The organism is Ruegeria sp. CE12, from assembly GCF_056537525.1.
The window spans coordinates 1-57,671 of record NZ_JBQFRS010000010.1; the positions used below are offsets into that span (position 1 = coordinate 1).

Annotated in this window: 48 protein-coding genes and 1 tRNA gene (1 of these 49 running past the window's edge); 23 read left to right on the forward strand and 26 right to left on the reverse strand. The window is 54.9% G+C overall.

From position 1 onward, the window contains the following. Window positions 1-94: 94 nt before the first annotated feature. Entirely contained in the window at window positions 95-3,319 is a 3,225-nt protein-coding gene (locus ACR0IO_RS18585; protein WP_480743534.1) for a calcium-binding protein, read from the forward strand. Between the two features lie 525 nt (window positions 3,320-3,844). On the opposite strand, the gene ACR0IO_RS18590 is transcribed toward ACR0IO_RS18585, so the two are convergent. The 5 genes from ACR0IO_RS18590 to ACR0IO_RS18610 form a co-directional block, all read right to left on the reverse strand. Continuing rightward, window positions 3,845-5,059 (reverse strand): restriction endonuclease, encoded by a 1,215-nt coding sequence (locus ACR0IO_RS18590; protein ID WP_480743537.1) that lies wholly within the window; start codon window positions 5,057-5,059, stop codon window positions 3,845-3,847. Further along, entirely contained in the window at window positions 5,056-6,249 is a 1,194-nt protein-coding gene (locus tag ACR0IO_RS18595; RefSeq protein ID WP_480743539.1) for a hypothetical protein, read from the reverse strand. The genes ACR0IO_RS18590 and ACR0IO_RS18595 overlap by 4 nt, the downstream gene beginning before the upstream one ends. Before the next feature lie 419 nt (window positions 6,250-6,668). Beyond that, a complete protein-coding gene (locus tag ACR0IO_RS18600) occupies window positions 6,669-6,896 on the reverse strand; it encodes a hypothetical protein (protein ID WP_480743541.1) in 228 nt (75 codons plus the stop codon). A gap of 265 nt (window positions 6,897-7,161) precedes the next feature. Further along, window positions 7,162-7,713, reverse strand: coding sequence for an HNH endonuclease (locus ACR0IO_RS18605; protein ID WP_480743543.1), 552 nt, complete (start codon window positions 7,711-7,713; stop codon window positions 7,162-7,164). Window positions 7,714-7,969: 256 nt separating this feature from the next. Continuing rightward, a complete protein-coding gene (locus tag ACR0IO_RS18610) occupies window positions 7,970-8,710 on the reverse strand; it encodes a hypothetical protein (RefSeq protein WP_480743547.1) in 741 nt (246 codons plus the stop codon). Window positions 8,711-8,831: 121 nt separating this feature from the next. Between ACR0IO_RS18610 and ACR0IO_RS18615 the strand changes: the two genes are divergently transcribed. The 5 genes from ACR0IO_RS18615 to ACR0IO_RS18635 all read left to right on the forward strand — a co-directional run bounded on the left by ACR0IO_RS18615 (window position 8,832) and on the right by ACR0IO_RS18635 (window position 12,208). After that, entirely contained in the window at window positions 8,832-9,035 is a 204-nt protein-coding gene (locus ACR0IO_RS18615; protein ID WP_170335516.1) for a helix-turn-helix domain-containing protein, read from the forward strand. Between the two features lie 385 nt (window positions 9,036-9,420). Beyond that, window positions 9,421-9,873: a ParB N-terminal domain-containing protein gene (locus tag ACR0IO_RS18620; protein WP_480743549.1), complete on the forward strand. Its 453-nt coding sequence runs from the start codon at window positions 9,421-9,423 to the stop codon at window positions 9,871-9,873. Window positions 9,874-10,078: 205 nt separating this feature from the next. After that, window positions 10,079-11,437 carry a site-specific DNA-methyltransferase gene (locus ACR0IO_RS18625; RefSeq protein WP_480743552.1) on the forward strand — a complete coding sequence of 453 codons (1,359 nt, stop codon included), beginning with the start codon at window positions 10,079-10,081 and terminating at the stop codon, window positions 11,435-11,437. Further along, the gene (locus ACR0IO_RS18630; RefSeq protein ID WP_480743554.1) at window positions 11,434-11,817 is read left to right on the forward strand and encodes a DUF5681 domain-containing protein; all 384 of its coding nucleotides are present in this window, start codon (window positions 11,434-11,436) and stop codon (window positions 11,815-11,817) included. Before ACR0IO_RS18625 ends, ACR0IO_RS18630 begins: the two co-directional genes overlap by 4 nt. Beyond that, entirely contained in the window at window positions 11,810-12,208 is a 399-nt protein-coding gene (locus ACR0IO_RS18635) for a DUF5681 domain-containing protein (RefSeq protein WP_480743557.1), read from the forward strand. Before ACR0IO_RS18630 ends, ACR0IO_RS18635 begins: the two co-directional genes overlap by 8 nt. Before the next feature lie 105 nt (window positions 12,209-12,313). Here the strand turns inward: ACR0IO_RS18635 and ACR0IO_RS18640 are convergent, their stop codons facing one another. Then, window positions 12,314-12,571, reverse strand: a complete 258-nt coding sequence (locus ACR0IO_RS18640; protein WP_480743559.1) for a hypothetical protein — start codon at window positions 12,569-12,571, stop codon at window positions 12,314-12,316. A 181-nt stretch (window positions 12,572-12,752) separates the two neighbouring features. On the opposite strand from ACR0IO_RS18640, the gene dcm reads away from it, so the two are divergent. Continuing rightward, window positions 12,753-13,985: a DNA (cytosine-5-)-methyltransferase gene (gene dcm, locus ACR0IO_RS18645; protein ID WP_480743561.1), complete on the forward strand. Its 1,233-nt coding sequence runs from the start codon at window positions 12,753-12,755 to the stop codon at window positions 13,983-13,985. Further along, entirely contained in the window at window positions 13,930-14,457 is a 528-nt protein-coding gene (locus tag ACR0IO_RS18650; protein WP_480743564.1) for a very short patch repair endonuclease, read from the forward strand. The genes dcm and ACR0IO_RS18650 overlap by 56 nt, the downstream gene beginning before the upstream one ends. On the opposite strand, the gene ACR0IO_RS18655 is transcribed toward ACR0IO_RS18650, so the two are convergent. Beyond that, window positions 14,430-15,776, reverse strand: a complete 1,347-nt coding sequence (locus ACR0IO_RS18655) for an MvaI/BcnI family restriction endonuclease (protein ID WP_480743566.1) — start codon at window positions 15,774-15,776, stop codon at window positions 14,430-14,432. The two genes, ACR0IO_RS18650 and ACR0IO_RS18655, sit on opposite strands and share 28 nt — an antisense overlap. A gap of 411 nt (window positions 15,777-16,187) precedes the next feature. Then, entirely contained in the window at window positions 16,188-17,228 is a 1,041-nt protein-coding gene (locus ACR0IO_RS18660) for a hypothetical protein (protein WP_480743570.1), read from the reverse strand. Window positions 17,229-17,631: 403 nt separating this feature from the next. Here ACR0IO_RS18660 and ACR0IO_RS18665 point away from each other — a divergent pair, with 403 nt between their 5' ends. Both ACR0IO_RS18665 and ACR0IO_RS18670 read left to right on the forward strand, forming a co-directional pair. Then, entirely contained in the window at window positions 17,632-19,095 is a 1,464-nt protein-coding gene (locus ACR0IO_RS18665) for a S1 family peptidase (RefSeq protein WP_480743572.1), read from the forward strand. Between the two features lie 629 nt (window positions 19,096-19,724). Next, window positions 19,725-20,849, forward strand: a complete 1,125-nt coding sequence (locus ACR0IO_RS18670; protein ID WP_480743574.1) for an ImmA/IrrE family metallo-endopeptidase — start codon at window positions 19,725-19,727, stop codon at window positions 20,847-20,849. Here the strand turns inward: ACR0IO_RS18670 and ACR0IO_RS18675 are convergent. Both ACR0IO_RS18675 and ACR0IO_RS18680 read right to left on the reverse strand, forming a co-directional pair. Further along, on the reverse strand, window positions 20,828-21,766 hold the full coding sequence (locus ACR0IO_RS18675) for an alpha-glutamyl/putrescinyl thymine pyrophosphorylase clade 3 protein (protein WP_480743576.1): 939 nt from the start codon (window positions 21,764-21,766) through the stop codon (window positions 20,828-20,830). The two genes, ACR0IO_RS18670 and ACR0IO_RS18675, sit on opposite strands and share 22 nt — an antisense overlap. Window positions 21,767-21,777: 11 nt before the next feature. Then, window positions 21,778-22,818, reverse strand: a complete 1,041-nt coding sequence (locus ACR0IO_RS18680) for a thymidylate synthase (RefSeq protein ID WP_480743578.1) — start codon at window positions 22,816-22,818, stop codon at window positions 21,778-21,780. A gap of 148 nt (window positions 22,819-22,966) precedes the next feature. On the opposite strand from ACR0IO_RS18680, the gene ACR0IO_RS18685 reads away from it, so the two are divergent. Beyond that, the gene (locus tag ACR0IO_RS18685) at window positions 22,967-23,767 is read left to right on the forward strand and encodes a hypothetical protein (protein WP_480743580.1); all 801 of its coding nucleotides are present in this window, start codon (window positions 22,967-22,969) and stop codon (window positions 23,765-23,767) included. Between the two features lie 116 nt (window positions 23,768-23,883). Here the strand turns inward: ACR0IO_RS18685 and ACR0IO_RS18690 are convergent, their stop codons facing one another. Continuing rightward, window positions 23,884-25,269, reverse strand: a complete 1,386-nt coding sequence (locus tag ACR0IO_RS18690) for an IS1182 family transposase (protein ID WP_480743582.1) — start codon at window positions 25,267-25,269, stop codon at window positions 23,884-23,886. 217 nt (window positions 25,270-25,486) lie between these two features. Between ACR0IO_RS18690 and ACR0IO_RS18695 the strand changes: the two genes are divergently transcribed. From ACR0IO_RS18695 to ACR0IO_RS18705, 3 genes are read left to right on the forward strand one after another with little or no spacing between them, the layout of a single operon-like run. Further along, window positions 25,487-25,741, forward strand: a complete 255-nt coding sequence (locus ACR0IO_RS18695; RefSeq protein ID WP_480743584.1) for a DUF3489 domain-containing protein — start codon at window positions 25,487-25,489, stop codon at window positions 25,739-25,741. A gap of 5 nt (window positions 25,742-25,746) precedes the next feature. Continuing rightward, on the forward strand, window positions 25,747-26,163 hold the full coding sequence (locus tag ACR0IO_RS18700; RefSeq protein ID WP_480743586.1) for a DUF2924 domain-containing protein: 417 nt from the start codon (window positions 25,747-25,749) through the stop codon (window positions 26,161-26,163). Then, complete coding sequence (locus ACR0IO_RS18705) at window positions 26,163-27,791, forward strand: recombinase family protein (protein WP_480743589.1); 1,629 nt, start codon at window positions 26,163-26,165, stop codon at window positions 27,789-27,791. Before ACR0IO_RS18700 ends, ACR0IO_RS18705 begins: the two co-directional genes overlap by 1 nt. 183 nt (window positions 27,792-27,974) lie before the next feature. Here the strand turns inward: ACR0IO_RS18705 and ACR0IO_RS18710 are convergent. Continuing rightward, window positions 27,975-28,049 (reverse strand) — tRNA-Gln (locus ACR0IO_RS18710). 91 nt (window positions 28,050-28,140) lie between these two features. After that, window positions 28,141-29,130 (reverse strand): NADPH:quinone reductase, encoded by a 990-nt coding sequence (locus tag ACR0IO_RS18715; RefSeq protein ID WP_480743591.1) that lies wholly within the window; start codon window positions 29,128-29,130, stop codon window positions 28,141-28,143. Between the two features lie 86 nt (window positions 29,131-29,216). Between ACR0IO_RS18715 and ACR0IO_RS18720 the strand changes: the two genes are divergently transcribed. Both ACR0IO_RS18720 and ACR0IO_RS18725 read left to right on the forward strand, forming a co-directional pair. Next, the gene (locus tag ACR0IO_RS18720; RefSeq protein ID WP_480743593.1) at window positions 29,217-30,125 is read left to right on the forward strand and encodes a haloalkane dehalogenase; all 909 of its coding nucleotides are present in this window, start codon (window positions 29,217-29,219) and stop codon (window positions 30,123-30,125) included. Window positions 30,126-30,272: 147 nt separating this feature from the next. Continuing rightward, window positions 30,273-30,773 (forward strand): ferritin, encoded by a 501-nt coding sequence (locus tag ACR0IO_RS18725; protein ID WP_155148046.1) that lies wholly within the window; start codon window positions 30,273-30,275, stop codon window positions 30,771-30,773. A gap of 34 nt (window positions 30,774-30,807) precedes the next feature. Here the strand turns inward: ACR0IO_RS18725 and ACR0IO_RS18730 are convergent, their stop codons facing one another. Next, complete coding sequence (locus tag ACR0IO_RS18730) at window positions 30,808-31,329, reverse strand: SH3 domain-containing protein (protein ID WP_209016277.1); 522 nt, start codon at window positions 31,327-31,329, stop codon at window positions 30,808-30,810. Between the two features lie 138 nt (window positions 31,330-31,467). Here ACR0IO_RS18730 and ACR0IO_RS18735 point away from each other — a divergent pair, with 138 nt between their 5' ends. The 4 genes from ACR0IO_RS18735 to ACR0IO_RS18750 all read left to right on the forward strand — a co-directional run bounded on the left by ACR0IO_RS18735 (window position 31,468) and on the right by ACR0IO_RS18750 (window position 38,560). Beyond that, complete coding sequence (locus ACR0IO_RS18735; RefSeq protein ID WP_170335475.1) at window positions 31,468-32,454, forward strand: 2-hydroxyacid dehydrogenase; 987 nt, start codon at window positions 31,468-31,470, stop codon at window positions 32,452-32,454. Window positions 32,455-32,600: 146 nt separating this feature from the next. Next, window positions 32,601-34,394 (forward strand): gamma-glutamyltransferase, encoded by a 1,794-nt coding sequence (gene ggt, locus ACR0IO_RS18740; RefSeq protein ID WP_480743598.1) that lies wholly within the window; start codon window positions 32,601-32,603, stop codon window positions 34,392-34,394. A gap of 89 nt (window positions 34,395-34,483) precedes the next feature. Further along, window positions 34,484-35,881 carry an FAD-binding oxidoreductase gene (locus ACR0IO_RS18745; RefSeq protein ID WP_480743600.1) on the forward strand — a complete coding sequence of 466 codons (1,398 nt, stop codon included), beginning with the start codon at window positions 34,484-34,486 and terminating at the stop codon, window positions 35,879-35,881. Window positions 35,882-36,052: 171 nt separating this feature from the next. Next, a complete protein-coding gene (locus tag ACR0IO_RS18750; RefSeq protein WP_480743602.1) occupies window positions 36,053-38,560 on the forward strand; it encodes a GcvT family protein in 2,508 nt (835 codons plus the stop codon). Window positions 38,561-38,608: 48 nt separating this feature from the next. Here ACR0IO_RS18750 and ACR0IO_RS18755 read toward each other — a convergent pair whose 3' ends face one another. The 4 genes from ACR0IO_RS18755 to ACR0IO_RS18770 all read right to left on the reverse strand — a co-directional run bounded on the left by ACR0IO_RS18755 (window position 38,609) and on the right by ACR0IO_RS18770 (window position 41,667). Continuing rightward, a complete protein-coding gene (locus ACR0IO_RS18755) occupies window positions 38,609-38,944 on the reverse strand; it encodes a carboxymuconolactone decarboxylase family protein (protein ID WP_480743604.1) in 336 nt (111 codons plus the stop codon). A gap of 70 nt (window positions 38,945-39,014) precedes the next feature. Then, window positions 39,015-39,668 carry a DUF938 domain-containing protein gene (locus tag ACR0IO_RS18760; protein ID WP_480743606.1) on the reverse strand — a complete coding sequence of 218 codons (654 nt, stop codon included), beginning with the start codon at window positions 39,666-39,668 and terminating at the stop codon, window positions 39,015-39,017. Beyond that, window positions 39,665-40,732 carry an NAD(P)/FAD-dependent oxidoreductase gene (locus ACR0IO_RS18765; RefSeq protein ID WP_480743609.1) on the reverse strand — a complete coding sequence of 356 codons (1,068 nt, stop codon included), beginning with the start codon at window positions 40,730-40,732 and terminating at the stop codon, window positions 39,665-39,667. The genes ACR0IO_RS18760 and ACR0IO_RS18765 overlap by 4 nt, the downstream gene beginning before the upstream one ends. Next, window positions 40,729-41,667: an aldo/keto reductase gene (locus tag ACR0IO_RS18770; protein ID WP_480743611.1), complete on the reverse strand. Its 939-nt coding sequence runs from the start codon at window positions 41,665-41,667 to the stop codon at window positions 40,729-40,731. The genes ACR0IO_RS18765 and ACR0IO_RS18770 overlap by 4 nt, the downstream gene beginning before the upstream one ends. A 150-nt stretch (window positions 41,668-41,817) precedes the next feature. Here ACR0IO_RS18770 and ACR0IO_RS18775 point away from each other — a divergent pair, with 150 nt between their 5' ends. Next, window positions 41,818-42,216 (forward strand): hypothetical protein, encoded by a 399-nt coding sequence (locus tag ACR0IO_RS18775; RefSeq protein WP_155148219.1) that lies wholly within the window; start codon window positions 41,818-41,820, stop codon window positions 42,214-42,216. A 3-nt stretch (window positions 42,217-42,219) separates the two neighbouring features. Continuing rightward, window positions 42,220-43,452, forward strand: coding sequence for an HlyD family secretion protein (locus tag ACR0IO_RS18780; protein WP_155148061.1), 1,233 nt, complete (start codon window positions 42,220-42,222; stop codon window positions 43,450-43,452). A 33-nt stretch (window positions 43,453-43,485) separates the two neighbouring features. Here ACR0IO_RS18780 and ACR0IO_RS18785 read toward each other — a convergent pair whose 3' ends face one another. The 8 genes from ACR0IO_RS18785 to xdhA all read right to left on the reverse strand — a co-directional run bounded on the left by ACR0IO_RS18785 (window position 43,486) and on the right by xdhA (window position 54,387). Continuing rightward, window positions 43,486-44,889, reverse strand: coding sequence for an MFS transporter (locus ACR0IO_RS18785; protein WP_480743614.1), 1,404 nt, complete (start codon window positions 44,887-44,889; stop codon window positions 43,486-43,488). Between the two features lie 125 nt (window positions 44,890-45,014). Then, complete coding sequence (locus ACR0IO_RS18790; protein WP_155148066.1) at window positions 45,015-46,088, reverse strand: BMP family ABC transporter substrate-binding protein; 1,074 nt, start codon at window positions 46,086-46,088, stop codon at window positions 45,015-45,017. Between the two features lie 35 nt (window positions 46,089-46,123). After that, a complete protein-coding gene (locus ACR0IO_RS18795; protein ID WP_155148068.1) occupies window positions 46,124-47,044 on the reverse strand; it encodes an ABC transporter permease in 921 nt (306 codons plus the stop codon). A gap of 3 nt (window positions 47,045-47,047) precedes the next feature. Beyond that, window positions 47,048-48,130 carry an ABC transporter permease gene (locus ACR0IO_RS18800; RefSeq protein ID WP_155148070.1) on the reverse strand — a complete coding sequence of 361 codons (1,083 nt, stop codon included), beginning with the start codon at window positions 48,128-48,130 and terminating at the stop codon, window positions 47,048-47,050. Window positions 48,131-48,177: 47 nt separating this feature from the next. Next, complete coding sequence (locus ACR0IO_RS18805; protein WP_368669821.1) at window positions 48,178-49,695, reverse strand: ABC transporter ATP-binding protein; 1,518 nt, start codon at window positions 49,693-49,695, stop codon at window positions 48,178-48,180. After that, on the reverse strand, window positions 49,692-50,627 hold the full coding sequence (xdhC, locus tag ACR0IO_RS18810) for a xanthine dehydrogenase accessory protein XdhC (protein ID WP_480743618.1): 936 nt from the start codon (window positions 50,625-50,627) through the stop codon (window positions 49,692-49,694). Before xdhC ends, ACR0IO_RS18805 begins: the two co-directional genes overlap by 4 nt. Then, window positions 50,627-53,029 carry a xanthine dehydrogenase molybdopterin binding subunit gene (gene xdhB / locus ACR0IO_RS18815; RefSeq protein ID WP_480743620.1) on the reverse strand — a complete coding sequence of 801 codons (2,403 nt, stop codon included), beginning with the start codon at window positions 53,027-53,029 and terminating at the stop codon, window positions 50,627-50,629. The genes xdhC and xdhB overlap by 1 nt, the downstream gene beginning before the upstream one ends. Beyond that, complete coding sequence (gene xdhA / locus ACR0IO_RS18820) at window positions 53,026-54,387, reverse strand: xanthine dehydrogenase small subunit (RefSeq protein WP_480743622.1); 1,362 nt, start codon at window positions 54,385-54,387, stop codon at window positions 53,026-53,028. The genes xdhB and xdhA overlap by 4 nt, the downstream gene beginning before the upstream one ends. 344 nt (window positions 54,388-54,731) lie before the next feature. Between xdhA and dnaE the strand changes: the two genes are divergently transcribed. Continuing rightward, window positions 54,732-57,671 carry the 5' portion of a DNA polymerase III subunit alpha gene (gene dnaE / locus ACR0IO_RS18825; protein ID WP_480743624.1) on the forward strand. Its footprint extends 561 nt past the window's final position, so only the first 2,940 of its 3,501 coding nucleotides appear in the window; it begins with the start codon at window positions 54,732-54,734; its stop codon lies off the right edge, out of view.

Below are 57,671 nucleotides of genomic sequence, written 5' to 3' on the forward strand. Positions count from 1 at the left end.
CGCCCGCGCGGGTCCTGATCCCAAAAACAGGTCGTCTGTAGCTGGCTTTCGCGTTTTGAGAGAACTGTCATTTGAGGAACAAAAGGAATAACTAATGTCTTGTGAAAATTATCCCATACCTGGTTTCTACAGTCCCCTTGGTCTGGGCATCAATCCGGTTAGCCTCAACCCGATTGCCAACGCGATTGAAAAGTTGACGAAAATTAAGTTTCCTATCGACTTAGATGCGAGAATGGCAACTGGGATGAACAACGTAATTGTTGTGGGTGGTTCTGTTAGCGCGCCCGGATTCGGGGGGCTTCGCGGAGAAATGAGCTTTGACAAGGGTGGAAACCCGTATGGTACGAGTATTTCAGGAGAAGGCGGCTTCAATATAAGCCTTGGCGATATTCCACTCGGTTCGTCAACAATCACGATTAGTGGTGATGAGGTTACGTTTACCCTACCTAACGGTACCAAGGGTACTTACAACTCTGACACCATAAAATCTGACGTCGAAAGGGCCATGAAAGACTTTACGAAAGATCCGGCAAAAGCTGCAGCAGCAGGGGATGCGGCCAAAGCACTGCTGGACGGTATCAAGGAATTTGAGGGAGGAGCCGAGAAAGCGGCAAATGCCATTAGAGATTACATAGAAGATCACCTGCCAGACCCTTGCGATAATCCGGGCGAGGATGTGATTCCGGTTGTTAAAAACCCCGTATCGTCTCCTCTCGTTCTTGATTTGGACGGAGATGGTATAGAACTTACGTCGCTTAATGGTACGTCAACATTTTTTGATCTTGACGTAAACGGGTTTGCTGAAGCGACGGGGTGGGTTGCGCCGGACGACGCATTGCTTGCGTTGGATGTTGATGGTGATGGCCGTATCGAAAATGGTTCTGAACTCTTTGGGGACCAAACCGGCCATGATCATGGCTTCCTTGCGCTTGCTGAGTATGATGACAATGGTGACGGTGTCATCGATGCCAATGACGCTGTTTTTGATGATTTGTTGATTTGGCAAGACCTCAACGGGGACGGCGTCAATCAGGAGAATGAAACACGCAGCTTGACTGAAGCAGGAATAACTTCGATTTCAGTTAACGCCACTGCGACAGACTATGAGGTGGCTGGAAACGAAGTTCTTTGGGAAAGCAGTTTCACCTGGGCCGACGGAACAACAGGCGTGATTGCGGATGCGTTCTTTGCAACAGATACCGGATCCACCACCCCGATATTACCCGATGGTTTTACACACCATTCGGAAGCATTCATTCTTCCGGTGTTGTCCGGCTCAGGCGAGGTGGCATCCTCAATTGTTGCCTATTCTCTGGATCAGGACCTACGCGCCCAAGCTCACAGTTTATTAGAGCAATTGTCGAACGGTGATGTAAGTAGTTTCTTCGCCGCATTTGAGGATTTCCTTCTGAAATGGGCAGGTGTGAACGACGTGGACCCAGCAAGCCGTGGTATTCATGTCGACGCTCGCCATCTTGAACTAATGGAAAAGCTGGTTGGCTCTGGCTTTGCAGGCGGTGTCGACGTGAACCCCGGGCTGAGACAGGGAGAAGATCTAAAAGAAGCCTTCGAAGAACTTGTCCAAAGGTTTGCGATACGTTTCATAGAGCAGGCCCCGACCGCAAGTGACGCGCTTGAGTTGATGTCGGCCGAAGACCATCCGCTGAAAGCTCTTTCCGATATAATGGAAGTGATTTCGGCTTCCAATGAAACGGTTAGTGCAGATTTGGCAGATGTACTTTCTGGGCTTCAAAGCGCCGTTGATGCAGGCAACATCACTGCAAGCAATGCCGCAGCTGCGATTAGGTTAATGCAAGTTGATTTCAGTAAAAACCATGCCGACGCAGATGTTTTGTTGCAAACTGCCATGCAAGCAGCAGGTCTTGATAAGCTCTCCGAATTCTATCTGCAGCTCGTCCATGGTGTTGAATATGATATTGCGGTCGGTACCGACGACGCCAATACCCTGTCAGCATCCGGCAAAGGATACCTGGTTGGGCACGGCGGAAACGACTCTATTGTTGGCGGTCAGGACGGCAACGTCATCATTGGCGGCAAGGGGAACGACAACATTACCGGTGGCGTGGGGAAAGATGAATACATCTACAACCTCGGCGATGGGTCTGATGTGATCTACGACAAGAGCCACAACAGCAGCATCAACGACAAGTTGACCTTCACCGATTTGAATGCCGGGGATGTCACTTTCTCTCAGAATGCGGGCCAGGATCTGGTCATCGCGCTGAGCAACGGCGAGACAGTGACAATCATCGATCATTTCAGCAGTGATCGATACGACATTGAGCTTATTCAATTCGCCGATGGAACCGTACTCAACAGCCAGCAGATCCGCGACAAATCGGTCGCCGATCAGAAAGCTTCAGGTGCAGTTAGAGGATCGAACTTCGCCGAAAACTATGTACATACACAGGGGGATGGCTCGTATACGATCTGGGACAAGAGCCACGGCAGCAGTATCAATGACAAGCTGACCTTCACCGATGTGAATGCCGGGGATGTCACCTTTTCTCAGAATTCGGGTAAGGATCTGGTCATCACACTGAGCAATGGCGAGACAGTAACAATCATCGACCATTTCAGCAGTGACCGGTACGATATGGAGTTGATTCAATTCGCTGACGGTACCGTGTTCGACGGCCAGCAAATCAGGGACAAGACTGTGGCTGACCAGAAAGCTTCAGGTGCGGTGGGTGGCTCTTATTATGCCGAAAACTATGTCCACACACAGGGCGATGGCTCGTATTCGATCTGGGACAAGAGCCACGGCAGCAGTATCAATGACAAGCTGACCTTCACCGATGTGAATGCTGGAGATGTCACCTTTTCTCAGAATGCCGGCCAGGACCTAGTTATCACACTGAGCAATGGTGAAACGGTGACAGTCATCGACCACTTCAGGAGTGATCTCTATGATATGGAGCTGATCCAGTTCGCTGACGGTACCGTTCTCAACGGGCAGCAAATCCGTGACAAAGCGCTGAGTGGCGGTTCGGGTGAAGATACGATAATCGGGTTCTCGACAAACGATGTTATTAACGGAGGCGCAGGTAACGACGTTCTGACCGGCGGTGGCGGTGCCGATGAGTTTGTCTTTGAGACATCGTTTGGCAATGACACTATAACGGACTTTGCTGACGGAAGTGACCTTATCCGTGTCGACATTGTGGGTCTTGGTTTTGACGACCTCGTAATCACTCAGAATGGAAACGATTCTGAAGTGGATATCGCAGGGCACGGAACAATTACATTGTCCGGGGTCAATAGCAGTGCTCTGACAGTGGATGATTTCCTGTTCTGATCAATCGAGTTATTTGTCAGTCCAAAAATAGAGACAGCTCAGGCTCCATTAATTGAATTTGGGGCCTGACTTCTCCTTCTGAGACAGCCGTGTTGATAAAAACCCGGCAACTATGTGTCAGGTTTAACTGTGTGTTGAGCAGGCGCTGACCGAGCGTAAGCTTCAAGTTCAAGATGAGGGAGACCGACGGCACCTAGCTCAATGTAGATGCTGTCGCGACCCACGATGGGCAAGACATCCTCACCGATGAAGGTTTGCTCAGGCTCGAAGCAACTGATGTTGTCGGCCACTAAGCGGACGTTTGCTGCATTGCGAGAGTCTAACTCACTAACGGCAGCTTTGCGCAGCGAACTGACTTTACCGAGTTTATCTGAAGGGCCAATCTTTCTGTCTGGAAAAAAGCAGCGCCATGTATCATACGAGATGACCCAATCGCTGAGGACGATTCGACAGATGCGATTGTAGTGCATGCATAAGTTTTTGAAACCTAGCTTCTAAATACTAACGTAGATCCAAAGTCCTCCATCACAGTAGCTTAGGATTCTGGTCAAGTTTACTCGACCTTTTTTTCGAAACCCGCTCTGTCGATTTACTGTCGTCTTGGGCAACTGTGGCAGGCGATCTTTTTTCTGAAGTTTTAACTGACTTCTCTGGAAGTGCGTTGGTCGCGGTGTCAGGTGCAGAAGCAAAATTAGGAGCAACCTCGAATTCGCCACTAAAGAGCGCTGGTCGCTTCGCGCCCACAAAGTCGGCGAACACACCTAAGACCGACTTTGCTTCAACACTGAGTCCGGCCAAAACGGTTCGGCTTCGGGCATGAGCTCGCCCTTCTAACTCGCGAGCGACCTTGAAGAGAAGAGCGCTATTTTGTTCTTTGACAAAAAACTCTGCAATTATTTCGGCACGAAGCGAAGTGAACATATGATCCAAAGCGTCACTTGCCTGTCGCGCGATGACGCGACCGTTATTCACACCCTCAGAAATTACAGATAACACCGTATCTATGCTTTTCTTCACTCGGCTATCGCCAGAGTCGCCATATGTAACCCCTGAATACAGCATTTGATGACGAACTTGCGGCTGCTCGAAAGCAAGTTTATCGAGTGCGGAATCCAGTGCTATGCATGCAAATGATGCTGAAAGATATGCGCCACGAAGTGCTTGCTCGCGATGCTGCGGTCGAGTTGCCGCGCGTTCAGAGAAAAAACGAAATGAATTAATCGCTCTATTGAAGGCTGGAAAAGGAGCTAAGCTTACAACGGCAGACTTGCCGAAATTTAATTGTCTTATCCAATCACCGTCCTGCTTATGACCAGCAATGAGGCTAATGCTACCCTCGAGCTCTTCAAGGCTTAGGCGGTCCTTAAGAAAGTTTTCACCAACCGAGGACCGAAGAAATGCCGCAGTCAGTAGCGAGACTTTCTGTTGGCGAGCGAAGCGGGCGACTTTCTGGCTATTATCTGTTGTAGTTACGAATGCTTGATCACAGTCGAGCGCAAGCTGCATTCCACGGGACCACATGACGCGTTCGAGTGCTTTCGGCGATTTTTTATCCTTAACGTCGACTAGTGCCCGAGAGCGACCGACGGTCCCTTGACGCCCATAAAGCCAAACGTCAACATCCGTGACCTCTTCGTCTTCGAAGTGTATCCAAGCGCCTCGAATCGCAACGTAGCCTTGACGAGCAAAATACGCCCTAGCTAGTTCCTCAAGTCCTGCACCCTTAGCCAACAAACTCAAACTCCACTTCTTAAGCGGTTCAGCGTTTCATGTACAAATCGCTTGTCTGCAATTTCATTCCTCATACGTACCTCCGTTCTCGCCGCATGGGGACCCTTAAACGCTCTCGCCGGCGAGCCATCCAGTAGTACTGCCTCTTGGGCTGCGGCACCACCTCGGACGATTGTTAAAGCAAGTTCACCAACGTCTTTCTTTAGTAGCCGCATAGTGAACCGGCCGCGGCGACGTTCAATAACTTCGACAACTTGACGAGCTTCTAGCTCGCGATAATCCTCGCCTATCGCACGGATGCCACCGGCACGAGCAGCCAGCTCATCTCCTCTTATGAGTGCTTTGATGAGGTCTTCCGGCATAGTGATTCTTCCTCGAGTATAGTTACTGCGAGTCTGCCCATATGTTAGTGACGCGATTAAAGCCTTTGCATCATCAATGGGGTCTTCCTCGAATGGCCGACCGAATTTCTGAAAATCATTGGGGGATGCCACGTACCCAACGGACTCGGTACTGTTGCTCACCTCCATACGGTCGAACAAGCCTACGCTGATGAGCCGCTTGTAGAGCTCGAAACCAAGCATTTCCTGAACATCGACATCGTACAACGCGCCCTGTTGTTCCAACTTCTCATGTACTTCACTCAGACGCGCACGCTCATCTGTCTTTAGATCTTCGAGCACTTTATGTGCCTTTTTAGCGTATTGCCCGTCGCGAAATGTATGCGAGTTAAACAGCAAGCTGTGCCCAGGCTCACCCTCCTCGTCTATCAACGCCGTTGCCCTCGACAAGTCAACGAGCGAGGTTGCTGCTTGCTGCCCAAGCCTATGGGTGTCGGAGATGTACTCCTCTGCTTCCGAGCGTTTCATCGGCTTGTCAGAAACATGTTCTGAAAGGTCCAAAATTGCCAACTCGTCATGAGATGGATTTTGCGCCTCAAAAACTTCGACCGTTGTTTCCAGTACCGCTTGAGTTGTTGCGCCTAATACTGCAACCGCCCCATTCTCTGAAACGTCAATCCTACCCGCATCCTTTAGGATTTTGAGCCCCATTTGCCGCGAAGGCTTATCAATATCGTTTAGATGACAAGCGTTGCTCACGGTCTCGCTGGAGATTGTGAAGGTGTTCTCTGCATCTGATTGTCGGCGAAGCAAATTGTACAGGCGCCCAATCTTGCCAGAATACGAAATGTTTTCCAACCTCGCAGTCCCAGCGCCAGAGTATGCGTCAAGGCTTTTGGATTGAGCAAGTAGCCACGCTCCTTTAGTTTTTGCTTCCATCCCTTTTGGATTCCTACCATTGTTCTACTCACAGCGGAAACTAATCAGAAAAATTATTAATTGTAAGCACTTAACACATGTATATTGCAATTTTCTCACCAAATCCCACTACGCCAATCGCGATGTCTACTTACTTTTCTAGCCTGCGGGAAGACACAGGTGTGGCGGTTCATTTTTAGGAAGAATCTTAGTTTTACCTCATGTAGCTGGCCGAAAGGCTTACATGCAGAGCAGTCAAAAAAATTGATGCACTATGCCTGTTGACAGTCAGTTGACCGTGAAGTGCACCTTTCGAAAGTTCGGATTGGCGTGCACGAGTGTCGGCTACGAGCCCAGAGCTACGGATGGTATATTGGCAAGCCCATCACGTAGTAGACTGGCAAAACGAACGATAGAAAATGTGCAAGTGTTGCCAAAGGGTTTTCAATCGCGACGCGCAACATCGACTTTTCCAAGTGGAATATCTTTACCGTATCAGCCCGATATCGCGGAGAAAATGCCAACAATACTCCATACGTTCCAAGCATCGACATGGCGACAACGGCAACGCTTTGATCCTGTGTCATAGTGAGGCCCTGAATTTTGTTTGAATAACTTTGCGCAAAGTTTGCTCATGTTTCAATGGCAGCAAAGTCCGCTCGCCAGTCATCCGGCCCCGGACTGTGAACGACAGCTTTGTGCAGTTTGCGGACCGCTGCACGAGCGAAAGGCGGAAGTGGGATCAAGGGCAGCTTCGGGCTCGAAGCAGAGAAGCCTTAAGTCGCCTCCAAGCCGAAAAAAAAGATCAAACCTGCTATTTCTCTGGGTTTAGTCAAGCTATTCTCTTCTCGGTTATGTCGATTTTCTAGCAGTCTTACGGCGTATTTCTGCCGCAAGATTATCAGCCTCTGTCAGAAGTCGAAAAACCTCTTTCCGCACTGCGTGAAATCGATCTAACTCAGCCGGCGCCGACAATTGAATGTCTTGCATTGTAATCGGTGCAGCAGCTTCACTATCAAGGAACTTTTCCATACGTGCGATACGTTTTCCTTTGTCGCTTGGATCTTGCTGGTCTAAAAACACGCGCCAGTGCTTCTTGCCTTTACTCTCGTTGCACGAGCGGCAGCACGGCACCAAATTTCTAATTTGGTGGCCATAACCTGAGTACTCTCCGTCCAATACTAAATTGAAGACATGGTCCCAAGTCGCAGCGTCTGCTCCACAATATGTGCATTCAAGATCAGCTTCGGGATCTTGTCCAAGATCGCGAAGGGCTACAGCAACCGCTTCGCTAGAGTATTTGTCGAATGATGCAATCGCAGATGCAAATGCGCCTGAGAATGTACTTTTTCGGGCCATAATCCTTGAGGCTTTGAGATATTTCTTAATTTTATCCGCCTTCATGTCGTTCCCAAATCTCAACACGTTTAACTATAGATTGTTGGTACCAAAGCACGATTTTTCAAAAAGTTTCAATGATTTGAATGCAGTTTCTTGCAAATCAAATTCTGTCGCCATCCTCACCCAACAATCGAGCTTCGGCTGTACCTGTTCGCCCCCCCACGTGTATGGCGCGCGCTTCACAGCGCAGGGTTCCGAGGTCGGGGCGAATTGGGGTACGAACTCGAGGCCTGTTAGCTGACGGCAAGGTGCAGTCGCGTCAACGCGTTCGTTCCCAGGTCCAGATCGCGTAATCCAGTTGCCGAGGAGTCCAGGCGAAACCGCGCTCAGCCAGATTGGGAACCGCATTCTGCAATATTGATCTGGCAAACTCCGGGGTGACACGCTCGGGTTTCGTGTTCACCGCCTTAGCGATGTAGCGCTGAACCATCCGGTCCGGTTTGATCAGGTTGTCATTGCCCGCGAGCATCCGAAAGTAGTCGAATGAAATCCCGCTTCCCTGACCCGGAATGCCGCGGACCTGTTTTTCGACCGTTGTTAGCCGGGTATCGGTCAAGTCCCCGAAATCTTCGATCCTGATTTTCTTCAAAGCTGCGGCAAACTGACGAACCGCTTCCGCTTTCAGAATGCCCGAGCGGGTGGATGTGCGTTGCCTGTTGCCGAAGAGGGTGCCAGCCATCTGCTCCGGAGTCAGGCCATCAAACAGCGCCAGAAACTCACTGATGGTGTGCTCGCCGGTTGAGCGAGGCGCATCCGGCGCCAACGACATCGTCCAGCCCTGGCGTTCGCAAAACCGGGCCACCGCGTTTGCGGTAGAGGTGTATGTGACGCCAATCGAAAACACCGCATCAATTACACATAGCGGCAGGGAGGCGTAGAAGAACTCCCCGGGCAGGGGCAACGGTTTCAGCCCGGTTTTGATGACGTGGTCCGCGAGCTGTTTTGCCTGTCCTTCAATTGTCGCCCGAAGTTCGCCGGCCGCTGTCTCTGAAATCAACATATCAATTCCTTTTGTCGTCGTTCAGTGACATCGACAAATGCTCGCTGCAAAATGGAAGTCAACACAAAATGTCACTGATCGTCTGTAGACGGATTGGCGACATCCCGGGCCATTGGGCTACATGGATGTTCGGGATCGTCTTAGTGGAAACATGCGGCGTCTGCGCCGGTCGAAAGACTGGTCGCAGGAAGAACTTGCGCATCAGTCCGGCATCCACAGAACCTACATCAGTGATCTCGAGCGCGGCGCCAGAAATCCTACGATTGAAGTGGTGGACAAGATTGCCGTGGCGCTTGGTGTACCCTGTGGAGAGTTGCTGGACTAATCAATGTTGCCGGAAGGCTCCGTGGCTTTCTTTTGGGTGCAGGCTGGTGCCGTTTCGGGGCTTGTCCAGTGCCTTGATTCCTCAGGGAAATTTGAAGGCACGGCGTTTAAACGTTTAGTATTATTGAATAAATTTTCCTTCAGGTGTCAGAAATTTCTTGCCGCACGTGGGGCGAATCTGTAAGTACGATGCTGCTAAATGATTGCGAAGTGAGAAGGTTCGGAGGTCTTCCTCTCTCACGCTGCGCCAGCGGCCCTTCGCATAGGACTTACCGATGTTAGTCCGGCCTCCCATACATCACGTCAACTGCTGTGCTGCTCAGGCGGTGCGGTTTTTTTGTGTCACGGCTTCGGGCGTGCACGACTATTATGGGAAAGGAGTCCCGATGAAAGAGAATGACGCAAATCGAAATGCGCTCACGTCGCATCACAGTCTTATCGACAGGCGCTTTAATGTGAATCCAAACTCTCTTGTCGACAATCATCTTCTGTCTGCAAAACCGACGGAAGAAGAGGTGTCCCGGTTTGAGCAATGCTTGAGATCCAGGAGTGTCTTGACGCCAGTTCTTATTGACAACGAAGACAGGATAGTTGCGGGTAGCGGATTGGTAAAAGCCGCGATCCGCCGCGGATGCGATGTCATTTCTGCTTACAGACTTGACGAGTTCAGTGCGGAAGATCTGAAAGTTTATGCAAAATCACTGATCCGCTTTACTGAACTTCTGCGTTTGGATCGTGATCTGTTTCTCGCTGACGTAGAGCAAATTGGTGCGTTGGCCGACATCATAGAATGTGTGGCCAAAAGTCCCTGCGATGCGGGCGATAATCTGACCGTCTGACTGGTTGGAGCGCGGACATCTGCGCTCCGACAACGCAAAGCGAAGTGATCGGTGGGGGGCCTGCCGATCTTGTGCCGGAAGATTCCGGCCCTTCGCACGGATCTGTTGATCCGGCCTCTTCCTGAAACAGCGCAGACCGGTTCTCCGAACGGAGATCTGATCTCTGTCAGGGCGAGCCGGCTGCGCGCATTTGAAAGGCCCCGAAATGGCTGACATTAAAACCCTGCCGGAGGAAACCCGGCTGAAAATCGTCTATCGCAAAACGGATGATCTGATCCCCTATGCCGGCAATGCCCGGACACATAGTGACAAACAGATTGACCAGATTGCAGCGTCGATCCGGCAGTTTGGCTTCACCAATCCTGCATTGATCGACGAAAATGGCGGCATCATTGCCGGCCATGGTCGCGTTGCTGCAGCCAAACGACTTGGCACTGCTGAGGTACCGACAGTTAAACTTGCGCATCTGTCGGACGCAGAACGGCGTGCCTATGTCATTGCTGACAACAGACTGGCTGAACTGGCCGGCTGGGATCGCGACATCCTGAAAATCGAATTCCAGGCGCTGGATGAGTTAGAGCTGGATTTTGATCTGGAAATTACCGGCTTTGAAACAGCCGAACTGGATTTGTTGCTGGATGACGATGATGAAGAAACAGCGGACCCGGCCGATGAGGTGCCTGAACCTGCTGAAGAGCAGGGAATCACGAAGCCCGGTGATGTCTGGATTCTTGGTACGCACAGACTGATCTGCGGCGATGCACGTGATCCAGAAACACATGCACGCCTGATGGGCGATGATCGCGCGCGCGCTGTGTTTACCGATCCGCCTTACAACGTCAAAATAGATGGTCATGTCTGCGGCTCAGGTGCCGTGAAACACCGTGAGTTTGCTATGGCCGCCGGTGAGATGGATGCCAGTGCCTTTACAGCCTTCTTGGAAGCGTCGCTCGGAGCCATGGCGGGTGTCAGCGTTGACGGTGCCATTCACTTTGTCTGCATGGACTGGCGCCACATGCCGGAGCTGCAGTCAGCCGGATCCAAAACCTATTCAGAGCTGAAAAATCTGATTGTCTGGGCCAAGACCAATGGCGGCATGGGTGCGTTTTACCGGTCGAGACATGAACTGATCTATGTCTGGAAAGTCGGAACTGCTCCGCATCTCAATACTTTTGGCCTTGGTGAGAATGGCAGATACCGGACGAATGTCTGGGATTATCCCGGAGTGAACAGCTTTGGTGGAAATCAGAAAGATCTGGAACTGCACCCGACGGTTAAGCCGGTGGCGCTGGTGGCGGATGCGATCAGAGATGTCACTCGGCGCGGTGATTTCGTGCTGGATGGCTTTGGCGGATCCGGCACGACCCTGATAGCTGCAGAGCGTTTTGGCCGCAGAGCCCGCCTGGTGGAGCTCGACCCGATCTATTGTGATGTTATCTGCCGTCGATTTATGGCGCAGACAGGGCAGCAAGCTGTTCTGGCCTCCACTGGTGAGACATATGCTGAGATGGCCGCTCATCGCGCTGTAGAGGCTATGGCTCCGGCGACGGAGGCTGCAGAATGAGTGATCAGACCAAAACTCAGGTGGGCTATATGCGCCCACCTGAACACAGCCGCTTCAAAAAGGGGAAATCCGGCAATCCAAAAGGCCGGCCCAAAAAGCAGGATGATATTCTGTCTCTGACGCAAAAAGTGCTGAAGCGCAAAGTCAGGCCGAAGGGTGCAGAGAAACAGATGCCAATTAGCGAAGCCCTGATCCGCAAACTGCGGGAGCTGGCTCTGTCCGGTGACCGGCGTGCCATGGACCTGCAGCGGCGTATCCTGGAAGAGGCTGGTGCTGCTCAGGCTGCTGAGTGTGATCCGAAGGAGAAAAAGCAGCGGATCCTGACAGCGCTCCGGAAGATGGGTGTCAATGTCATCGACGATGGAGGTGGAAATGACTGACACTTACGACATCGGCTATGGCAAACCTCCAAAATCCAGCCAGTGGAAGAAAGGTCAGTCCGGCAATCCGAAAGGTCGGCCGAAAACCCGTTCCGATCTGGTTAAAGACGCTGCAGCGATCCTGTCGGAGCCTGTTGCAGCCCGCACACCTGACGGCCGGACTGTGTCGCTGGACGGATATGAAGCTGCCTACCAGGCGCTCTGTAAAAAAGGTCTCAAAGGTCACGTGCCGTCCCTGATCAAAGCGATCAACATCATGCTGGAGGTGCAGCCGGAAATGGATGCCAGAGAAAACCAGGATAAACAGCGCCGCGAACAGATACTCGCAAGGCTGGAAAAAATGGGTGTCGATGTCAGTGGTGCCAGACGCGCATCTGCTGATACAAGCTGAAAAGTTTTGCCACTGATTTAGCGTCCAGACACGGCTCGGATCAGGGGCGATGGTGTTATACCCGCCGCCCCTGCCGAACATAGTCCCAGGTGTGTCGACCGGGTATCAGCGATATCTGCCAGCCAGTCGCTCTATGGCCCGTATGCGGGCGTCAGCGTGGTTCAGCAGGGCCTGAATGGACCGTATCAGCTCTCCGGCCTCTTCTGCATCTGTCAGCGGGTGCTGGCCCATCAGGGCCAGCGTGGCCGCATCCTCCAGATTGCCCGTCAGCTTGGCAAAAACAAAACTGAGCTGTTCCCGGGTTACGTCGTCCATGACTGCAGTACGGCTTGCCGGGCCATGGAAGTCGAGCGAATTCTGCACTGCCTTCGAGTGTGTTGCAAAACGGGTTGAGCATCGTGACGATATTCAGTTCCCAACCTGCGTTAACTTCAGATTCACTCCAATGTTTCCAGAATGTTCTTGCTTCGCGGGACTCTGGTCGCCATAGTGACAAAAAAATTCCCCGCGAAAATCTGAGGCGCGGGAGCAGAGGGCAAGCAGAATGACCGAATTTGAATTGTTGTTGCAGAAAACCGGGCATTCGGTTTCTGAAGCTGCGGAAATCCTGGGTTATTCTGAAAGTCACATCTACCGCTGGAAACGTGGAGAGGAAACCCCGCGCGAGGGGGTCATGAACCTGTTGCGGATGGAAGCCGAAGCGCGCCAGCCGTATACCTCCGGCGCGGCATTTTCTTTCATTGACCTGTTTGCCGGTATCGGCGGCCTGAGAAAGGCGATGGAGAGCGTGGGCGGGCGCTGCGTTTTTACGTCGGAATGGGACAAATACGCTCAGCAAACCTACGACGCCAATTTCGCGGATAACCGCCTCATCGCGGGCGACATCACTCAAATCGAGGCCGAAGAGATCCCGGAACATGACGTTCTGGTCGCCGGGTTTCCCTGCCAGCCGTTTTCGATTGCCGGCGTTTCGAAAAAGAACGCACTTGGCCGTGCACACGGATTTGATGACGAGACCCAGGGCACACTATTCTTCGATGTGCTGCGGATCCTGAAACATCACCGTCCGGCAGCCTTCATGCTGGAAAACGTGAAAAACCTGCGCAGCCACGACAAGGGCCGGACCTTTGAGGTCATCATGCGGAAACTCCGTGATGAACTAGGTTATCATGTGCCTGAGCCTAGGGTCATTGATGCTGCCCATTTTGTACCTCAGCACCGGGAGCGGATTGTCATTGTCGGCTTCCGCGAAAACGTACCGTTCAGCTTTGATGATGTTCTATTGCCGCCCCATCGGGAGCGCCGGATGCGGGATATCCTGCATCCGGAAAACGGCATTGAAAACCCGGAAGAGCACTACACTCTGGGCAACGACGCGATCGTTAGCGACAAATACACTCTTACTGATAAGCTCTGGAAATACCTTCAGGACTATGCCGCGAAACACAAAGCCAAAGGCAACGGGTTTGGCTTTGGTCTGGTGGATGGCGACAGCATCGCCCGAACTCTGTCTGCACGGTACTACAAGGACGGATCCGAAATTCTTGTGAGCCGGGGTGAAGGCAATAATCCTCGCAGGCTCACACCGCGCGAATGTGCCCGCCTGATGGGGTATCCGGAAGATTTCCGGATCCCGGTTTCTGACACCCAGGCCTATAAGCAGTTCGGGAACTCAGTCGCTGTGCCGGTATTTGCCGAAGTGGCCCGGATTATGGAGCCGCATGTCCGAGCAATCCTGGAAGGGCAGGGGAAGGTACCTGTTCGCAAAGCTGGCTGACGTACACGACCGCCAAACCCGCAGCCGCAACATGGCGGCTATCCGAGGTGCGGATACCAAACCGGAACTGATCATCCGGCGCGGGCTTCATGCCCGGGGATTCCGCTATCGCCTGCACGGCCGCAAACTGCCGGGTCGGCCGGATCTGGTGCTGCCAAAATATCAGGCCGTAATATTTGTAAACGGGTGCTTCTGGCATGGTCATCAATGTCCGCTGTTCAAGTGGCCGAAAACGCGCGAAGAGTTCTGGCGGGACAAAATCGGCGGGAACGCGGAACGGGATCAGAGGAACCTGGCTGCTCTGAAAGCATCAGGCTGGCGCGTCGGTGTTGTTTGGGAATGTGCACTGAAAGGGAAACGCCGCCTTCAGTCGGCACACGTCCTCGATTGCCTTAGCGAATGGCTCGAGGGGGATGCAGCAGATTGTATGATCGAAGGTCAGGATCAGGAGACCACTGACACTCTCGCATAAAGTTCCCGCAACGCCGCTTCCAGGCGCGATGTCCCGATCCGCCATTGCGGCCGGACCTTCGCGCTCCCGTCTGCGTAGATTGTGTGGGCGGGGTCATAGTAAACCAGACCAGATGCGATCGCGCGCAGCAGACGCCAGACATCGGTACCTTCACACATGAACCATGGTGCGTCGAAGCAGTATTGATCGCCCCCTCTATCAGGATCCTTACGGAACCCGGCAGGCACATAGGCTGCCAGCGCGTGTTTAGTGTTCCAGGAATTAGCAAGTTTTTCGAGAGACCAACCGCCAATCAGTCTCCCGGTGTCCGGATCTGAAATTCCAACAAAGATCTCATCCGGGTTGTCGTCGAACTCACCGCTAACAGGGTTAAACCCTGAGACCCCAAGAAGGTATCCGGTCGAGTTGCTCCGTTTACCCGCGCGATGCACGCCAGTGAAGCGGTGAGAGCCGTCTCCCTTTTTTCCTTCCCAGCCGTAAGTCATCATGAAATCGCGAAAGGTAAGATCGCCTTCAGCGCCCATATCCGCTGTCGGTGTCATCAGGCTGATTTTGTCACCTCTGAAGGACTTGATTTCATGGCCATACGCATCGGGTTCTTTTAGCGCGTTGGTCTCGACGCCGAGCAGTGCCTCCAGCGTGTATCCGGCGCCCTGGTTTCCTTTGAACGGAACGATGGTACCACCCTTGTTTCTGACAGACGGGTGCCACCCGGCAGCGACAATCCCCCGAAGCTCGCGGGTCAGCTGTTCCTGGGGAGTTACTGTTGCATCGCCTGTGACATTCAGGATGCCAAGGACACCTGATATTCCCGAGGGTGCGAGTTTGGGGAAATCCGCTACGACCGAGTCATCACGTTCGGTCAGAAGTAATCCGAAGATTTCGCCCGCCCGATTGGCTCCGAGGCCCAGGATGCGTTTTCCGAACTTCGCTTGTTTAGATCTCCAAATGGCTTCAGGCGCCCATTCTCGTCCTTTCAAGAACCCTGACAACCGGGCTTCCGGATACTGGAAATACTCGATCAGTTTCGTATTGGGTGCGTGATATCGGCTACCATCTGCATCGAGCCAGAAGAAGTTGAGATGCGCCTCAGTGATCGGACGACCTGCGGAAGAGTTGCTCTTCTTAGTGCTGCTGCTTGGTTTGCGCAGGCGGATTTCGCGCACGGGAAAAGCGTTCACCAGCCCTTCAAGCTGGCTGGCAAGAACTATCTGGTTTTTATCGTTGTCCTGTTTAGGAGCAAGAATCTTGACGTAAATCCGGTCAACGTCTGCATCACTGAAAAGGTTTCGAAACTGATCGATTGATGAAATGCCCATGCGCGGAAACTAGCGTAATGGTCGTATCGAGCACAATGGGTGGTAGCGGCCCTTATAGGCCGGGACAAAAAGAGGTTCGGCAGGTTGGTCAAATACGACGGGCAGAACGGCTTTTCAGAGGACGCGATGCAGGGGCTTAAGGACCTGGAAGCACGAACGCCGCCACCTGAGGCAATCACCGAACCGGCTCACGCACCCAGTTATGCTTACCGAAACCGACTGTCGCCAAAGAACGCAGCTGGTGGCGGCTTGGTGAAGGGTGATGACGGGGCAAAACGCCCGCATTATTGGGGCCACCGTGAGCGATTGCGGCAACGGTTTCCTTGGCCAATCGTAGTGTCGTTAGGACCAGCTCACCAGATCGCCTAACCTGCAGAGACCGCGGCGCACCAAACCGCCGTGGGAAACCAGTCACCAGGTTTGATTGAGATGCACGATCGCCACGTAGCCCGAGAGATCCCTCCCATCGATGTTCCGGTAGCGGACCAGCACCAGACCATTCTCCTCGGTACCCTTCTTCACTTCGACAGGATGACCGATGGGGAGCCTGTCGATCGTGGTTGATTCAAGGAATGGCCCAACATGCACTTTGAGAGTTTGGCTCTCGATGTTGACCGAAGAGCTGACCCATGGGTTCTCTTTCTGCACCTGAATGATGAACGGTTGCTCCGGGATTTCGCAGTCTTTCTGATCTACAGGTGCGAGAATGCAAGAATTGAGTGCCATGACGAGGGTGACGACCGCCGAGAGGCGACCGATTGCCTGCCAGGTTCCGGACTCTACACCCACGGGTGCTCCCATTTGGGTCGCCCGCTGATGTGCCTTCTTGCAGGCTTCCACGACCACCTTTGCCTGCTCGATGTTCTCTGGCGGCCCATTCAGAAGATACTCGACCTGCGCCAACTGTTTATTTATCTGGTGAGACAGCTCGACTTGACCAGCTCTATCCGCCTTCAGCACCATCACGTCCCGGAGGATTTGTTTCCTCAATTGAAGCTGCCGCCTCGGGTTTTTGCCGTTTCGGCTTAGCCGGCTAGCAAGCTTCCTGATCTCTTGGCGGGCACCAGCGATTGCTTGCCGCACCAAAGCCTCGAAGGGGAACGCCTTCGGGAGGGCCATAGCCCCACCGCCACCGCTCGAACCGGCTCCCCAACTGCCCTGCGACGACGCGGCCATGCCACCATCCAAATCCGCTGTGGGCTCGAGAGGCAACGCGCAAAGTAGCGCTTCCCAGATCCGCTTGGCATCCTCGTCGCTGACAGGTCCCTCCCCCCTTGGTACCCATCGTTCCCCATCTCCAGCGAATATCTGGAGGGGCAAGCTTTCCGCTGCAGTAGTCAGCGCCAACTTCGTCCATAGATGCTGATCGAGCGATGTTCGATCAAGCAGTTCGCAAGCTGGAAGCTCTTGGGACAGCAGCGTGATGAATTCTTGGGGATTAAAACGCGGCATGGTTCCTCCCTGGCAATTTGCGTATCAATGTGTTAATCAATTTGTCCCATTATGAGTGGACCGCGCCACCGATCAAGTCTGCAGTGTTCCTGTGATTTCTGCCGACAACACTCACCTCATCTGGTTCCGAGAACTCGAAGGACAGCAGCTTGGTGGGCAGTGGCTTGTTTGATAGCTTTATCGGCCCTTAGCCGACATTGAGTGTGATGTTCGGATGCTGCGTTAGCAGCTCACTTAGCTGACATTCGTCCACGGTGCAGCATTTCAATTGGAACCCAAGTCAGCACCGCAGACCTAAGTGGCCATCCACTATTGAAACTTGGATCAGCCTTTGGTTGACTGAAACACCAGCGGCTACGCATTTTAATGGGTTCGCAAATTAACCCCAAAATTGGATTTCTCAATGACAGGCACCGAAAGCGACGGCCAAACATATTCAGCTCCCATAATCGATACAAATCCGAAGATAGCAAATCTGGCACTTTCTTGGCGCACCCCGCAATATAGTGCCGAGGATGGGCTCGGCCCCATGGGTAGTATGCATGAAGCGGGCTCGTCGCTTGTTGCGATCAGCAAAGAAACCCCAGCAGGCACCACCGTCATCGGAAGCGGTGTAATGGTTGCCCGAGGACTGTTGCTGACGGCCACTCATGTTTTGGATGAGTTCAGAGGGTTAGGGTTTGGTCCGGTGTGTATGAGCTTTTTACCTAAGGGCCCTCGCGTATGGTTGCCATACGCGTCAACAACAGTGAGCGGCCAGAGCAAATATGATCCTAACCATAGCGTCGTCTCTGACATTTCCCTTGTTAGCTGCACCCTAAACTCGGATGCCATACCGGAGGAACCGCTCATGCTGACGCCCATGCGAGTGGCATTGCCGCTCATCGGGCAACGCCTCTGGGCCTTTGGTTTCCGTCATCAGGCCATTTCGGAAAATATCCCGTTAGTCACGCCCTTTGTATCTTCAGGTCGCGTGTCAGGGGCGTTTCCCTATGGGCGCGGCGAGCGCATGCCTTCGCCTTGCATCGAAGTAGACATGGACACACTCGGCGGAATGAGCGGTGGGCCGGTTTTGAATGATAAGGGCGAATTGATTGGAATCGTGTCATCATCCTGGGAAGGCGGGCCTTCCTATGTCACGTTAATCTGGGACGTGCTTAGAACAACAGTTGATACACCACCGGGTCTTTTTGAACGCTGTGAAGAAATCAGCTTGATAGGCGCGTCAAAGCTGCGGGCCGCGCGGGTTTTGGGCGAAGTTCAAAATAAGCCTTGGGGGGATGTGATTATTAAATTCTCCGAGGAAGAGAGCGACCTTTTTGAGCAATCGAAATCCTATTTTGCCAATGATGAAGCGCTTCCGAAGGACCCGCACAGGTTCACTTCAGCCAAAGTGGAAGGTTTTGCAGAGAGGTATGATGAACAACTTGAAGAATTCGTCGAGCAGGCAGCTGAAGCCGAACTCTTGGCACTTCCACTTGCAGCATGTTTGTCCTTCCTTAAAGCAGGCGACGTTCCGGCACGCTTTCTAGATAGTATTTCGCAGGTCACGGCGGAGGTGTTGGAGGGGCTCGAGGACTTTGAAATTATTTCCATCCGTGACGAGGGCAGCGGTCTCCTGAAATTGCGCTGCTATTTTCATCTTCGCACCGTTGCATGGACTGCCTCTATGCCCCAGCGGGCCTATGACACACTCGACAATTCGTTCAGCGATAGATTTATGTTGGCGCAGGGGCATGCAGACAATGTCGATTTGGAGCTTATACAACGATGCGTGTTTCAGGCAGAAATGAACTTTAAGCTTGCCACCGAAGCATTCAGTTCATTCAATCTCATTTGGCTTGGGGTGCGTCATCGGAAGAAATAGTAGTAAAGGGCAGTCCATAGCGCCGCAAACGAACGGTATCTGCCGCCTGCTCTACGTTCTGATGCGGCCCTTCGCAGTCATTCATTAGATCTACCAAATGCTGCCGCTGCATTCCCAACAACAGACGTTCATAACTCCGCCGAACTTCTCTTGCTTCTAAGTCGGTGTTGTCAGAAATAGCAGTTGGCGCGTGACTTTTGTGGCGAGGCTGAATAGCATCTACCCTATGTATGACCATTGGGAAGATAAGGTACGGCGCCCATCCACCAAGGCCCTATTTTGTGCAATTGTTAGGATGCTGGGTCCTTGGAACCGACATTTTCGAGCAAACTCATGAGAGACTTAGCGACAGAACCCAAGAAGGCTTACCGTCACCTCGGAAGTGAAAACGGTCAAGCCTTCATTGGTTTGGTGGCGGACTTTAGAGCGGCCATCTTTGCCGGGGATGTACCGATGGGTCCAATTTCGGCCACCAGAGTAGGAGACAGTTTCGAATTAGACTGGTTCGTATCGTCTGGTTGTACGCTGAAAACAGTGATAGCTGCACGCGGCGCCGGGGACGAAGCTTGGAAAGATTCTCATAGAATCCAACTAGAGGCTCTAAAGATTGGCGGGGAGATATTGACTTAATGTTTGAACCAGACTGGGCTTCCCCACCGGGTGACACGATCTCTCGACTGGCTACCGCAGGCAATCTGTCTGTGCACGACTTGGCCGAACGCATAGGGTTCGAAGAAGACGTGCTCTCTGGCATCATGGACGGCAGAACCCAAATTTGCGATGAGATTGCAGACGCACTATCCAACGAACTCGGTGCATCGCGCCAGTTCTGGATCGAGCGTTACAATCAATTTCTTGACGACAAAGAGCGCATTGCTGGTTCTGCTCAAACAGAGACGCTTTCCACATGGGGGCAGTCTTTTCCCGCCAAAGCATTGCGGCAACTAGGCTGGCTGCCGAAGGGCTCTCGCGGTGAGCGGTTATCCAAAGACATACTAGATTTTTTTGGGTGCGACAGCATCCAAGGTTGGAATGAGCGCTACTCATCTGGGATAGGCCAAGTTGCGTTTCGAACGTCTTTTGCGTTTGAAACTGATGAAATGGCAACATTGGCTTGGCTGCGCGTCGGTGAGGTTCAATCCGAAAGCTTGGCTCTCGCGAGGTTTTCTGCGAACGACTTCAAAAACCGTTTGCCTGAATTGAAGAAGTTGTGCGCACTCAAGCGCCCTGAGTTGTTCTTTCCAAAACTTCAGCAAGCTTGCGCCGAACACGGCGTTGGTCTTGTTAGTTCGAAGGCACCGACAGGTTGTCGAGCAAGCGGTGCCACTTGGACGTCGGCCAAGGGCAACCCTATTATTTTACTAAGTTTCCGATATCTGAGTGAGGACCATTTCTGGTTTACCTTTTTTCACGAAGCTGCGCACGTAGTTCTTCATGGCACTGACCACATTTCGGTAGATGGCAGCGACCCGTCGCCTTTAGGTGTGTCCGCAGTCGAAGATGAAGCTGATATTTTCGCTCAAGATGCGCTTGTCGCAGCTGATCTACGAGACGAGATGCTAAATGCCATACCGACTCGTCCACATGCACGTAGGATCGCGCGAAAAGCTGGGGTGACACCGGGCATTGTTGTCGGGCAGCTTCAGAAATCTGGGGCGCTCCAACCACACCAGTTTAACGATCTTAAGCGCCGGTACAAATGGAGCGACAACACAATACTTCCTGTCCTTTCTCAACCTCGGAAATACACGTAGGCATTCGGGCTTTTTTGCCAGTTGCAAAGGCTATCCTCGATCACTTGCTTGCCTACCCCGAGAATCTCGTCCAAGGCATCAACACGCGGCTCCAAGGCTCTGCCGGTGATATTGTGATCTCGGTTGTTAAAAAACAGTAGCCGTGCCCCAGCAAGCGGTCCTGTTGCCTTGTCCAAGTAGACGCTACCGGGTGTAATCGGAGCAAGCTGAAGTTTGCCGAGCATCGTAAGGAAGTCAAACCTGCCGAGGCGACCACCCCCAAACCCAAATACCCCCTTCATGGATTTGTAGAGAGCATCGAAAGCGGCCTGCGGCTCCTGACCCACACTTGCATGTGTCGCGATCATTCGTTCGCGAAAGCCACCGAGCTCGGATTGCCACTCATAGTATGTTCGAAACGTCTTGGCTATTGCGAGTGGTTTCTTGCTTTGGAATTTGCGGTGGTTAGAAAAACTACCGGAAATGCTGGCGTCGGCCAAGCCAGCAGAGTTCACGCCCAACATGTTTTCGAAGCCTGCCGGGTTCGCAGCATATTGAGCGAATGTCCAAACTGGTCCTGCACCGAACGATCCATAGACATTTGCAGCGAGCTTCCATTCGTCTACCGCATGTTTACCGAAATGAGTGAGGACGAATGTTATCCATACTGCTTCGTCCAACTGTCCACCTCGTTGAAAGTGAAGCGCCCCTCGTATTGGGTCGAAAATTCCAGAATGCGGATCACACCTGCCCGCGTTCACGGCACGCATCAACAACAAGTCAGTATATGAAATTCGGCGTAGGCTGGACACGATTTGTTGTGCCCAGCAACGTCTCCGCTGAGCACTCGCAATACTCGGAAGTGGACCAAATTGCGCTTCGATCTGGCCGATCTTTCCGAGAATTTCATCTATTCTGTCTTTGTGGATGCCGTTCATTTGCCGCCGCCTCAGCTCAAATTTTCAAATAGATCCCTAACGGGAGATTTTTTTCTTTCGAGCCTACCAAGGATGTAGATTCGATAGGTCGGTGAAATATCCTTCATGATATTCACAACTCTACGTAGCTCGGGCCTCTCGGTTCTGAGGCCATCTCCGCGTTTCTTCATTTCCTCAAACATCTTATGAATTCTGAAGAGTTCAATGAAATCTCGCCAGTATGCGTCAAGGTCAGTTGGAACAACGTAACCTATGTTGCCAGATCGAATTTCCTGCTCCGCTCTCTTTACCTTATCGATGCTCGGCCATGGGTTTCCTGATGGCATTTCAGGCATTGGCGAGAAATCATGGAAACCCTCTCTGTAGTATGCTTCGGCACCAGATGTCGAAGTGTTCGCTAGGCGATCCTCAGTTGCCTCACAGTCATGGTATAGGTGTAGGCTTGTTACAGAATGGGTGTACTTACCCAACCCAAAGCCAAGTTCACGAGCTGCAACCTCTTGAAGCATAGTGAATGTGAAGATGTCGTGCGGGAGGCCGAAGAATGCGTCATTGGAACGCATATGCGTGTGCATCATCAACTGCCCATTCCTAACCGCAAATTGAATGGTACAGGTGCAAGGCTTGTCGCCGTTCTTGGGCCTTGCATCGGAGTTGGCGTAAATTTGTATAAGTGCGTTGCGCGAGCCTTCTCGCTCACGCAAAGTACGGATCACCCGATCCCACTCGCTAACTCCGTCACGCTTTTCTAGTGCCCCTTTTCCAAAAATTCGCGGTCCGTAGGCCCCGTTTGCAGTGACTTCGTCTTTTATCAGTTTTGGATAATTGGGGATGTAGTGTTTGATGAAATCGACGCTATCACTGCCCGCTAGATACCAGAAAAACTCGCCAATTGGGCTAAAAGCTTTGGCCTTTGAAAATGATCGGCTTAGCCGCGCCCGCGGGTTTTTTAGTTCTAAGAGCGCGCCAAAAACCTCGGTGCTTCTTCCCTTGTTTGAGTCGACTTCAAAATTCCCACGCCCGTTGAGAAGCTGCTTGAAGACAGCCCTCATCAGATCATCTAGGCTGTCTTCGCTCGCGTGAAACAACTTCGCTCAACCTCACCTTTTGGTTGAATTTCGACGTTGTCTCGGGAAAGTTCAAGGGGTTAGCCGAGCGGTTTCCTGAACTTAATCCACAAGCGGCGCAACGGAGAAAACTATGACCGCAATTGAAATCAAGAAAATTATCGAGAGAGTGGAAGAGCTGAGGTCGTGGCGCCTAAACAATGTCTACTGCGAAATAAAGGAATGGGGTGATCGGCCAATCGAGTTCAAATCTGATCCTCGCGGGACCCAACTATTTTCAATAGAGGAAATGAAAAGATCATTCTGTAGGCGATTTATTGACTTAGCCGATTCAGCTGGCCGACTACTTGAGGAGAATAGGGTAGTAAGCGCGGCCATCCTTGCGAGAGCACAGATTGAGACTGTCGGCATGGCAGCCTTTTTTGTGCATGAGGTGTCTCGAATGACGCAGAAGGGCGACCTTGAAGCTTTTGAAGGGCGAGTTGCTCAGTTCCTCGGCGGACCGGTCGACGGCGGGGGCATCGCCAAGCGCGTTCACGTCATGGATGCTATGAGGCACCTCGACAAACTAGACCATACCTATGTTGAATACCTCTGGACCAAATATCCTGTAACGAAAGGTTTTTTTAACGCGTTAGACGAGGTCAAGTCATCAGGACTGGAAATCCAAGACCTTGTTAGCAGGATTTCTGCGATGAAGAACTATGACACGTTGAGCGAGTTCGTTCACCCAAATGCTCTGGGAACCTTTTTCATCTTTGGGCAACCTGAGGATAGAGGCCCAGACGAAGAAAAAGTAAGCGAGCTACTACGAAGGATGACTGGTGCAGCCACATGGCAAGGGCACCATATGATAACAGCCTTGAATGCCGCCGAGGGGTGGTCTGACGATTACTTTCAGCAGTTTGGGACCGAACGTCCGCTTTCTCCTTAATAAACTGTTCGCTTTGCACTCGCGGCCAAGGTCAGCTCTCCGCCGATTCTGTTGAAAAACAACGTGTTGCTGACGCAGAAAGTGATGCGCTGAACAGAGCGCGAGCGCCTTTCTGCTCAGGCTTTGCGAGTTTGCTGCGGTGCAGGAATGATCTTGGCCAATTTGCGGAGGTTTTGGGCGGTGGCGGCGAGGAGGAATTCGTCATTGGCACCACATGGTCCGCGTAATCGGAGCCGTCCCAGACCGAGGATGCGTTTGAGGTGGGCAAAGAGCATCTCGACCTTCTTTCTGAGTTTCATCGAGATGTCGTATTGGCGGGTTTTGGCGATCTCGCGGGCGACCTGGCGAGCGTCTTCGTGCTCTTCGCGGGTGATTTTGCGCGCATCGGCATTAGGGCAGCATTTGGCTTTTGATGGACAGGCCTGGCAAACGTCTTTCAGGGCGCGGTAGCGGGCCGTGCCCTTGTCAGTTGGCCCTCGGTTTGGGTCAGAATAGTTGCGGCGGAACTGCTTGAGTTCCTGGCCCTCAGGGCAAATGTACTGATCGTTTTCTGCATCCCACTCGAAGTCCGCCCGCGTCCAGGTGCCATCGTTGCGCCCGGGCTTGTCGAAGACCGGAATGTGCGGGGCGATGTTGCGGTCGACAAGCCAGCCCAAGAGCGGCCCGGTGCCATAGGCGGTGTCCGCGATCAGACGCTCCGGGTTTAGATCGAACTTCGCTTTCACGCGGTCCAGCATCGTCTTGGTCGATCCGACCTCTGCCTGCCGGATTGATCTGGTGCCTTCCACGTCGACTATCACCCCATGGTCGGTGTCGATCAGGTAGTTGTCGGAATAGCTGAAGAAAGCAGGACCTTTGCGGACTGCAGTCCATTGGCTGGCAGGGTCAGAATGCGAGGTGAACTTGGGCTGCACCTCGCTCGCAGCTCCGAAAGCCGCCTCATCCAGAGTGTCGAGATATTCGCGGACCGCGCGCGGCGCATCTTCTGGATCGATGGTTGATGCATCCCATTCTTCCTTTGGCGTTGAGTTTTGTTTGTTTGCATCGGCTTCGATCAAGCTGGCATCGATTGCCATGCGCTGACCGCTGACCAGACCTTCTTCGATGCACCGCGCGACAGTCGTTTCAAACAGATGACGCAGAAGCTCACTCTCCCGGAAACGCCCGTGTCGGTTCTTGGAAAACGTGGAATGATCCGGGATACGGTCGGTCAGATCGAGGCGGCAGAACCATCGATATGCCAGGTTCAGATGCACCTCTTCGCACAGCCGTCGCTCAGAGCGGATGCCGAAGCAATAGCCGACCAGCAGCATACGGATCAGCAGTTCAGGATCGACCGACGGACGACCAGTGTGGCTGTAGAAATCCGCGAGATGCACTCGAATGCTGCTCAAATCGACAAAGCGATCAATCGACCGAAGCAAGTGATCTTGGGGAACGTGGTTCTCCAATGAGAACTCATAGAACAGCGACGATTGCGCTTCCTGCCTCGGTCCCAACATCGCTCAATCCTCCCACCCATTGGAAGAATTGAATCAGCAGTTCATGCACCGATCAAGGGAGAGTTTTTCAACAAAATAAGCCCATTTTTGCAGTGAACAACTGGACTTTGGACCGTTCGGAAGCGGTACTGACGACGGTCAAGATTCGCCCGGAACAGCCGGGCTCCACTTAGTACAGGGCACAGGATCAGCCTGTGTCCGCCAAGTGGAGATATCAATGACAACTTCATCTGATACAGAAATCAAAACATCGCCCTCCAAACCTGCCCGAAACAACCTGACGCGTCAGCAACAGTTGCAGAAACTGCTGTCCCGCAAGTCTGGTGCCACGATTGCGCAGATTCAGAAGGCGTTTGGCTGGCAACCGCATTCCGCGCGTGCAGCGATTTCGATGATGCGCAAGGCGGGACATACTGTTGAGCGATCAGGATTTGACAAAGGTTCGGTCTATCGGATCGTGAAGGAGGTTTGATCGCCATGGATGCCACTCGCGCGGATCGTGACCTTGCGAAGGTATTCTGTGACATTGAACACTTGGATCGCCCCGGGTGCCTTGATCGATGGCGGGAAGTGTTCGGTCGGCCCCCACCAAAATACCTGTCTCCACAGTTCATGAAGCGAGTGTTGATCTGGGAACTACAGAACCGGGAACTGGGCGGGTTGTCTGCGAAGACAGAACGCCGACTGCATCAAATCGCGTTGGGAAAAACACCGCCAGCTACTCTGAAACCGGGATCCCATCTGGTGCGGGAATGGAACGGACGCACCTATCAGGTTGAAGTGGTCGAGGGCGGTTTCGTTATGGATAGCAAAACGTGGCGCTCCCTGTCAGCCATTGCAAAACACATCACCGGAGCGCACTGGTCAGGTCCACGCTTCTTCGGGGTTCAGTGATGCGACGTATCCGCTGCGCCATCTACACGAGGAAAAGCTCGGAGGAGGGGCTGGAGCAGGACTTCAATTCGCTGGATGCCCAGCGGGAAGCCTGCGAATCTTATGTTGCCAGCCAAAAGCACGAGGGTTGGGAACTTCTGCCGGATTACTATGACGATGGCGGTATCTCGGGCGGTCATCTTGACCGCCCGGCGCTGCAGGGGCTGATGCAGGCTGTAGATGATAATCGTGTTGATCAGATTGTAGTCTACAAGATCGACCGGCTGACGCGTTCGCTTGCTGACTTCGCAAAGCTGGTCGAACGCCTTGATGCGGCAGATGCGTCTTTCGTGTCTGTTACCCAGTCCTTCAATACGTCTACCAGTATGGGGCGCCTGACACTCAACGTGTTGCTCAGTTTTGCTCAGTTTGAACGGGAAGTCACCGCTGAACGCATCCGTGACAAGATCGCAGCCTCGAAACGCAAGGGTCTGTGGATGGGCGGGAATGTTCCACTCGGGTATCAGGCGGATGGCCGAACGTTGAAAATCGATGAAGAAGAAGCTGAGATCATCAGGGCGCTCTACGATCTCTATCTGGAGCATCAGACCATTCTTGATGTGAAAGAGCAGGCGGAGGCACTGGAGCTCCGATCGCGAAGACGGGAACGCCCGGGCGGACGCGTGACAGGTGGTAAGCCATTTGACCGGGGACACATCCATCATTTGCTTAGCAATCCTATCTATGCCGGCCGCATCCGACATAAGGGTCAGGTCTTTGAGGGGCAGCACCCTGCCATCATCGACCCGGAAGTGTGGGAGCAGGTGCAGCAGCTGTTGACGGATGGGGCGGCAAGGGAGCGCGGAGTAAAGCAGAAAGCAAAGCGGTCCCTATTGGCAGGAAAGCTTTTTGATGAAATCGGAGATCGGCTGACGCCCAGCCATAGCCAGAAGAACGGCAAGCGGTTGCGTTACTACATCTCCTCGCGCCTGGTGACTGAGCGCAGTCAGAAGCATCCGGATGCGTGGCGACTGCCGGCAGAACAGCTTGAAAGCGTATTGGCCGAAGTGGTCAGACAACATCTGAGCCGACCGAATGCGGTGGCATCAATGGCAAGGGACTTGTCAGCGGTTGAAATTGCTTCGGCAGCGGAGCATCTCAGAGATTGCCAGTCCGTCAGGAAGTGCCTCGGCCTGATTGCACGGGCAGATCTGCAACAGGGGTCACTGACCGTGCTGCTGGATCTCCAGTCACTGGCTCAAATGATCGCCTGCAGAGCAGATCAGGTCGATGCCGAAGAACTAACGATCGAAGCGCCTTTCGGGATGCGCCGCCGAGGTGTTGAGCTGAAACTGCATCTTGGAGATGCACCTCCTGAGGTCGATCAAACACTTGTCCTTAACATCCTCAAGGCGCGTCGATGGCTGGTGATGATCATTGGTGGCAGAACGTTTTCTGAAATCGCAGAAGAAGAAGGTACTTCCAAACGCCGTGTTCAGGATGTGATCGATCTGGCAATGCTGGCGCCTGATGTGCTGGAGGCCATCGCTGCAGGTGAACAGCCTGACGGCCTGACCACGGATTACCTGATCAAGTCCGGCTTCGCGGCCATCTGGTCAGATCAGCACAAACAGTTCGCTGCGCTCTGATCAACAGACTCTCCCAAAGTCACCAAACTCGTACCGCCGGAATCGCGAACTGAGACTGCGGCCCGAAATCGACCTCTATTGCACATAAACTCGGGTCTCAGCTGGAATAACCGAATGATAACCTGCTGAAAACACGCGGTAATAGGCGACCAAATATTCAGTGCGTGATTTTAAGGAAAATCATGGCTGGGGTGGTAGGATTCGAACCTACGATACACGGTACCAAAAACCGCTGCCTTACCACTTGGCTACACCCCATCGGTGAGCGGCTATCTACGATTGTTGTCTGAGGGGTGCAAGAGCTTTCCTGTAAAAAAGTGTGGTGATCTGAAATTATTTTTAGGACGGTTCAGATTGTCTCGATCAGTACCGCCCCAGAGCGTTTTCCAGCTTCGACCGCCTGATGAGCCAGGGCGCAATCCTCTAAAGAATATACGCCCTGAATAGGACAATGCAGTGCATTTGCCGCGAGTGCTTTGTTCAGTCTTAGAGCCGCCGCCGCGCGAACTTCAGAAGTCAACCAGTATACCAGTACCATTTCCAGCGTTACTGATTTGAACATCAGGGGATAGAAGGGCAGCTTAGGGGACATTTCCTGAGCTGAGCCAAAGGCATTGATCCGCCCGTTTTCGGCAACGACCGCTGTGTTGGTTTCAACATTCTGGCCAAATTCGACATCGACGATTCGATTGACCAGCTGACCGTTATTCGCAGCAATGATTTGCTCGGGTAGGTCCGGCGCATTGTAGTCAAGTACGATATCCGCACCGGCATCTTTGACCCGATCGAAATTGCGCGGACTGGCGGTCGAGATGACTCGTGCGCCGCCCCATTTCGCCAGTTGGACGGCGAGAAAGCCGACGGTGCCTGCGCCGCCGTGGATTAGTAGGGTCTGTCCTTCGATTTCACCTCCTGAAAACACTGTGTGACTGGCAGTCAGCCCCGGGATTCCAAGTATCGCACCTGTTTGTAGCGAGACCGGGTCGGGTAGATCGACCACCTGTTCAGCAGGCAATGTGATTTGTGTGGCTGCGGTTCCGAATGCACGTTGCCACTGGCCATTCCAGATCCAGACGCGCTGTCCGATGCGAGAGTTGTCGACGCCGTCACCAACCGCTGAGATTATGCCGGAGCCGTCGCTATGGGGGACAACAACCGGAAAAGGAGGCTTGGTGACGCCCGGTCGCGCACCAGCACGGGCTTTGACATCCGAGGGGTTCACACCGGAGTATGCAAGATCAACGGTCACTTCACCGGGGGCCGGAGAACGAGCCTCAATCTCCTGAACGTTCAGGACGTCTGCTGCCGGGCCAAATGCGGTGTATGTGACGGCTTTCATGAATTCCTCATCCCTTGTGTCGTGACGTTCACTCTACTGTCGGAACAATTGGATGCTAGTCTTTGCGCTATCAGGGAGGGAAAATTATGAAAACGCTGCGCACACCAGATGAATGCTTTGCAGGTTTGCCCGATTACGATTTTGCCCCGAACTACATTCAAATTGATGACACCGAAGGTGGCAGTTTGAGGGTGCACTATCTGGATGAAGGGTCTGATGAGGCTGCCCCGGTTCTGCTCATGCATGGAGAGCCCAGCTGGTCCTATCTATATCGCCACATGGTCCCTCATATCGTGAGCGATGGCCATCGCGTGATTGCCCCGGATTTGGTTGGTTTCGGTAAGTCGGACAAGCCCACACAGCGCAGCGACTATACCTATGAGCGCCACGTGTTCTGGATGGGTGAGGTGCTGCGCAAACTGGATCTGCAGGGCATAACTCTGGTTTGTCAGGATTGGGGTGGTTTGATCGGGCTGCGCCTGTGGGCTGAGATGCCAGAACGATTTGCGCGTGTGGTTGTTGCGAACACAGCATTACCGACCGGCGATCAGCCGTTGGGAGAAGCTTTTGCCGCATGGCGCCAGTTCAGTCAGGACGTACCGGATTTTCGCGCAGGGCGGATCGTGTTTGGTGGCACAGTATCAAAACTGACGGATGCAGAGGTTGCTGCATATGATGCACCATTTCCTGACGATACCTTCAAAGCCGGTGCACGGCAGTTTCCCATGTTGGTTCCTGATCGGCCGGATGATCCTTCGGCTGAACCGAACCGAAAGGCCTGGAGCGTCATTCGATCTTTGCAAACGCCGATCCTGACGGCATTTGGTGCAGACGACAAGATAATGGCTGGAATTGACCAGGTGTTTCAAAAACTGTGTCCGGGGGCCGAGGGACAGCCACATGTTGTATTGTCGAACGCCGGACATTTTCTTCAGGAAGATGTCGGTCCGGAGCTGGCTAAACTCGCCTGCGATTTTATTCGAAGAACGCGGTGAGCGACCCAGATGCGAGTGCTTTTCAGTTGCATCGATTTGGGTGTAATATTATGTAAATTAACAATAAAATACTCTCCTGCTGTTGTGTTCGATGTCCGGAACGCCTAGCTGTTTAGTAGACGATAACCTGTCATGTAGGAGCGGCAGATGAAAATGAATGCGAAAGTCGCAGAAGCGCTGAATATTCAAATCAACAACGAGCTTCATGCATCTTACACTTACCTCGCAATGGCAGCCTATTTCGAGGCGCAGGACTTGCCCGGTTTCGCCCAATGGTTCAGAGGGCATTCTGCTGAAGAGGGCGAGCACGCAATGCGGATTTTTGACTTCATCGCAAAGCGAGGCGGGCGCATCGAGCTGGATGGAATTTCCAAGCCACAAACCGACTACGCGTCTCCGGTTGAAGCATTGGAACATGCGCTGGCGAATGAAATAACCGTGACCGGTCAGATCAACGCGCTGTTTGAACTGGCGCATGAGGTCAAGGAATACAGCACTCAGAACATGCTGAACTGGTTTCTTGCCGAGCAAATCGAAGAAGAAGATCTGTTTACGTCAATCCTCGACCGGGTAAAGGCGGCCAATGGTGATCGTTGGAATCTGCTTTTGCTTGATCAGGAATTGGGAAAGCGTGGCAGCGAAGAATAGCGACTAAAATGGCGGCGTCACAAAGGCGCCGTCTTCATTCGCGGATTTCAGCCGCATCAACGCCCCAAAGGTTGGCCTTTAGTGTCCAGCCGCGATAGCCACCCGCGGAAACCCGGCACCAATCGATTGAGCAGGTTCCCAAGCGTGCCACAACTCCGGTCTCGAAATGGGCGTTGATCTGGGATTTCGTATCCGGGCTGGCATAGACAGGCAGCATGTCGGATTCGATCAGAACAGTGCGGACGCCGGACAGCAGCGCATAGTGAACCCACCCCCCTGCGCCATCACGGTCCTGAACCTTACGCCAGTTCCCATATTCGGCCGTGATCTGCAGGGGCATTCCGCGCCGTTTGAAAACCCAATCGATTCTGTGGGTCAGTGACGGCCCCCGACGCACGTTGCCTTCTGCGGCTTTCATCGAGACAAACCGTGGCAAAGGCAGATTGGTGACAGGACCACGCTTTTCTTCCGCGTTGGCGGCAAATGTGCCGAACGCGACAATAAATGCGGTCAGGGCCGCCAAACCTTGGCGTTTCACCGAAAAAATAGCACTCACTGCTGGCCTGCTCTTATGCCTGTTTATTGTGTTTCGAAAAAAGGTTGCGTCAATGCACGTGGGGTTCTTGTGCCCCGCCTGTTCCTGCGCCACGATGCCATGGCGCGCGACTGTTTGCAAAGCAGTAGGAGGGCTGAGGTGCCAAGAGAACGTCTGAGTGTTGTCGTTACGCGACGGTTGCCGGAAGCGGTGGAAACTCGCCTGAGCGAACTTTTTGATGTTCGGTTGCGGGATAATGACACGCCCATGACCCGAGAAGAGCTCGTCTCTGCCGTGCAGGAAGCGGATGTGCTGGTTCCGACAGTGACCGATACGATCGATGGTGGCTTGCTGGGGCAGGCGGGTGAAAATCTGCGGCTGATCGCCAATTACGGGGCAGGGGTCGACAATATCGATGTCGCAACTGCGCGCCAACGTGGGATTTTGGTTTCGAACACCCCGGGTGTTTTGACTGACGATACTGCCGATATGACAATGGCGTTGATCTTGGCCGTGACGCGCCGCATTCCCGAAGGTCTTGGCGTTATGCAAAAGGGCGACTGGTCCGGATGGGCACCTACCGCTCTGCTTGGCGGCAGAATTGGCGGTCGTCGTCTGGGGATTTTGGGCATGGGAAGGATCGGGCAGGCTGTGGCTCGTCGTGCCAAGGCGTTTGGTATGCAGGTGCATTACCACAATCGTCGCAGATTGCGCCCCGAGGTTGAGGAAGAGCTGGAAGCGACCTACTGGGACAGTCTCGATCAGATGGTCGCACGAATGGATGTGATCTCGGTCAATTGTCCGTCGACGCCATCAACCTTTCATTTGATGAACGCACGCAGGCTCAAGCTGATGAAGCCGTCGGCTGTCATTGTGAATACGTCACGCGGCGAAGTGGTGGATGAAAACGCCCTGACGCGCATGATCCGCGCGGGTGAGATCGCCGGAGCAGGGCTGGACGTCTACGAGCATGGGACCAATGTGAACCCACGTTTGCGCCAGCTGCCAAATGTCGTGCTGCTGCCCCATATGGGTTCGGCCACGCTGGAGGGGCGGATTGAGATGGGTGAGAAGGTCATCATCAACATCAAAACCTTCGAAGATGGCCACCGACCGCCGGATCAGGTTGTGCCTTCGATGATATGAATTTTTCGCCCGGTCTCGTTCAACGATGAGGCCGGGTTTTTTCATGTGGCGGAAATTTGCCTTCGCACGCGCGCATTGCATCTTATGGTTGTGACGCTTCGTCGGGGCATACACTGTTGAAAGCAAAAATTGAATTGGAGGAAATCATGCGTTTCAGTCGACTTTCATTTCTACTCCTCTCAGCGGCGGTAATTTCCGCACCTGCAATCGCTCAGGAAACTGCTGATGCCGTCGCGCCCGAAGGTGCGTCCGAAGGACAGGTTCAAGCCTTGACCGAAGAAGTTATTGCAGCGCTCGAGGCAAAGGCAGCTGGTGAACCAGTTACATCCGAGAACTGGATGGTTGCGGCCGCAAACCCATTGGCCGTCGAAGCCGGGGCAAAGGTATTGCGTGCAGGTGGCACCGCAGCAGATGCAATGGTCGCGGTACAGGTCGTGTTGGGGCTGGTTGAGCCACAATCCTCGGGTCTTGGGGGTGGGGCATTTCTGGTCTGGTATGATGCTGCGAGTGGCGAGCTGACGACGCTGGATGGGCGTGAAACCGCTCCGCTGGCGGCGACTCCGACCTTGTTTCAGGACGAAAACGGAGAGCCGCTGAAATTTTTTGACGCCGTAGTTGGCGGGCTCTCGGTCGGCACGCCAGGCACACCTGCCTTGATGGAAACGGCGCATCGTCAATGGGGACGCAGCCCTTGGCCTTCGCTGTTCGATGATGGCATTCGGCTAGCGGATGAGGGCTTCCTTGTTTCACCACGTTTGGCAAGTCTGGTCGAGAACGATGCCGAGCGCCTGTCACGTTTTCCGGTGACCGCTGAGTATTTCTTGCCCGGCGGCGAACCCCTCTCGCAGGGGCAGCGCCTGATGAACCCGGCTTACGCCGAGACCCTTCGCACTTTGGCTGCCGAAGGCAGTGCTGGTTTCTATGGTGGAGACATCGCGTCTGACATCGTAAGCACTGTGCGAAACGCACCGGGAAATCCCGGCGTGCTTTCTGGCGTCGATTTGGCGCTTTATCAAGTTATCGAACGCGAGCCCGTTTGCGCCGAATACCGTGAGTTCGATGTCTGTGGCATGGGCCCCCCTTCGTCAGGCGCCTTGACCGTTGGACAGATACTTGGGATGCTCAACAACTATGACTTGTCCGCGATGGGTCCAGACAGTCACGAGGCTTGGCGCCTGATCGGAGATGCCTCTCGTCTCGCCTTTGCCGACCGTGGCCGATACATGGCTGACAGTGATTTTGTTCCCATGCCGACAGACGGGTTAGTGGATTCGGAGTATCTGGCAGAGCGGGCCGCATTGTTGAAAGACAACGCGGCGTTATCCAAGGTTGCCCCGGGAAACCCTGAATTCGACCATGCGTCGAACTGGGCCGACGATATCTCGTTGGAGCTGCCATCAACCTCGCATATCTCGATCGTGGATTCCTATGGCAACGTCCTTTCAATGACGACGACGATTGAAAACGGATTTGGCTCACGGCTCATGACCAACGGTTTTCTGCTGAACAACGAACTGACCGATTTTTCGTTCAAGACACATAGAGACGGTGTTCCAATTGCGAACCGGCTGGAGCCGGGCAAGCGCCCAAGATCTTCGATGAGCCCAACCATTGTGATGAAGGATGGTGCACCAGTGTTGGCCATTGGATCGCCGGGTGGCAGCCGCATAATTGGCTATGTCGCCAAGTCGATCATCGCCTGGGCGGATTGGGGTATGAATGTCCAGCAGGCCTTGTCGCACCCCCATCTGGTAAATCGTTTCGGAACTTACGATGTCGAAGTGGGAACTGCGGCCGAAGGTTATTCAGATGTGCTGACTGAACTGGGTTTCGAGGTCAACGCACGCGACCTGACCTCGGGCCTTCACGCCATTGAGATCTCAGATGGACTGAAAGGGGCCGCTGACCACAGGCGCGAAGGTATCGCGCTGGGCGAATAAAGCATCCGGATTTGTGGGTATTGCCCCAACCATGCGGGCCTTTTAGTCATGTGCTGAATGGCCCGTAAGTTCGGGTAGGGGAGGATGTCATGGTGCAAGCCACTGCTATGCCACGCAACGAGTCCGGAATTGAAACGGCCGTTGGTATTCTGAAGCAAAGGTTTGGGGATCGCTTGCAAACCGGCGCAGCCATCCGGGAACAGCATGGCCACACCACAACATGGATCGAAAATCAAAGCCCGGATGCGGTGGTGTTTCCGCACTCGACTGAAGAAGTTTCTGAAATCGTCAAAACCTGTGCCGCGCACAAGGTGCCGGTCATTCCATTCGGGACAGGTACATCGCTGGAGGGGCATGTTAATGCGCCCGCGGGTGGCGTATCGATTGATTTGAGCCAAATGAACAAGGTGCTGGCCGTCAACGCCAGCGATCTTGATTGTGTCGTCCAGCCCGGTGTAACGCGCGAAGATCTGAATACGCATTTGCGTGATCAGGGCTTGTTTTTCCCCATTGATCCCGGAGCGAATGCATCGCTGGGTGGAATGGCCGCGACCCGCGCATCAGGCACCAATGCGGTGCGCTATGGAACGATGAAAGACAACATCCTTAGCCTGGAAGCCGTCATGCCGGATGGGCAGATCATACGGACGGGTCAAAGGGCCAAGAAGTCATCGGCAGGATATGACCTGACCCGACTTCTGATCGGGGCCGAAGGTACGCTTGGGATCATCACTGAACTCACTTTGCGTCTGCAGGGCATTCCAGAAGCGATCAGTTCGGCCCGTTGTTCATTCCCAACCGTCGATACCGCCTGTCAGGCGGTTATGATGACGATCCAATACGGTATTCCGGTCGCGAGAATTGAACTGCTTGACGAAATGTCAGTCCGGGCAGCGAATGCATATTCCGGTCTGGATCTGCCCGAAACTCCGTTGCTACTGCTCGAGTTTCATGGGTCTGAGACGGGCGCCGCTGAACAAGCTGCAACCTTTGGTCAAATTGCCGAAGAGTTTGGCGGTACAGATTTCGCCTCAACCACGACCACTGAGGAACGCAACAAACTGTGGCAGGCGCGTCACGACATGTACTGGGCCTGCTTACAACTGCGCCCGGGCGCCCGCGGAATTTCCACGGATGTCTGTGTTCCAATCTCGCGACTGGCAGAATGCGTGACCGCCGCACAGGATAAGGCAGAAGAGCTTGGTTTGCTTGCACCAATTGTCGGGCATGTTGGGGATGGAAATTTTCATACTTTGCTGCTGATCGACATGGACAACGCGGACGAAGTTGCCAAGGCTGACCAGTTCGTCGGCTGGCTGAACGATCTGGCCATTTCGATGGAAGGCACCTGCACAGGCGAGCACGGTATCGGTCAGGGCAAACGCCCTTACCTGGTCAAGGAGCTGGGAGCAGCCACTGACTACATGGTGGCCATCAAAGCAGCTCTGGACCCCAACAATATAATGAACCCTGGGAAGATTCTGTAGCTTCGACAGCACCGCTTCAGCTTTTGGCAGCCGCCCGGCGATGGGGCAAGGTGGCGCAATAGAGATAGCCGCAGGTCGGTTTTGATCTTTTTTGCGTCGGCTGGACATGGCGCTGAAGCCTGTCCTTGGGCATAAACCTTGCCAAACAGACTCAATCCGGAGAGCGGGCAAATGAAAACCCAAGTCAAAGCACTTGTCGTTGGCGGTGGCGCCGTCGGAACCTCGATTGCGTATCATCTGGCCAAGGCTGGCTGGGACGATGTGATGCTGATCGAGCGGGACGAGCTGACCTCGGGCTCGACCTGGCACGCGGCAGGCCTGTTGCCGTTGTTCAACATGTCCTATGCGACGACCCACATTCACAAATACTCGGTCGATTTCTACAAGACGCTCGAGGAAGAAACTGGTCTGAACGCGGGTTTCGCCGTCGTTGGCAACCTGCGGATGGCGCAGACGCAAGAGCGTATGGACGAATACATGCTCTATGCGTCCACCGCCGAGACCTGCGACGTTGCCTATGAATGGCTGACGCCTGAGCAGATCAAGGAACGCTGGCCGCTGATCGAGACATCGGACCTGAAGGGCGCGATCTACCACACCGAGGACGGCTACATTAACCCTGCCGACGTGACACAGGCGATGGCCAAAGGAGCCCGTCAGCGCGGTGTCGATATCGTGCGCAAGATGCAGGCCGATGCCTTCCACTGGAACGGCACCCACTGGGAAGTCACCTGCACCAAGATGGTCGAGAAGGGCGGCAACCTCGTTCCGTCAGATGAGCAGGTGGTCATCACGGCTGAGCATGTTGTGACTGCATCGGGCAACCACGCACAGCGCACCGCCAAAATGCTGGGCATCAAAATGCCCGCGATTCCGGTAGAACACACCTTCATCGTCATGGACAAAGACCCTGAGCTGGTCAAATGGCGGGAAGCTGGAAACCCGGAACACCCCGTTGTCCGCGATGCTGACAACGAATCTTACGCGCGTGAAGAACGCGGCGGCTGGATTCTGGGCATCTACGAACATGGCGCACCCGCGCAGTTCGAACATGGTGTGCCGGACAGCTTCCGTGCAGACCTGTTCCCGTTGGATCTGGACCGGATCGCGGATCAGTACATGGCGATGGCCGAGCGTGTGCCGTCCTGTGCCGAGTCCGGTCTGAAAGACGATTTCAACGGCCCGATCTGCTACACCCCCGACGGCAACCCGCTGGTTGGCCCCGCACCCGGTCTGCGCAACATGTGGCTGGCCGAGGGCTTCAGCTTCGGCATCACCGCCGCAGGCGGCACCGGCTATTATCTGGCGCAGATGATGGTCGACGGCGAAGCCGAGATCGACATGGCGTCGCTGGACCCCAAGCGGTATTCGTCCAACTGGATGACCACCGAGTTCGCGGCGCGCAAGAACGAAGAATGCTACGAACACGTCTACATCCTGCACCACCCGGATGAAGAGCGTGAAGCATGCCGTCCACTGCGTACTGTTCCGGCTTATGACCGGCAGAAAGCCCGTGGCGCTCAGTTCGGCTGGGTCAACGGCTGGGAACGTCCGAACTACTTCGGACCACTGGACGCTCCGGACAACTTTGACAAGGAAAGCCGTTCGTTCCGCCGTGGTGGCTGGTGGCAGTATGCTGTCGAAGAAGCCAAGGCGATCCGCGAAGGCGTTGGCCTGATCGATGCGTCGGCCTTTACCAAGCATGTCGTCAAAGGCCCCGGTGCGACCCAGTTCCTGGATTGGTTCACCTGCAACAAGCTGCCCAAGGTCGGACGCATCAACCTGACCTACGCGCTGACCTCGCACGGCACCACCCGCACCGAATACACCATCGTTCGCAACGGCGAGAACAACTACTACATCGTCTCTGCCGGTGCCTGGACCGAGTACGACGCCGACTATCTGCGTAAGGCGGCTGAGGACAAAATGGAGGAGTTCGGTTACATCGAGATCCAGGACGTGACCACTCAGTGGGGCGTCTTCGCCATAGCTGGGCCTAAGTCGCGTGACGTTCTGAAAGAGGTCATCAAAGACGCCGATCCGGAAACCGCATTGTCCAACAAGCGTTTCCCGTGGTTGTCGGCCCGTCAGATCGAGCTGGGCATGTGCCCGGTCAACGCGATCCGCGTGGCCTATACCGGTGAGCTGGGTTGGGAACTGCACCACCCGATCGAGATGCAGAACTACCTGTTCGATCTGCTGGAAAAGGCGGGTGAGAAACACGGTATGAAGCTGGTCGGTGCGCGCGCTCAGAACTGGCTGCGTCAGGAGAAATCCTATCGCGCCTTCGGCACCGAACTGGGCCGCGACGCGACCCCGCTGGAAGCCGACCTGCCGCGCTTTGTCGACCTGTCCAAGGATTTCTACGGCAAGGCTAAGCTGGAAGAGACCGGCGTGCGCGTGAAGTGCTGTACCCTGCTGATCGACGGTCCGGACGATGCCGATCCGTGGGGCCGTGAGGCGCTCTACACACCGGAAGGTGAGCGCGTGGGTCGTCTGACCTCGGGCGGCTACTCGGTGGCGTTCGAGAAATCCATTGGCATGGGTTACGTGAAGCCCGAAATGGCGGTCGAAGGCACCAAGCTGCAAGTCAAGATTCAGGATAAATTGTGGGACGCGGTCGTCACCTGCGACAGCCCCTACGATCCGAAAAACGAAACCATCCGCAAGGACGGTTGATCATTCAAAGGCCCCGGGAAAGTCCGGGGCCTTTTCCTTTAGAGCCTGCTAAGCGGTCAATTCATCGTAGCATTCCAGCGCCTTAGCAGCGTACATCATCGACGGGCCACCTCCCATTTGAATGGCCATCGCCAGCACATCCGAGAATTCATCGCGTGCAGCCCCCGCTTTGATCAGCGCTTCAGTGTGTAGTGAAATGCAAGGCTCGCAGCGAACGGCAATCGACATGCCCAGAGCAATGAACTCCTTGGTTTTGTAGTCCAGTGCTCCACCTTCTTTGACTGATTTGCCGAGCGCCCCAAACGCACGTGCGGTGTCGGGTATGGCGCCATTGAGATTGCGCAACCCTTTACGCGTGTCCGAGAGTTTATCCTGCCAGTTCATTCTGCGGCCCTTTCAAAACATAATGTAAATGGAATATGTTTTGGGGTGACCGAGCTGACTTTGATCTCGATCAGATGTCCGGCTTTTCAACAACGAATGCCAGATTGTTGGCAGGCATTTCAGTGATTTGGATCAGCTTCAGGCCATTGGCTCGAAGTAGCTCAAGAATTTCGCTGTCATCTTTGTAGCCGATTTCCGGGTCTTGCTGAGTGAGGGCTTCGTGAAACCGTTTGTCACCGTCGCTGGTCAACTCGCCAGAGCGCATAAACGGCCCGTAAAGAACAATGCGACCAGCCACATTAAGGGACCGAGCGGCTTCGGCGATTAGTGCTTCAGTCTCGGGCCGACTGATAAGGTGCAGAAGGTTGATCAGAATGATCAGGTCCTTTCTACCAAAATCTCTATGCCACCCCAATGCGGTCGCATTCAGCTCCACTGCGGTCGAAACGTTCGGCAAAGCAGCGGTATAGGCATCGATGCTAGCCCGGCGTTGGGGGTCGATTTCGCTGGGTTGCCACCGCAGGCCTGGCAAGCACCGGGCAAAACTTGCAACATGTTGGCCAGTACCACTGGCGAGCTCCAACGCGGTGCCAGAAGGTGGCGCAACGTGTTGCAGCAAATCGCAAATTGCTTGGGTATTGCGGCTTGCTGCTGGGGCGACAAGCCGACCCTCTGTGTCTTCGCTAGCCACACTTGCATTGGGTGGAAGCTGTCGTTTGATCATTGGCGCAACCTTTCTGGGCTCAGCTCGGCAATAGTCTGGGCGGGCAGATCCGGTTCCGCTCCGATCGTCAGATCAGCTACTAGCTTCGAGGCGGCAGGGGCCGTTTGAAATCCATATCCGCCCTGACCCGCGGACCAGATAAACGAGGGATCAGCAGGATCTGGTCCCAATACCAAGGTCCCGTCCGGGGAAAAGCTGCGCAGTCCGGCCCAATTGACCTCGACCCGGGTAACAGGTTCTGTGACCATCTCTTCGTAGCGGGCCATTCCTTCGGCCAGAACCATATCATCCGCGTAGGCATCTTGTGGCGCGACGGGTTCCGCCTCGGCAGGGGAAACCAACAGTTTTCCGGCATCTGGCTTGGCGTACCATGTTTCCCCGACACCCAGCATCATTGGCCAACCGCCGACATCGAGCCCACCGGGCGCGGGTATACGGGCCATTGACCTGCGACAGGGGATAATTCCAATCGGCGGTACGCCTGCCATGTTCGCGATTTCGTCGACCCACGCACCAGCGGCATTAACAATGTTCCGGGCCTCAAAACTCTGCTGAGCCTCTACATGCCACAGCTCATCTTTTCGGATACCGATGACCTTTTGACGCGTGAGAACGCTACCACCATTGTGGCGAATGGTACGTGCAAAATCCTGCAGCACGCGATCAGTGTCGATGTCAAAAGCACCTTCGCTGATTGCAGTGTACCCTACAGTTTCCATATTCAGGATGGGTATGCGCGACAAGGCATCCTGAAGGGGGATTGCCCGCATGCGCAAACTGGCCACATCGTCGGAGAACTGATCCTTTTGATCTTTCCCTCCGACCAGCATAAGACCGCGTGGTGTCAGATAGTCGCCGGAGAAAAAGAACTCTGCACTGGCTTTGTTCAGCTCAACAACCGATGGCGGTCCATACCCTTCTTCGAACAATGCAGCCGAGCGTCCGGATGCATGGTACCCAAGTGCGTCTTCCGCCTCGAGCACCGTAACTGATCCATGCGCTGACAAGCGCGCGCCAGCGCTTAGACCGGCGATGCCCCCCCCGATTACTAGGAAATCAATCATGATTGTTCTTCTAAGCGGTCGGTTGCAGGTGGTGGAGTAAGGCTGAGGGCTGTGATCCGATCGTACAGTTCCTCGGGCATTGTCCAGTTCAATGCGGCCAGAGATGGGGCGAGTTGCTCAGTATTTCTCGCCGAAATGATTGGCATTGGCTCAAATGGGCTCGCCGCAACCCATGCAACAGCCAAGGTCGCGGGGTCCTGGCCGACCTCGCTTGCCAGATCGCGCAATGCTTCAGCAGTTTTAGACATCCAGTCGGCCCCGTATCGGGCCGCATATCTGTTGTCCTCGGCCAGCCGCCCTTGACCACCCGCTGCATATTTTCCGGTCAGCAAACCGCCCCCAAGGGGTGAATAGGCTGCGACCGCGATACCCTGATCTGCACACATCGGCAGGATTTCGACCTCTGCCTGGCGCTTGACCAGATTGTACATCGGCTGCAGCACATCAATTGTCAGATCAAACTCGGCCGCAACTCGGACAGCTTTCATCACCTGCCACGCAGCGAAATTTGACAGGCCAACGTAACGGATTTTGCCCTCCTGCTTTAGTCGGGCAAAACAAGACATGGTTTCTGAAAGATCAGTTTCAGGATCGAACCGATGAAGATAAAGCAGGTCGACCATGTCCTGATCCAGCCGTTTGCGCGAGATATCGAACTGCTTCTCGATGTTCTCAGCGCCTGCACCACCGCTGTAGCCTGCTTTGGTGGCAATCAGCAGTGCCTCTCTGTCATTGGCAATCATACTGCCCAACAGCGTCTCGGATACGCCGTCGGTATAGACATGTGCGGTATCAAAATGGGTGATACCCGCTGTGCGACATGCATCATACATCGCGTTGCTATGCGCTGCATCGGCACGGCCGCCAAATTGCATGGTGCCAAAGGCAAATCGGCTTACTGCGGTTCCATCAAGAGAAGTAAGAATAGAGGTCATTCGCGCGCCTTAATGAGATTGGGGATTCCGTTGAGGATTTGTCAAAGTGTCTGGCCAAACTTTAAGCAGGCTTGAATTTATGCATCAACCCATCCAAAGAGTATCAAACAGAAACAGGAGGGTAGGGTGAATACCGCGGAATTACACCCGATGGCCACAGGACATATTCCGTCCTATGTGACCCAGGCGGACGGAAGCGATTTTCTTTTTACGTTCATGGTTGTTTTTACAATTGTCGTGATTGTGTTGATCGGTGTCGCCTACTTCACCCTCCATTCGATCCCGGAAAAAATCGCGCATGAATCCAACCACCCACAGTTTCAGCTGGTGGGTATTCTGGCATTGTTGGCTTTGTTCACCCATAACGGGCTGTTTTGGGTGGCGGCCATTCTGGTGGCCGGGTTCCAATTTCCTGATTTTGCCGCGCCTTTGCGTGCAATAGCGGATTCCATCCGTTCTCTGGCACCCGAGAACACGCAGCCCCCGGTTGCAGAGGAGCCGTCCGAAATCAATCCTGAAACCGTCCAAGCCGCGCCGCAGGAGCAGTAAGATATGCTTGAAACACTGATGTGCGCGCTGGTCACGGTTCTGCCTGACTATCTGTTCCGCCGGTTTGTGCAGGGCAAACGGATCGGGCATGAGATCACGCTGTTTACCATGTGGTACGAGCTGCGTTGGGGTTTGACGACCTGCGCGATCCTCGCGCTGACCGTAATCACCACGCTGTTCTACTTTCATCCATCCAGCAAAACCGCTGCCTCCTACTTCCGCACGGTTACCATTCTGCCGCAACTGGGTGGCCGCGTTTCGGAAATCTATGTTCAAAACAACGAGCAGGTTGTTGCAGGCCAACCGATATTCCGCATCGAGGATTTCACTCAGACAGCACAGGTCGAAGCCGCACATGCTCAGATCGCGCAGGTTCAGGCATCGCTGAAGGTTGCTCAGACTGATCTGGCGGAGGCTGAGGCTGGGATTGCCGGTGCACGCGCAGCGCTGGATCAGTCTTTGGAGGATCTGGAACGCAATACGACTTTGCGAGATGAAGGCTCCAGCGCCGTACGATTGGCCGAGATTGAACGCCTCGAAAATCTGGTCGAAGAGCGCGAAGCTCAGGTGGTAGCAGCACAATCACGCAGGGCTGCAGTGATTCAACAGATCGAAGAGCTGATCCCCGCACAACTTGCCAGCGCCAATGCAAAGCTGGACGCAGCCCTGACCGAACTCGACAAAACCGTGATCAGTGCAGGAGTAACCGGACGGATTGAGCAGTTCGGTCTGCAAGTTGGGGACTATGTCAGCCCGCTGCTGCGCCCTGCGGGTATTCTTGTGCCGTCATCCTCTGGCCACGACCGGTTTCAGGCTGCATTCACGCAGCTGTCTGCGCAAGTTATCAAACCAGGTATGATTGGTGAATTAGGTTGCATGACCAAACCGTTCACCGTCATTCCGGTCGTGGTGGTCGAAGTGCAGGATGTCATCCCGTCTGGTCAAATTCGACCCAGTGATGAATTGCGGGATGTTCAGGTCAATAAGAATCCTGGATCGATTTTGGTCTATCTTGAGCCACTCTACAAAGGCATGGCAGACGACATTCCACCCGGAAGTAATTGTCTGGCCAACGTCTACACTGACAACCATGAAAAGCTTGAGGATGAGAATCTCGGGTTCTGGGAAAAGGCGTTCCTGCATGTGGTCGACACGATCGGCGTGGTGCACGCTGCCGGATTGCGCCTTCGTTTGATCCTAATGCCGGTCAATACGCTGGTTCTGAGCGGACATTGATGCGAATAGCTTAATTCGTTTGCCCGCTGTGACTTACTCGGGTTTTTCAGAGGAAGCTTTGACAGGCTTCCTCTCCAACGAAGCGTAAGAGTAGGCAAAAACACAGCCAGTGAAAATGGCGATCAGCCAAAACACCATTGGAAACGAGCCGGTGATGGCAAAGGTTGTGCTTGCCAGTGCCATCCCGACTGTTCCGCCGAGCAATTGGAACGTCATGGATATCCCACTGGCCTGACCATGCAGTGCGACTGGAACTGACATCATAACAGCCCGCCGGGGTGGAACGAACAGAAAAGGGGCGCAGCATCCCCAGATCAGAAATGCTGCCATGATCATTTGGCTGTTCCCGACCCGCATACCTAAGGCGACCAGTGCAACTCCGATAGTTCCGCAGCCGACACCGATCAGTGAGGGTGTTCTTGCTCCAAAGCGATCCGCAATCTTTCCCGCCAGTGGTGCAATGAACACCTGCGGAATTGCGACCGGCAACAGTGCCGCACCTGCGGCGAGTGGCGAAAACCCAAGCTTTGATTGAAAGTAGAGAGCGCCGAACACAAACATCACGATCTTTACGAATTGGGCAGTGAATACGATCATGTTCGCCGATGCAAAACTTGGGTTGGTAAACAGGAACACCGCGATCAACGGGTTAGGCGCTGAGCGCTCGATCGGTATGAAAAGAGTTAAGAGAAGAAGTCCCGAGGCTAACGCAATAACGACTTCGGGTTGCGCCCATCCACGGTCCGGGCCTTCCATTATGCCAAAAACGATTGAGGCCAGACCAACGACCAACAAAAGGAAACCTTTCCAATCGAATGCCGGCTCTGGCAACTGTGCAGGATCTCTCCAACAGGCCAAGGCTATCGCGGCCACGATCAGAACGATCGGTGGGTTGACCCAGAATATCCACCGCCACGAAATGTACTCTGTCAATACACCGCCAATCAGCGGACCCATCGACAGGAATATGGTTCCAATCGCCCCATACAAACCAAGCGCCAGACCGCGCTCATGTTCTTCGAATGAACGTATCAGTATCAGCAGGGACAACGGAAATATGAGCGCTGCGCCAAGGCCCTGGATTGCACGCGCCAGCAGTAAATCCAGCCCGCTTTCGGAAAAGCCACCCGCTGCGGAAGCCAGCCCAAAGATCAAAAGACCCGCGCTTAGCAACCAGCGTGCACCGAGAATATCGCCGAGCCGCCCCGCAGCCCCGGCAAAGCAAGCCAGAACCAGAAGATATATGTTGACAGTCCAATGAGATTGAAGCCGGGTCAGGCCCAGATCTTTTTGGATTGTCGGCAGTGCCACGCTGATCACTGTTTCGTCCAACAGGATCACGCCCAGAATGGCCCCCATCGCAGCAAGTAACCACCAACGCGTGTTTCCCTGAGTGTCAGCCACTATAATACCGTCTTGATGAAACCACTGGTTCATACATCAGTTCGATTGCATGGCCATTCGTCAAGGAAATCGTAGCGATAGCAGGTACTGCGTATACTCTCGACAAACGAAAAAGGGCCAGCCAAATGGCCAGCCCCTCAATTGCTACTTGTTAGAGCTTACTGCGGGATTTCGCCTTCCAGCCCTTCAACATAGAAGTTCATACCTGCCAGCGTGCCGTCATCGGCGGTCTCGCCTTCGGCCAGCCAGTCGCTTCCGTCCTGCTTTTTCAGCGGGCCGGTGAAGGGGTGGTATTCACCCGCTGCCATGGCAGCCTTCAGGGCCAGAGCTTCTTCTTTGACATCGGCCGGAACAGCGTCCGAGATCTCGCCGATTGCGACCATGCCTTCCCGGATACCATCCCATGTGTTGGCGCTTTCCCATGTGCCGTCCATTACGGCTTGGGTCCGTGCAATGTAGTAGGGAGCCCAATCGTCAATGATCGAAGACACGCGCGGGAAGGGCGCGTATTCGCTCATGTCGGAGGCCTGGCCAAAGGTGACAACGTTTCCTGCCTCTTGCGCAGCCGCTTGCGGTGCGGTCGAGTCAGTGTGCTGCAGGATCACGTCCGCGCCCTGTTCGATCAGAACGGTGGCGGCGTCAGCCTCTTTCGCCGGGTCGAACCAGGTGTAGGCCCAGACGATCTTGAACTCGACATCCGGGTTTACCTTCTTGGCGTGGACATAGGCCGAGTTGATGCCACGGATCACTTCGGGGATCGGATAGGATCCGATATAGCCGATGATGTTCGACTTTGTCATGTTACCCGCGATGTGGCCCTGAACGGCGCGACCTTCGTAGAAACGTGCCGAGTAAACCGAAACGTTATCGGCAGTTTTATAGCCGGTCGCGTGCTCGAATTTCACGTCCGGGAATTTCTTGGCCACGTTGATGGTCGGGTCCATATAGCCGAACGAGGTGGTGAAGATCAGATCCGCACCTTCCAGCGCCATCTGGGTCATCACGCGTTCCGCATCCGGTCCTTCAGGCACAGATTCAACGAATACGGTTTCGACCTTGTCGCCAAAGTGCTCTTCGACCGCCAGACGACCTTTGTTGTGCTCATAGGTCCAGCCGCCGTCGCCCACCGGGCCGACATAAACGAAACCGACCTTGGTTTTGTCTTCGGCCATGGCGCCTGTCGCCAGACCCAGCGCCATTGCGGCACTTGTCAGAAGTGATGTGAATTTCATTTAGTTACTCCCCAAGTTGGTTCAGTTGGCCCCATCTAGTGCGAGGCATGGAAGGTCCGGCCCAGTGAGGCAGGTGCGCTGCTCTTGTCGGCCGAAAGGATCACAAGCACAAGGATCGTGATGATATAGGGCGACATTGCCAGATACTCGACGGGAATGGCAACGCCTGCTGCCTGTAGATTAAGCTGCAACACCGTGATTCCGCCAAACAAATAAGCACCAAGCAATGCGCGCCAAGGTTTCCAGCTGGCGAACACCACCAACGCCAGGGCGATCCAGCCGACACCGGCGGTCATGCCCTCGGTCCACTGCGGTACTCGGATCAGGCTGATGTAAGCTCCGCCGAGGCCCGCGCAGGCACCGCCGAACAGGATCGCCATGATACGGATCTTGATGACCTTGTAGCCCAAAGCATGCGCCGCATCGTGGTTTTCACCAACCGCGCGCAGGATCAGTCCGACGCGTGTGTACTTGAGCACGGCCCAAACTGCCGCTGTCAGAGCAATGCCGACATAGAGGATCGGATCATGCTGGAACAGGATCGGGCCTATGACAGGAATATCGCTGATCAGCGGGATGTGGATATCACCCATGCTGGGTGGTTTGATGCCCACATAGCTTTGCCCCAAAAGGGCGCTGAAGCCGAGGCCAAACAAGGTCAGCGCAAGTCCGCTTGCCACTTGGTTGGCGAGAGCCACCTGCGTCAGCAGTACAAACAACAGGGACAGTACCGCGCCTCCAATGGCTGCAGCAACAAAACCCAGCCAGGGTGAGCCTGTTTCGACGGAGATCGCAAAGCCGCTGATTGCACCTACAATCATCATGCCTTCGACGCCGAGGTTCAGAACGCCTGCTTTCTCAACGACTAATTCTCCGATCGCGGCCAGCAGCAGGGGGGTCGCGGCCACCATCAGCGAAGCGACCAAGAGTACGGGATTGATTTCACCTAGGTCCATGGGTCACGCCACCTCGCTACGGGCCGCACGAATGCGGTAGTTTGTCAAAAGATCGAATGCCAGCAGGAAGAACAGCAGCATTCCCTGGAACACCTGAATGGCCGCGGCAGGCAGACCCAGCTGAGACTGCGCGATCTCGCCACCGATATAGGTCAGGGCCATCAGGCCACCGGCCAGCAGGATGCCCACTGGGTGCAAGCGGCCCAGAAAGGCCACGATGATCGCGGTAAAGCCGTAGCCCACGTTGAAGTCGATGCTAACAACGCCCGAGGGGCCGGAGACTTCGAACATCCCCGCCAGACCGGCCAGAGCGCCGGACAGACCCAGGCAGAACAGGATCAGTCGGGCCGGATTCACGCCGGCGAATTTCGCTGCTCGAGGCGCTTCACCCGTCAGGCGGATGTGAAAGCCCAGCATGTGCCGGTTCAGCAGGACATAGGCAAAGATCACTGCGATCAGAGCTGTCACGACGCCCCAGTGCATTCCCGACCCGGCGATCAACTCAGCATTATAGGCACTTTCATAGGATTGCAGGTTGCGCGAACCGGGAAAACCGAACCCTTCGGGGTTCTTAAGTAGGCCCAGCGAAACCGAGGCCAGCATCTGCTCGGCCACGTATACCAACATCAGGGACACGAGGATTTCGTTCGTGCCAAAGCGTACTTTCAAAAAGGCCGGGATCATTGCCCACAGCCAGCCGCCAAACGCGCCCGCAATCACCATAATCGGGAAGATATAGAAAGCATCCAGAGGGTAGAATGCCAGACCGGCACCCGCGCCAAAGATGGCGCCCATGATATACTGCCCCTCAGCCCCGATATTCCAGATGCCCGCACGAAAGCCCAGCGATAGACCGATGGCGATAAGCACCAGTGGCGCACCTTTCACCAGCAGCTGCGGGCGATAATAAAAGGCAAACTCACCAAAGAGAGGTTCCCAAAAAATGGTTCCGATGGCCTGCAATGGGTTCTTACCCAGGATGGCGAACAAAAGCCCACCAAACACCATCGTCGCCAGTACCGCTACCAAAGGGGTCGCATAGGACCACGCCTTGGACGGCTGAGGCCGTTTCTCCAACACAATCATCTGCTCATCCCCCCGTTTTTACATTCTTTTTGAGTGTTTTTCCTAGCTTACACATGGGCCACCTCCATGCCATGTGCGCCGCCCATCATCAGGCCGATTTCGTCTACCGTCAGGCCGGTCGTGGGCCGCGGAGCGCTCAGCCGGCCTTCGTTCAGGGCAGCAAAGCTGTCCGAAATCTCCATAAGCTCGTCGAGATCCTGAGAGATGCAGATGACCGCAGTACCTTTTGCGGCCAGATCCAGAATGGCCTGCCGGATTGCGGCAGCAGCGGCGGCGTCCACGCCCCATGTCGGCTGGTTCACAACAAGCACATCGGGGTCTTGCAGCACCTCTCGACCAATCACGAATTTCTGCAGGTTTCCACCCGACAGCGACCTCGCCGCATTCTCAGGTCCGGGTGTCCGAACGTCAAAGGCCTCGATGATTTTCTCAGCAAAATTCTGGGTTTCGGCCCATTTCAGAAACCCTTTGCTTTCCAGCCCTTCCCGCACTGAGCCCGTCAATAAGGCATTTTCAGTGAGGCTCATGTCCGGCGCAGCAGCGTGGCCCAGCCTTTCTTCCGGCGCGGTCAGAACACCAAGCTTGCGGCGGGCCGTGGGCCCCAATTTACCAATCGCCTGCCCGTTGAACTTGATCGCGTCGGCAGTGGTTTGAATCTCACCCGACAATACGCCCAGCAACTCATCCTGTCCGTTGCCGGCGACACCACCGATGCCAAGAACCTCACCCTTGCGAACTGTCATGTGAACGTTCCTCAGCGCGGTCCCGAACTCGGAAGGTGAAGGAACTGACAATCCACTGACATCCAGAGCAACGTCGCCAAACTCGCGCCCTGAACGCTCGGGGGTCTGAAGGGTTGAACCCACCATCATTTCGGCCATGTCACGGGCCGATGTTTCACTCGGAACACATTCGCCAACGTTCTTGCCCAGACGCAGGATCGTGGCGTGGTCGCAAAGCGTACGTATTTCCTCAAGCTTGTGCGAAATATAGAGGATCGACGTACCTTCGGACCGCAGTTTATTCAGTGTCTCAAACAGGATTTCGACCTCTTGTGGAGTCAGAACCGAGGTCGGTTCGTCCATGATCAGCAGCTTGGGATCTTGCAGCAGACAGCGAATGATCTCGACCCGCTGACGCTCACCTGCAGACAGGTCACCGACGGTGCGGTACGGGTCCAGCGGCAGGCCATAAGTTTCCGAAACTTCGCGGATACGCGCGGCCAGATCGCCCATGGCCGGAGGGTTCTCCATCCCCAGTGCGATGTTCTCGGCCACATTCAGCGCGTCGAACAGCGAGAAGTGCTGGAACACCATCGCAATTCCGTCGGCCCGCGCTGCGCGCGGTTCGGGTGGCGCAAAAGGTTGGCCACGCAACAACATTGTACCGCTGTCGGGTTTCACCAGCCCGTAAATCATCTTCACCAGTGTGGATTTGCCGGCACCGTTTTCGCCCAGCAGGGCGTGAACTTCGCCTTCACCGATGTCGAAAGACACCTGATCATTGGCCACGACGCCGGGATAGGCTTTGGTCAGCCCTTGCAAGCTTAGGAGTGGAGTGGTCACGCGCTCAGGTCCTTCTTCAATTCATTCTGCCGGGCAGGGCGCAGGATTTGCGCCGCGACACCAACTGCGATCATCTGCGGGTGTTTACCCAGGGACGGGTCCCCGATTGGGCAGGTGATCCGGCCAATCCGTTCGGGCGTATGCCCCAACGCGGCCAGCCGGGACCGGAATCGCGCCCATTTCGTAGCCGAGCCGATCAGGCCAGCAAAGCGGAAATCATGCAAAAGCAGCCTGTTGCACAGTTCCAGGTCCAAATTGTGTGAATAAGTAAGCACAAGATGCTCGGCATCGCGCGGTGCGTGACGAACCAATTCGGCCGGTTTGGCCGCCGGAACAATGGTCACACAGTTCGGCACCTCATCCGGAAAGCGTTCTGGCCCGGTATCAACCCATGTAATTGCCAGATCAGGCAGGGGCGATAGGACATCGACCAGAGCCCTGCCGACATGACCCGCGCCCCAGATCCAAAGATTGCGCGTGGGTTCGTGAACCGGCTCGATCATCCATCCGTCAATCAGCTGCGGGTCGGGTTTTACACCCTGACCGCGGGCCTGTGCCAGCAAGCGCTTGACCGACAGTGGCATTTCGCCGCCCGAGGCCGAGCGCGCGATGATCGTGTCATTCAGCTGTTCTACCGCCTCAAGGTCAAAGATTTCGCTAAGCAGAGTTACAGCCCCGCCGCAGCACTGACCCATGTCTGGGCCAAGCGCGTGGTGTGTCTGGCGCGCAGGCGCTGTCTGGGACCGCGCCGCCTCGGCCGCCTGAAACTCCAGTGTTCCACCGCCGATCGTGCCTGATTGCCCGTCCTCCCATACAAGCATTGCGGCACCGACTTCGCGAGGGGATGACCCCTTGATGCCGGCGATGACCACCCGGACCACTTTGCCGTGGGTTTTGACCGCCTCCCTCAAAGCCTCTCGATCAAATCCCATCAGATGCCTCCCTTCATCCTTTGGACACCGTGCCAGACCTCTTCGGCCGTGGCGGGTGCATCCAGTGACGGATAACTGTCTCCGCAAGCTGCCACCGCATTCGACAGTGCCAGCCAGGCAGAGATACCCAGCATGAACGGCGGCTCTCCCACCGCTTTTGAGCGATAGATCGTGTCCTCGCGGTTTTCGCCGTCCCACAAGGCGACATTGAAGATGTCCGGCCGGTCCGAGCAGGCAGGAATCTTGTAGGTCGACGGTGCGTGTGTGCGCAGGTTTCCTTTGTCGTCCCAGACCAATTCCTCAGTCGTGAGCCAGCCTGCGCCCTGAACGTATCCACCTTCAACTTGTCCGATATCCAACGCAGGGTTCAGCGACGCGCCTGCGTCATGCAGGATGTCGGTGCGCAGGATGCGGTTCTCACCGGTCAACGTATCGGCTGCGACCTCGGTAACAGATGCACCATAGGCGAAGTAGAAGAACGGACGGCCACGGCCCTTGATCCGGTCCCACTCGATCTTGGGCGTTTTGTAGAATCCCGTAGCCGACAGGCTGATGCGGCCCTGATAGGCCAGCGCGGCAGCTTCGGCGAAGGTATAGCGTTCCTCCCCGATCGCGACGTGGCCATCTGAAAACGTTACTGCCGACGGATCTGCCTGATGCCGTTCGGCCAGATAATCGGCCATCCGGTCTCGGATCGTGTCGCAGGCCGCTTTCACCGCCATACCGTTCAGATCGCTGCCCGAGGATGCCGCAGTCGCCGAAGTGTTGGGCACCTTGGCGGTATCGGTTGCAGTGATCTTAACCATCTCGAGCGGAATGCCAAAGCGTGATGCAGCCACCTGCGCGACTTTCTGGAACAACCCCTGACCCATCTCGGTGCCACCGTGGTTCAGGTGGACAGAGCCGTCTTGATACACATGCACCAGCGCACCAGCCTGGTTCAGGTGGGTCAGCGTGAAGGAAATACCGAACTTTACCGGGGAGAAGGCGATACCCTTCTTGATCACTCTGTTCTCGGCGTTCCATTTCTCGATGGCGGCCTTACGCGCTGCATAGTCGCTGGTTTTCAGCAGCTTCTCGGTCATACCGTGCAGTACGAAGTCGCTGACTTCCATGCCGTAAGGGGTGGTGTTACCGCCTGCAGGCAGGGGACGCACGGGGGCGTCTCCCAACTCAACAGCACCGCGGCTGGTCAGGTCTTCGTGTGGATCGGGGTGGCCCAGAGGTTTTTCCGTAGGAACAGGGTCGGCAACCGCATGAGCCGGTTCGTAGTAGTTCCGGCGGCGCAGCTCGACCGGGTCGAGCCCCAATTCATAGGCTGCGTGGTCCATAACGCGTTCGATACCAACCATACCCTGCGGGCCGCCAAAGCCACGATAAGCGGTGGCGGATTGGGTGTTGGTTTTCAGCCGGTGGCTTTCAATCCGTGCATTCGGCAACAGATAGGCGTTGTCCGAATGCAGCATCGCACGGTCCGCGACGGGTAAGGACAAGTCCTGCGCCCAGCCGCAGATCGCGTAGTGGTGGAAGGACACGCCTTGAATGTGGCCGTTCTCATCGAACCCGGCCTTGTACGCGATGCGGAACGCGTGGCGCTTGCCGGTGATGATCATGTCATCGTCGCGGTCATAGCGCATCTTGCAGGCCTTACCTGTGGCTCGGGCGGCCACAGCACAGGATACAGCCAATGCGTTGCCCTGACTTTCCTTACCGCCAAAACCACCGCCCATGCGACGAGTCTCAACACGTACGGCATGCATGGGAACGCCCAGTGCATCCGCCACTTTGTGCTGGATCTCGGTCGGGTGCTGGGTTGAGCTATGCACCAGCATATCCGCGCCCTCATTCGGCACTGCCAGCGCGGCTTGTCCTTCCAGATAGAAATGCTCCTGCCCGCCGACCTCGAACGTGCCTTCGATGACACGCGCGGACCCGGCAATAGCTGCATCGGCGTCACCTTTGGCGTAGATGCGAGGGCCATCCTCGAACCTACTGTCTGCGGCCAGCGCTTCTTCGACTGTCAGGATAGGGGTTTCTTCGGCATACTCTATGTTGCCCAACCGGGCAGCCTTGCGCGCGGCCAGATGGCTGGTGGCGATCACAAGGAAAACGGGCTGTCCGATGTAGTGAATCGAACCATCCGACAGCAGCGGCTCGTCATGGATCGACGGAGAGACGTCGTTTGCAAAGGGCAGGTCGTCGGCGGTCATGACCATGACGACCCCATCGGCAGCTTTTACGGCTGACAGATCCATCGACGTAATCGTGCCATTGGCAATCGGGCTTAAGCCAAAGGCCAGATGCAGCGAGCCTTTTGGTGTTGGAATGTCATCGACATAGCGCGCAGTGCCGGAGACATGCAGCGGCGCCGCGTCATGTGGGAGGGGTTTAGTCACGCTCATGCCGACACCTCCAAAACGTTTGTGACTTCACCCTGATCTTCGAGGAAGTACCTCTCAAGCATCGCTTTTGCGGCCTCCAATCGGTAGTTGGCCGAGGCGCGCATATCTGTCATCGGCGTGAAGTCATTTGCGAAGGCCGGGATTGCGGCTTGAACGGTCTCGCGCGTCCAGGACTTGCCAGTCAGCGCTGTTTCGACATTCGAGGCGCGCTTCGGAATGCCAGCCATGCCGCCGAATGCGATACGCGCATCAGCGACCATGCCATCCGTTACTGTGATGTAGAAACACCCGCACACGGCCGAGATGTCCTGGTCGAACCGTTTGCTGAGTTTGTAGGCTTTCAGGCGATCCTCCTGGCGCGGGAAGCTCACCGCTTCCACAAATTCGCCCGGCGCGCGGTCTTGCTTGCCGTAATCGATGAAGAACTCTTCCAACGGGATCGACCGACGCGCGTCACCCTTTCGCAGATGCAGCGTTGCACCCAAGGCAATCAGGGCGGGCGGGTTGTCTCCGATGGGCGAGCCGTTAGCGATGTTGCCACCGACCGTGGCCGCGTGGCGTACTTGTACACTGGCGTAACGACGGATCATTTCAGCGTAGGAAGGGTGCAGGTCGGCCAGCGCTTCGCCCATACGGTTCATGTCGACCATGGCACCAAAGCGGATTTCGTCATCCGTGATGGTGATCTCTTTCAGATCATCGCAACGGTTCAGGAATATCACCGGGTCGAGATCCCGAAGTTGCTTTGTGACCCAAAGCCCAACATCTGTTGCGCCGGCAACCAGTGTAGCGTCCGGATGCTTGGCATAAACAGTCGCCAGTTCATCCGTTGATCCAGGCAGCATCGGCGATGTCACCCGTGTTGCTACTGGCTTGTCTTTAACCCAAACCGGGACCGGTTGAGCCTCGGCGGCCTCGGCCGCTCGTATGATCGGTGCATAACCTGTGCACCGGCACAGGTTTCCGGCAAGCTGCGTATCGTGATCCTTGGCACCATTGGCGTGGCTTGCAACCATCGACATGACGAAGCCGGGGGTACAGAAGCCGCATTGCGATCCGTGCAGATCCACCATTGCTTGCTGAACAGGATGCGTCTCGCCATCCGGTCCGCTGGCTCCTTCGACGGTGCGCACCGCCTTGCCGTGTAGCTGAGGCAGGAACAGGATACAGGAATTCAGCGCTTTGTGGCCGCCCTCATCCGTGACCATGACGGTGCAGGCCCCGCAATCGCCTTCGTTGCAGCCTTCCTTGGTGCCGGTCAGGCCGCGATCTTCGCGCAGCCAATCCAGCAAGGTCGCCGTCGGATCAACATCCGCCAGCTCCACAGTCTCTCCGTTCAGAAGAAACGTGATATTCATGAGTGAAACCCGTCGCCTTACCCGGTTGCGCCCTTGGGTGCTCTCCTTCGATGCGACGTAGAAAGAGTAGCGGGCGAATAGCTTGCCGTCAGATGTTAGAAACAGCGCAGGTTGTCTGGCAAGAAAAACTACCTATGTGATACACCATTGGGCACTGACGCTGCGTGATTGTGCTGTTCGTTTAATAAGCACATGATTGAAACTAAAGCGCTTTTTGCCTTTGGTTGCTGCTGAACTCCGAAGCACCTTCTGGAAAATCCGAATAATCAACGCTGATTTTTAAGGCATTCCAAAGCGACGGTTCCTGCTTTTGCCCCGTGTCGGACTGAGATAGCGTGGCGGTTATGAGCAGTACTCCTCGATTCATTCACCTCCGCGTTCACACAGAATATTCCCTTTTGGAAGGCGCCGTGCGGCTGAAAAAGCTGCCCGGCTTGTGTGAAAAGATGGATATGCCCGCCGTCGCGGTAACCGACACCAACAGTATGTTCTCGGCGTTGGAGTTTTCGGTGACGGCCAGCGGGGCCGGGGTGCAACCGATCATGGGCTGTCAGGTCGATCTGACCTATGTGCAGGCGCAACCGGGGGAAAAGCCCAAAGCGCCAGCGCCGCTGGTCCTGCTTGCGCAGTCCGAGATTGGATATGAGAACCTGATGAAGCTCAGCTCTTGCCTTTATGTGGATAAGGGCGGGCAGTTGCCGCAGGTTACCTTGGAAGAATTGGCCGAGCGGTCTGATGGCCTGATCTGTCTGACCGGTGGGCCGGATGGTCCGGTTGGTATTCTTTTGCAGCAGGGTCAGCGCCCGGCAGCTGAGGCTTTGGTGGACCGTCTGGCGGCGATGTTCCCTGATCGATTGTACATAGAATTGCAGCGCCATCCCGGTGAGGGCGGTCAGCCCGAAGCGGAACGCCTGACCGAGCGCGGTCATGTCGAGATGGCTTATGCCAAGACTCTGCCGTTGGTTGCCACCAATGACGTCTATTTTCCGACCTCAGATATGTATGAGGCCCATGATGCGCTGATCTGTATCTCGGAAGGGGCTTATGTCGATCAGCAGGAAGGACGCCGTCGCCTGACTGCGCAGCACTATTTCAAGTCGCAGCAAGAAATGGTGACCCTGTTCGCCGACCTGCCCGAAGCGATTGAGAATACGGTAGAGATCGCCAAACGCTGCGCTTTCATGGCTTATCGCCGTGATCCGATCCTTCCGAAATTCGCAGATGACGAGGTGGCCGAGTTGCGGCGTATCGCCAACGAAGGTCTGCAGAAACGCCTGGCTGTGATCCCGCATGCGGTGACGCCCGAGGAATATCAGGAGCGGCTGGATTTCGAGCTCGACATCATCGAAGGCATGGGGTTCCCGGGTTACTTCCTGATCGTTGCGGACTTTATCCAATGGGCCAAGGACGAGGATATCCCGGTCGGGCCGGGGCGTGGTTCGGGTGCGGGCTCGCTGGTGGCCTATGCGCTGACGATCACCGACCTTGATCCGCTGCGGTATTCGTTGCTGTTCGAACGCTTCCTGAACCCGGAACGCGTCTCGATGCCGGACTTCGACATCGACTTCTGCATGGACCGCCGGGAAGAAGTGATCCGCTATGTTCAACAGAAATACGGGCGCGACAAGGTAGGGCAGATCATCACCTTTGGTGCGTTGCTGTCCAAGGCCGCCGTGCGCGATATCGGGCGGGTTTTGCAGATGCCGTACGGGCAGGTCGACCGCCTGTCCAAGATGATCCCGGTTGAGGGAGTTAAACCTGTCTCGATCGAAAAGGCACTGAAAGATGAACCTCGCCTGCGCGAAGAAGCGCGAAACGAAGAGGTCGTCGATCGTCTGTTGACCTATGGCCAGCAGGTCGAGGGGCTATTGCGGAACGCATCGACCCACGCTGCGGGGGTAGTGATTGGGGACCGCCCGCTTGATGCTCTGGTGCCGCTGTATCAGGACCCGCGGTCTGATATGCCTGCGACTCAGTTCAATATGAAGTGGGTCGAACAGGCCGGGCTGGTGAAGTTCGACTTTCTGGGCCTGAAGACGCTGACCGTGATCCAGAACGCGATGGATCTGATCTTTAAATCTGATCGCCCGTTGCATATCGCCGCTGATGGTACTGAACTTTATGAACCCGCGGAGGGAGCCGAGAACCAGATCAACGCTATCCCACTGGATGATGAGGCGACGTACAAGCTCTATTCGGCTGCCAAGACAGTAGCTGTGTTCCAGGTGGAATCCTCGGGTATGATGGATGCGCTCAAGCGCATGAAGCCTACCTGTATCGAGGATATCGTGGCCCTCGTCGCGCTATACCGTCCGGGCCCGATGGAGAACATCCCGACCTATTGCGAGGTCAAGAACGGGCTGCGGAAAATTGAATCCGTCCACCCGCTGATCGACTACATCCTTGAGGAAACCCAAGGCATCATCGTTTATCAGGAACAGGTGATGCAGATCGCGCAGGTCATGGCAGGCTATAGCCTCGGCGGCGCTGACTTGCTGCGCCGTGCGATGGGTAAAAAGATCAAAGAGGCGATGGATGCCGAGCGCCCCAAATTCGAAAAGGGTGCGGGTGAAAACGGTGTCGACGCCAAGAAGGCATCTGAGGTCTTCGACCTGCTCGAGAAATTCGCCAACTACGGCTTCAACAAATCCCACGCAGCGGCCTATGCGGTCGTCAGCTACCAGACCGGCTGGCTAAAGGCGAACCACCCGGTCGAGTTCATGGCCGGTGTCATGAACTGCGATATTCACCTGACCGATAAGCTGGCCATCTATTTCGAAGAAGTCCGCAAAGGGCTGGAATTGCCCTATGTGCCACCCTGTGTGAATCGCTCTCTTGCGACATTCGATGTGGTCGATGGGCACCTGGTCTACGCGCTGGGCGCGCTCAAGAACGTGGGTGTCGAGGCAATGAACCTTGTCGTCGAAGGGCGCGGTGATAAGCCCTTCGTGAACCTGTTCGACTTTGCTCGCCGGGTTGACTTGAAGAAAGTCGGGAAACGCCCGCTGGAGATGTTGGCGAGAGCCGGGGCCTTTGACGAGCTTGATAAAAACCGTCGCCGCGTATTCGAAAGCCTCGATCCGCTGGTCCAATACTCGGCAGCAATCCATGATCAGAAGAACTCGAACCAGGTATCCTTGTTCGGTGAAGCTGGCGATGATCTGCCCGAACCGCGTCTGTCTCCTTCACCAGATTGGCTGCCTGCTGAACGTCTGAGTGAAGAATTCAAAGCTATCGGCTTTTACCTCTCCGGGCACCCATTGGACGATTATATGCCAGCGCTT

What these genes read in the sequence shown, in the direction of transcription:
- ACR0IO_RS18705 (WP_480743589.1), top strand. Translation starts at nt 26,163, where the DNA reads ATGCGACGTATCCGCTGCGCCATCTACACGAGGAAAAGCTCGGAGGAG.
- ACR0IO_RS18795 (WP_155148068.1), bottom strand. Translation starts at nt 47,044, where the DNA reads ATGGACCTAGGTGAAATCAATCCCGTACTCTTGGTCGCTTCGCTGATG.
- ACR0IO_RS18665 (WP_480743572.1), top strand. Translation starts at nt 17,632, where the DNA reads ATGACAGGCACCGAAAGCGACGGCCAAACATATTCAGCTCCCATAATC.
- ACR0IO_RS18750 (WP_480743602.1), top strand. Translation starts at nt 36,053, where the DNA reads ATGAAAACCCAAGTCAAAGCACTTGTCGTTGGCGGTGGCGCCGTCGGA.
- ACR0IO_RS18690 (WP_480743582.1), bottom strand. Translation starts at nt 25,269, where the DNA reads ATGTTGGGACCGAGGCAGGAAGCGCAATCGTCGCTGTTCTATGAGTTC.
- ggt (WP_480743598.1), top strand. Translation starts at nt 32,601, where the DNA reads ATGCGTTTCAGTCGACTTTCATTTCTACTCCTCTCAGCGGCGGTAATT.
- ACR0IO_RS18680 (WP_480743578.1), bottom strand. Translation starts at nt 22,818, where the DNA reads ATGAGGGCTGTCTTCAAGCAGCTTCTCAACGGGCGTGGGAATTTTGAA.
- dcm (WP_480743561.1), top strand. Translation starts at nt 12,753, where the DNA reads ATGACCGAATTTGAATTGTTGTTGCAGAAAACCGGGCATTCGGTTTCT.
- ACR0IO_RS18605 (WP_480743543.1), bottom strand. Translation starts at nt 7,713, where the DNA reads ATGAAGGCGGATAAAATTAAGAAATATCTCAAAGCCTCAAGGATTATG.
- ACR0IO_RS18760 (WP_480743606.1), bottom strand. Translation starts at nt 39,668, where the DNA reads ATGATCAAACGACAGCTTCCACCCAATGCAAGTGTGGCTAGCGAAGAC.
- ACR0IO_RS18720 (WP_480743593.1), top strand. Translation starts at nt 29,217, where the DNA reads ATGAAAACGCTGCGCACACCAGATGAATGCTTTGCAGGTTTGCCCGAT.
- ACR0IO_RS18695 (WP_480743584.1), top strand. Translation starts at nt 25,487, where the DNA reads ATGACAACTTCATCTGATACAGAAATCAAAACATCGCCCTCCAAACCT.
- ACR0IO_RS18655 (WP_480743566.1), bottom strand. Translation starts at nt 15,776, where the DNA reads ATGGGCATTTCATCAATCGATCAGTTTCGAAACCTTTTCAGTGATGCA.
- ACR0IO_RS18785 (WP_480743614.1), bottom strand. Translation starts at nt 44,889, where the DNA reads ATGAACCAGTGGTTTCATCAAGACGGTATTATAGTGGCTGACACTCAG.
- ACR0IO_RS18660 (WP_480743570.1), bottom strand. Translation starts at nt 17,228, where the DNA reads ATGCCGCGTTTTAATCCCCAAGAATTCATCACGCTGCTGTCCCAAGAG.
- ACR0IO_RS18770 (WP_480743611.1), bottom strand. Translation starts at nt 41,667, where the DNA reads ATGACCTCTATTCTTACTTCTCTTGATGGAACCGCAGTAAGCCGATTT.
- ACR0IO_RS18800 (WP_155148070.1), bottom strand. Translation starts at nt 48,130, where the DNA reads ATGATTGTGTTGGAGAAACGGCCTCAGCCGTCCAAGGCGTGGTCCTAT.
- ACR0IO_RS18670 (WP_480743574.1), top strand. Translation starts at nt 19,725, where the DNA reads ATGTTTGAACCAGACTGGGCTTCCCCACCGGGTGACACGATCTCTCGA.
- ACR0IO_RS18725 (WP_155148046.1), top strand. Translation starts at nt 30,273, where the DNA reads ATGAAAATGAATGCGAAAGTCGCAGAAGCGCTGAATATTCAAATCAAC.
- ACR0IO_RS18600 (WP_480743541.1), bottom strand. Translation starts at nt 6,896, where the DNA reads ATGACACAGGATCAAAGCGTTGCCGTTGTCGCCATGTCGATGCTTGGA.
- ACR0IO_RS18635 (WP_480743557.1), top strand. Translation starts at nt 11,810, where the DNA reads ATGACTGACACTTACGACATCGGCTATGGCAAACCTCCAAAATCCAGC.
- ACR0IO_RS18780 (WP_155148061.1), top strand. Translation starts at nt 42,220, where the DNA reads ATGCTTGAAACACTGATGTGCGCGCTGGTCACGGTTCTGCCTGACTAT.
- ACR0IO_RS18675 (WP_480743576.1), bottom strand. Translation starts at nt 21,766, where the DNA reads ATGAACGGCATCCACAAAGACAGAATAGATGAAATTCTCGGAAAGATC.
- ACR0IO_RS18630 (WP_480743554.1), top strand. Translation starts at nt 11,434, where the DNA reads ATGAGTGATCAGACCAAAACTCAGGTGGGCTATATGCGCCCACCTGAA.
- ACR0IO_RS18715 (WP_480743591.1), bottom strand. Translation starts at nt 29,130, where the DNA reads ATGAAAGCCGTCACATACACCGCATTTGGCCCGGCAGCAGACGTCCTG.
- xdhA (WP_480743622.1), bottom strand. Translation starts at nt 54,387, where the DNA reads ATGAATATCACGTTTCTTCTGAACGGAGAGACTGTGGAGCTGGCGGAT.
- ACR0IO_RS18585 (WP_480743534.1), top strand. Translation starts at nt 95, where the DNA reads ATGTCTTGTGAAAATTATCCCATACCTGGTTTCTACAGTCCCCTTGGT.
- ACR0IO_RS18790 (WP_155148066.1), bottom strand. Translation starts at nt 46,088, where the DNA reads ATGAAATTCACATCACTTCTGACAAGTGCCGCAATGGCGCTGGGTCTG.
- ACR0IO_RS18700 (WP_480743586.1), top strand. Translation starts at nt 25,747, where the DNA reads ATGGATGCCACTCGCGCGGATCGTGACCTTGCGAAGGTATTCTGTGAC.
- ACR0IO_RS18765 (WP_480743609.1), bottom strand. Translation starts at nt 40,732, where the DNA reads ATGATTGATTTCCTAGTAATCGGGGGGGGCATCGCCGGTCTAAGCGCT.
- ACR0IO_RS18610 (WP_480743547.1), bottom strand. Translation starts at nt 8,710, where the DNA reads ATGTTGATTTCAGAGACAGCGGCCGGCGAACTTCGGGCGACAATTGAA.
- ACR0IO_RS18650 (WP_480743564.1), top strand. Translation starts at nt 13,930, where the DNA reads ATGTCCGAGCAATCCTGGAAGGGCAGGGGAAGGTACCTGTTCGCAAAG.
- ACR0IO_RS18615 (WP_170335516.1), top strand. Translation starts at nt 8,832, where the DNA reads ATGGATGTTCGGGATCGTCTTAGTGGAAACATGCGGCGTCTGCGCCGG.
- ACR0IO_RS18745 (WP_480743600.1), top strand. Translation starts at nt 34,484, where the DNA reads ATGGTGCAAGCCACTGCTATGCCACGCAACGAGTCCGGAATTGAAACG.
- ACR0IO_RS18620 (WP_480743549.1), top strand. Translation starts at nt 9,421, where the DNA reads ATGAAAGAGAATGACGCAAATCGAAATGCGCTCACGTCGCATCACAGT.
- xdhB (WP_480743620.1), bottom strand. Translation starts at nt 53,029, where the DNA reads ATGAGCGTGACTAAACCCCTCCCACATGACGCGGCGCCGCTGCATGTC.
- ACR0IO_RS18775 (WP_155148219.1), top strand. Translation starts at nt 41,818, where the DNA reads ATGGCCACAGGACATATTCCGTCCTATGTGACCCAGGCGGACGGAAGC.
- xdhC (WP_480743618.1), bottom strand. Translation starts at nt 50,627, where the DNA reads ATGGGATTTGATCGAGAGGCTTTGAGGGAGGCGGTCAAAACCCACGGC.
- ACR0IO_RS18685 (WP_480743580.1), top strand. Translation starts at nt 22,967, where the DNA reads ATGACCGCAATTGAAATCAAGAAAATTATCGAGAGAGTGGAAGAGCTG.
- ACR0IO_RS18755 (WP_480743604.1), bottom strand. Translation starts at nt 38,944, where the DNA reads ATGAACTGGCAGGATAAACTCTCGGACACGCGTAAAGGGTTGCGCAAT.
- ACR0IO_RS18625 (WP_480743552.1), top strand. Translation starts at nt 10,079, where the DNA reads ATGGCTGACATTAAAACCCTGCCGGAGGAAACCCGGCTGAAAATCGTC.